Source organism: Caulobacter sp. DWP3-1-3b2, from assembly GCF_049896325.1.
GTDB lineage: Bacteria > Pseudomonadota > Alphaproteobacteria > Caulobacterales > Caulobacteraceae > Caulobacter.
Genome location: NZ_JAFCUB010000018.1, coordinates 1 through 56,672, shown reverse-complemented (window position 1 = coordinate 56,672; position 56,672 = coordinate 1). Strand labels below are relative to the sequence as shown.

Below are 56,672 nucleotides of genomic sequence, written 5' to 3'. Positions count from 1 at the left end.
CTAACCGCTAGAGCATTTCCCGACCTGACTGCGTCAGGCCGGGAGCTCTAATCTTCTGTTTTGACGCATTTTTCTTCACGCGGACCGGAACCACTTCGCTCGAAAAATGCTCTAGCCTGGAGCAGATCGCCATGCTGGAACGTGAACGGGACGAACGCTCGCCAACCGGCGGCGGCCTGACGGTCCGCGCCTTCAGCGACGACCTGGCCGAGCCATTCTATCGGATCAACGCCGAGTGGATCGAGGAGATGTTTGTTCTCGAGGAGAACGACATCACGCTGTTGTCGAACCCGCGCGAACTGATCATCGACAAGGGTGGGGCGGTGCTTTTCGCGGAGACTTCGGACCTGGGCGTGGTGGGATCCTGCGCCCTGATCAAGATGAAGGACGGCTGGTTCGAGCTGACCAAGATGGGCGTCTCGAAGGCGGCGCGGGGCCGAAAGGCCGGCGAGTTCCTGTTGGCGGCGACCCTGGAACACGCCAAGGCCATGGGCGTCGCCGACAAGCTCTATCTGTTGACCAACGCCAAGTGCGCGGCGGCCATCCACCTCTACGAGAAGCTGGGCTTCCAGCACGACGCCGAGATCATGGCGACGTTCGGGGCGCGGTATGAGCGGTGTAATGTGGCGATGTCGTATCGAGGCTAAATCCTTCTCCGCTTGCGGGAGAAGGTGACGCAAAGCGCCGGATGAGGGGTCGCGTTGACCTGTCCGCCGCCCGCGGTTGAGACGATCTTCGACCCTCATCCGACCTCGCTCCGCCAGGCCACCCTCTCCCGCAAGGGGAGAGGGAAGTGGCGCCCGTCATTTCGGACAGACCGCGTCGCCTTCGTTCGAGGCCAGCTTGACCTCGGTGACCGACAGGGCGAACGGCCCCGACGCGCCGATGACGAACGGCGCGGTGACGTGGTCCATCTTGGCTCCGGCCGCCTGGAAGCAGGACAGCTTGATCTTCACACTGCGCCATTCGGGGCCGGCCGCCTTGGCCATCAGGGCGGTGACATCCAGCGTTCCGCCGCAGGACGCATCCTCGCTGCAGCCGATGCTCATCGTCACCGGTCGGGCCGATCCGGCATCGACGCGATAGCGCAGCTGGACGGCCATGTCGCCCGTGGTTTGGCGCGACAGATCGACGGCCGGACCGTGGATGGACAGCATGCCCTGACCCGTCCACACCGCCTGTTGCCCGTTCTCCTGGGCGCCGGCGTCAATGGCCTTGACCGCGCCCGCCCCCACGAAGTCCATCCGCCAGGGGGCCGGAGTGCGGCCGGCGATGAAATAGCGATCGACGCTGCCGGCGGCCGCCACCGCGCCCGGGTCTTCCGGCAACATCCCGACCTTGCCCCCCTTGGCGTAGGACAGGCCGTAGCCATAGGCGAACTGCGGGTCATAGCCGGGCTGGCCCCGGTTCAGCGAACCCTGGTCAGCGCGCTTGGGCCAGGAAAAACCGAGCTTGCCCTGGAAGTCCCGCTTCGGTTTGCCGCCCTTGTCGGCGACCAGCACATCGGCCACCCCGCCCCCCTCGCTGCCGGGCAACCAGGCGGCGACAAAGGCGTCGGAGGCGTTGATCTCGGGATTGGTCCACAGAGGCCGGCCCGACAAGAACACCGAGACCACGGGAATGCCCTGGGCCTTCAGGCGCTTGATCAGGGCCAGATCGGTCTTGTCGGCCAGCTGGTAGCCGAGATTGGCGACGTCGCCCTGGAACTCCGCATACGGATCTTCGCCGAACACCACGATGGCGACGTCGGGTTTGGATTTGAACTGACCGTCCGGCGCGAGCTCGGCCTGGCCGCCGCCGGCCTTGACGGCCTTTTCGATACCGCCCCAGATCGACTGGCCGTGCGGGAAGTCGCTGTTCTTGTTGCCCGTGCCTTGCCAGGTCAGGGTCCAGCCACCGGCCGCCTTGCCGATGTCGTCGGCGGCCCCGGCCACCAGCACCCTGGCCCCCGGCTTGACCGGTAGCACGCCGTCGTTCTTCAGCAGCACCAGCGACTTGGCCACCGCCTCGCGGGCGATGGCCCGGTGATCGGCGGCGCCAAGACGGTCGAACTGGCCCTGCACGCTCGGCGCCACCCGCGCGAACAGGCCGGTCTTGACCTTGACCCGCAGGATGCGCCGCACGGCGTCGTCCAGCCGCGCCATCGGGATCTCGCCGGACTTCACCTGGGCCAAGGTGCTCTCATAGAGGGGCTTCCAGCTGTCGGGCGCCATGTACATGTCAAGCCCAGCGTTCATCGCCTGTGGGCAGCTGACGTTGGTGCAGCCCGCGACCTGTCCATGGGCGTTCCAGTCGCTGACCACGAAGCCCTGGAAGCCCATCCGGCCCTTCAGCACGTCGGTGATCAAGGTCTTGTTGCCGGTCATCTTCTGACCGTTCCAGCTGGAGAACGAGACCATCACCGTCAGGATGCCGGCGTCGATGCTGGGCGGGTATCCCTGGGCGTGGATGGCGACCAGCTCGGCTTCCGAGATTCCTGCGTCACCTTGATCCTTGCCCCCTTCGGTGCCGCCGTCGGCCAGGAAGTGCTTGGCCGAGCCGGCGATATGGCCGGCGGCCAAGGGCGCGCCGCGCTTCAACGCGCCCTGCAGACCCAGGGTCATTGGGCCCGAATAGGACTTCACGACTTCCGGGTCCTCGGCATAGCCCTCGTAGCTGCGGCCCCAACGGTCGTCGCGGGGCACGGCGACCGTGGGCCCGAAGGTCCAGTCGCCCCCGACCGCCGCCACCTCCTCGCCGGTGGCCGCGCCGATGCGGCGGATCAGGTCGGGATCGCGGGCCGCGCCCAGGCCGATATTGTGCGGGAAGATGGTGGCGCCGACGATGTTGTTGTGTCCGTGTACGGCGTCGATGCCGAACAGGATCGGGATCGGCGTATGGCCGGGCCGCGGCTCCAGGGACTTGGCGCGATAGGCGTCGACCAGGTCGGTCCAGGCCTTGGGCGCCGCGCGGTCGTCGCCGCCTGGCGCCGAGTTGCCGCCGGCCAGGATCGAGCCCAGCGGATACTTGATCAGATCAGCCGGGGTCATCGAGGCGATGTCGCCCTGGATGGTCTGGCCGACCTTCTCCTCGAGGGTCATCTTGCTCATCAGCCCGCTGATGAAGGCCTCGGTCTTGGCGTCGGTGATCGCCGCCGGACTAGCGGCCTTGGGCCACAGCGTTGGATGGGCCACAGCGTCGCTGGCCCGCGCCGATGCCGGCATCGCCGAGAGACAGGCCGAGACGGCGAGGGCCAGGGCCGAAACGCGGCAGGCCAGACGGCGAGGGATCATGAAGCACCTTTGAAAAAAGACGGCGCGGCGAGCAGGACGTCGCCGCGCCGAAGTGGGAGCGCCCTCGTATCGCGAGGGGTCCTGTCACGCAGCCCGCCGGGAGATTGAGCGGACGCACGTTGGGAGGTCGCCGGAGAAGCGGCGGCTGAATCGAATAATGTCGGGACACGTTGGTCCGCCGCCCACGAGGGAGCGCGAACAGCATGGTTTCCTTCCCTTGCAACGGAGGCCTTGAGCCCTTCTATTCCGTGAGGTCACCACAAATTGACAGCGCTGTCTAACAGTTTCTGATAGCGCTAGGATCTATCCTCGTTCCGGCCTTAAGCCGCGACGGCGGCGGCGGCCCACATGCCGTGACGCCTGAGATAATCGACATGGCTTGGCATCGCGCCGACCCGGCCGATAATCTGGGCCTTCATGTTCCGGAACCCCTGGGCGATCGCCTGACTGTCGTGGCCAGCGACCAGAGGGGTGTGGGATTGAGGCCGGATGTTCTGTCCCAGCAAGACCGCCAGCCAGGACGTCGGCGTGAACATCTCGTCGGGATGGATCACCAATTGGCCGCTCTCGCGGAACAGGGCGATGCGGTGGGCCAGGGAGTCGGGGATCGGCATGGTGCGGACATAGGACCACAGCCCCGCGTCGTCGCGGGTCGTGGCGTGGTAGTGCAGGATCAGGAAATCGCGGATCGTCTCCATGTCGGCATGGATGCGACGGTTGAAGGTTTCCCGGTTGGCCGGCGAAAACCTGCGGTCCGGGAAGTGCTGCAGCAGCTTGTTGATGCTGGCCTGGATCAGGTGGATGCTGGTCGACTCCAGGGGTTCCAGAAAGCCGCTCGACAGGCCGATGGCGACGACGTTCTTGTCCCAGATCTTGCGCCGGCGACCGGTGACGAACCGCAGCAATCGCGGCTCGGCCAGGGGCTCGCTCTCGAGATTGCCCAGCAAGGTTCCGACCGCCGCGTCGTCGGAAATGAACCGGCTGGAATAGACATAGCCATTGCCGACCCGGTGCTGCAGCGGGATCCGCCACTGCCAGCCGGCCTCGCGCGCCGTCGAGGTGGTGAAGGGCGACAGCGGGCCGTTCAGGGCGCAGGGCACGGCGGCCGCGCGGTCCATCGGCAGATAGGACGACCAGTCCTCGTAGCCGGCCTTGAGGGTCTGTTCGATCAGCAGGCCCTTGAAGCCGGAGCAGTCGATGAACAGGTCGCCCTCGATGCTTTGGCCAGATTTCAGGCGCACGGCGGTGACGAAGCCAGTTTCGGTATCCTGATCGACCCGCACCACCTCGCCCTCCGTACGAACGACGCCCAGACCCTGGGCGAAGCGGCGCAGATACTGGCCGTAGAGGATGGTGTCGAAGTGATAGGCCGAGCCGAAGATCGACATCGGATCGCGCGGATCGTCGCTCTGGCGGTCGAACCGGCCGCCCTTGGCGGCCTGGGCGCACAGCGAATAGTCGTCGAGGGCCAACGCGCCGCCCTCGCGGTCGAGCTTCAGGAAATACTGGAAGAAGTGGCCCATCTCGGCCTTTAGGCCATAGGCGCCGAAGGGGTGGAAATAGCGCGCGCCCAGCCCGCCCCAGTTCTTGAATTCGATGCCCAGCTTGTAGGTCGCCTGGGTCTCGCGCATGAACTCGGCTTCGTCGAGGCCCAGCATGGCGTTGAACAGGCGGATCGGCGGAATGGTCGCCTCGCCCACCCCGACCACGCCGATGTCCTGGGATTCCACGACCTGGATCTGGTAGCGGCGATCCAGCCCGCGCGCCAAGGCCGCCGCCGTCATCCAGCCGGCGCTGCCGCCACCGACGATGACGATCTTCTGGATCCAGTCCGGGTCGGACATCAAACGTCCTCGATAGGTGAGCCGGGATTGATCCTGGGCCCGGCGTTGGGCGCGCTCAAGAGGATGAGCGCGCCCGCCGTTCGGTTGCGTTAGCCGCCGAAGCGGTAGCGCACGCCCAGCGACACGCGGCGGTCGCCCGACACGAAGCGCAGAGGCAGGTTGGGGAACTGCAGGTAGCTCTTGGAGTCTTCCTTGGTCAGGTTGGAGCCTTCGAGCGTGACCTTCAGATCCGAGGTGACCTCGTAGGCGACCTGGCCATCCAGCTGGCCATAGGCTTCGTTATAGATGCCCAGCTTGTGAAGGTCGGCGCCCGAGCCGAAGGTGAAGTTACCGATATAGGCCTTGTCACGCCAGGCATAGGACAGGCGGGTCGAGAACGGGCCATGCTCGAAATAGCCCTGGACGTTGAAGGCGTTCTTGGAAACGCCTGGAATCGGCAGGCTCTTGGAGAAGTCGGTGAAGTCAGGCGAGCTGGAGTCCGAATAGGTATAGTTGGCGGTGAAGCCGAAGCCATTCTCAAAGGCGTACTGCCCCTGTAGCTCGAGCCCCTTGATCGTGCCGCCCTCGCCGTTGCTCACGGAGTTGAACGTGCCGACAGAAGCGCCCGCCACCGACTGGTCCTTCACCGTCACCGGGAAGGTGTTGGGGACGATGAACGAGTCGATGGTCTTGTAGAAGACGCCGGCCGAGATCAGGCCCTGCTTGCCGAAATAGTGCTCATAGGCGAAGTCGATCTGCGAGGCGCGGAACGGGTTGAGGTTGGGATTGCCGCCGCTGCCGTTGGTGTAGAGGAACTTGTTCAGGTTCGGCCCGGGGGTCGAGGAGCGGGTGAAGTTGTACGACGCGCCCTGGCCCAGGTCGAACAGGTTCTGCGAGGCCACGACGCGCGCCGCAGTCGCCCGGACCTTGTCGTTGTCGTTGATGTTGAACACGGCGTTCAGGCTGGGCAGGACATCGGTATATTCGCGCACGGTCCGCGCCGAGTCCGGGTTCTTCAGGACGCCGTTCCAGCTATCGGTGCCCCAAGACAGCGGCGTGACCGGGGTGTTGGACGAGTCGATGGTCAGCTTGGTGTGGACCACGCGGACGCCCGCATTGATGTGGAACCCTTCGTCGCCCAGGTCGGTCATGACGTAGCCCGAGGTCGTCTCATCCTTGATCTTGAAGGATTCGATTGGGTCCCTGTAGAAGGCCAGCTTGGTCGAGGGATACAGCGCCTGCAGCCAGGCGACCGGATCCTTCATCTGCCCATAGTCCTGGAAGATCGCCGTCACGCCGTGGACATTGTCGGTGACGGCGCGGCCCGGGTTGGAGGCGGCGGTCTGGTAGGGCGTGACCACGGCGGGCGAGTTGCCGAAGCGGCTGCAGTTGTAGAAAGCGATGTCGCACTTCTTCAGGCCGATCGCGCCGTCCTGGAAATAGCCGAGCGGCGTCCAATCGACGAAGGTGCCGTGGTCGGTCGTGCCTTGGGCGCTGGCCGGCAGTTCGCCCTTGGCCGAGTAGTCGGCCAGGTAGCGGCCATAGGTCGAATCGACCTTGTGGCTGGAATAACGACCGCCGAAGCTGATCACCATGTCCGAGCCCTCGCCGAACTCAGGCTTGTACTTGAAGTCGCCGGTCAACGCCTTGTCGTCCAGCTTGGACTTGTCGCCAAACGCCCAGTGCGACTTGAAGAACACCGAACTGGGGGTCGTCATGGCGGTGGCCAGGGCGGCGACCGGCGCGAAGGTCGGGTAGGCGCCGTTGGTGAAGCCGTAGGTGGCCGTCAGCGGCGCGGTCGAGTTCGGCGCGAAGCCATTGACGCCGTCGCGCACGCCATATTGCGTGTAGCGCGTATCGACCTGGCCCGACGTCGAGGCGTAGTCGATCTTGGACATCGCCGCGCGAACCCGGCCGCTGAGCCGGCCGCCATTGTCCCAGTCCGCCGAGAACTGGACGTTGTCGGTCTTGGCGTGGGCGTTCTTGGCGAAGCTGTCGCCTTCCGACGAATTGGCGGTGACAAAGCCCGATTGCAGGACGCCGTTATTGTCCTTGGTCAGGCCCTGGGCGTTGTACACCGCGTTTTCGTTGGCATAGGCCCACTTGAGCGAATGTTCGCCAGTGAAGATCTTCAGGTCCGAATGGAACCAGTCGGCGCGCAGCGACAGCGAATCGGAGACGTTCCAGTCGGCGTTGAGCGAGAAGGCGGTGCGCTCGCGCCCTTGGTGACGGTTGTTGCTGTAGCGGTATTCCGGCGACCAGATGTTGCTTGTGCCAGTCTGGACCTGGTTGTTGCCCGTGGCGGTGGGGCGATTGAGAAAGGCCCAGCCACCGCGGTTCTCGCCGCTGAGCACCTCGGTGTCGATCGAGTTCTTGTCATAGGACAGGCTGCCCAGAACGGCGAAATTGTCCGAGAACTTGTGGCCCAGGACCACAGAAACCTGGGGCTTGGTCTTGCCCTTGGTCGAGCCCTTGTTGGCGCGCAGATCGATCGAAAAGGTGCTGTCGCCGCGCACGTCGAGGGCGTTGCGAGTCTTCAGATTGACCGTGCCGCCCAGCCCGCCTTCGATCAGGTCGGCCTGAGGCGACTTGATCACATCGACACCGGCCAGCAGGTCGGAGGGGATGCCCTCAAGCGAATTGGTCTGCTTGATATTGCCTTCGCCAAGGCGGAAGGCCTCAAGGCCGGACAGGAACGTGTCGCTGTTCAGCAGGGTGACGTTCTGGTCCAGACCACGGATCCGCACCTTGGTGCCCTGGCCGTTCTCGCGGTCGATCTGAACGCCCGGCAGGCGCTGCAGCGACTCGGCGATGTTCTGATCCGGGAACTTACCCATGTCCTCGGCGGTGATCGACTCGATGATCTGGTTGGAATGCTTCTTCAGATTCAGCGCGTCGGCGAGCGAGGCGCGGAAGCCGGTCACGACAACCGTTTCAACCTCCGAGGGTGCGTCGGCAGGCGGTGGCGCGGTTTGGGCGGTGGCTTGGCCGGCGGCCATCAGCACAAAGGCCGAGGCGGCGGACAGCAAGGCCGTGCGGGATCGATAAGACATTGTGGTCATTGAGCATTCCCCTGTTTGCGGCAGCAGTTCTCGATCGCGATCAGCAGTGCTGAGCGAGCCAAGACGCAGAGAGTTGAGGGATGCGTGCGCATCCTCCCGTGGATTCCGGCCTTTTAAGCCATGCCGGTAGCATCAACCTATGAGCGCCAGACAGCGCTGTCAATAACTCCATCACATTTCAGAAAGTTGATTTGGTTTATGCGGCTTTTGGGTCACGCCCCGCGAGCGCCGCCATGGCGATGGGCTCCATCAGAGCGTAGCCCTCGCGGGTAGGGTGAACACCGTCATAGGCCAGGCCGGGCCTCATGGCCCCGACGCCGTCTTCCAGCGCCGCAGTGTAGTCGGCCAGCGTCGCGCCGCGTTCGACGGCATAGGCCCGGATCCAGGCGTTGAGGGCCGCGACCTTGGCGGTGGGGCCCAAGCCCGGCCTCCAGGGAAATTCGGCGACCGGCGTCAGGGTGGCCAGCACCACCGCGACGCCGTTGGCCTGGGCCAGAACCGTCATGGCCTGGAGGTTGGCCTTGGTCGCCGCCGGATCATAGGGGCCGGCGTTCTGCGCGATGTCGTTGACCCCGCCCAGGATGTGGACCGCCCGAGGCCGCAAGGCGATCACGTCGGGCCAGAACCGCACCAGCATCTGGGCCGTGGTCTGGCCGCCTATGCCTCGGCCGATGAAGCCGTTGGTCTCGAAGAAGGACGGGTGTGAATCGCGCCAGCCGCTGGTGATCGAATCTCCCATGAACACCGCCCGCCGCCGCTCCGGCGGCAAGTCGCGATCGACCAGGTTCGCGGCGGCGTAGCGCTGGAGATAGGCCCAGTCTGTGCGCAGCCGCTGTTCCTCCTGGCTCGACGCTGCGGCGACCGGCGCCTGGGCGCGCGCCAGACCCGGCGCGGCGAGGCCTGCCGCCATAAGGGCGCGGCGACTGATCCTCATCGCACGACCGCCATGGCCGGCGTCACGTTCCAGCCGCGTAACTCGACCCTGGCGCCGGCCACCGCGCCCGGATAGCGAACCTCGACCGTCCGTTGCTCGCCCGGCAGCAGCGAGACGTAGTTGTCGGCATAATAGGCCGGCAGGATGCGCTGGCCCTTGCCGTCGACCAAGGTCAGCTTGCCGTTCAAGGCTGGGGTCGAGCCGGTATTGGCAAGCGACACGGTGACCACCGTCTCGGCGCCGGCCTTGACCGAGGCGGCGCGGATCGACACCGGTTGGGCGGCCATGGCCGACAGCTGGCGGCTGCCGGCGGCGTCTCGGCCCAGCCAGTAGAGGTTGCTCGACAGCGCCTTGCCGTCGGCGCTGGCCAGGTCCAGTCGCACCACCACCGCGCCCTGGGCGGCCAGCGGCCCGGCCAGGTCCAGCACCTCGCCCTGGGCGACGGTGTTGGCCGCCGCGTCGATCCGGCTGGACGTGTCGGCCAGGAGTTTGCCGTCCAGGCCCAGCACCCGCGCTCGCAGCGTGGCTCCGGCGATCGGAGCGAGGCCGTTATTGACCGCCTCAAGCCGGTGCTCGGGGAAGTTCATTTGCACGTGGATGGGCTCGGACGCCTTCTGGGTCCCGTAGAAGGCCGCGTGGGTGTCGTAGTCGTGGCTGAGGATCTGCCACATGGTGCTGGGCCAGGCCGGCTGGGTCATCCACAACAGGCGGCCCGACGACTTGGTCCACAGCTCGGCGTTCATGCCCTCGAAGATCGCGCGGTGCGTCTCGTAGTTCATGAGCTGGGCCTTGCGCTCGAAGTCCTCAAGGCTGGTCGGCGCGCCGAGCTTGGCGCTCATGGCGTCGAGGAAGCTCTTGGTCGCGCCGTTCCCGGTCGGATGCCAGTCGTGATAGGCCCAGGTGTCGCTGATCGGCCAGCGGTCCGGCGCGGGCACGGCGGCCTCGAACGCTTCCAGGGTCGGGAACGACGGCGTGCCAACCTCGACCGAAAAGCCCTTGGCGTGCTCGCTGTAATAGGTTTCCGGCTCCTTGTAGCTGTAGGGCCCGCTGTTTTGCAGGTTCACCCGGTTGGAGCTGCCGGTGTACCAGCGGGTGCCGTCCAGATCGTGGACCAGCGCCTCCAGACCTTCATTGAGGATCGGCTGCGGCACGCCCTCGTTGCGGCCGAACCACAGGGCGATCGAGGGGTGGTTGCGATAGCGGCTGATGACGTCGGCGGCGTTGTTCAGGAACAGTGGCACGTCCTGCGGTTCCAGCTGGTAGTCCTGGGTCGAGGCCCAGAAGTCGTTCAGCACCAGCAGGCCGTACTCGTCGGCCAGGTCATAGAAGACGTCCTCGGTGTTCTGCCCCACCCAGTTGCGGATGGTGTTGAGGTGGGCGTCGTGGTGCAGGCGGAAATAGGGCTCGAGGCGCTCGCGCGACACCCGCTTGCGCCAATCATCCGTGCCCCAATTGCCGCCCCGCGCCGCGATCTTCACGCCGTTGACCTTGATGACGAGATAGGGCGTCAGGCCGGTGTCGGGGATGTCGCGGACGGCGGGTGAGGTCGCGCCCACCGGGGTCAGGGAGGTCGCCCAGCCGCCCTCCACCTTGCGGATACCCTCGTGGCTGCCGTCGGTGATCGTCTGGCCCAACTGCCGGGCCTTGGAGAAGTCGACCTCCACCCGTCGCAGGTCGCCATCGGGCGCCATCAGCGACAGCTCGTAGGTCATCTGCCGCAGGCCGATGCGGCTATCCTTCCGGTCGGAGACCTTGCCGTCGACGCTGGCTAGCAGGCGCAATCCGTACAGGGTCTGATCGCCATAGCCGTTGGGCCACCAAAGCTTGGGGGTCTTCACCGACAGCTGCGGGAACTCGGTGGGGGCGAGCAAGACCTCGCTCTTGCCCGGCGCCAGGGTGACGACCTTCTCGACGGCGACCGTGTCAAACGCCGCGCGGACCGTGACCTGAACTGGCGTGTCGGTCAGGTTCTCGACCGGCACGGTGATCTCGACGTCGGCGACGCTGTTGTCCGGCTTGCCAGCCACTTGGGGCAGCGTGGTGACCACATGGCTGTCGCCGATCCGCACCGCGCCAGTCGAGCGCAGCACCACGTCCTGCCACAGGCCGGTATTGCGGTCGCGGACGCTGGGGATCCAGTCCCAACCTTCGCTGGCGATGAAAGTCGGGCCGTCCAAGGCCTGCATCCCCCCGTTCTCACCGACCCCGGCGGTCAGGGACTCCTCGTGGGCGATCCCCGGATGCGGCGGCGGCGAGACCTTGACGGCGATGGCGTTGCGGCCCGGCTTCAGCTTGCCGGTGACATCGAACTGCCCCCGGACGAAGGCGCCCTTCAGGTCGCCCAGCCGCTCGCCATTCAGCCAGATCTCCGCAGCGTAGTTCACCCCCTTGAAGATCAGTTGCTGATGGCGGCCGGCCTGACCGGCGGGGGCGTCGAACTCGGCGCGGTACCAGTAGTCCTGCTTGTTGAGGCTTTCCGGAATGGCGGTGTTGTTGAGGCCGTAGTCGGGATCGGGATAGACGCCGCGATCGACCAGGGTGGTCAACACCGTGCCCGGCGTCGTGGCGGCGTACCAGGCCTTGGCGTCATAACCTGGCGTGGACAGCGCTGTCGGATCGGCCGTGACTTTCGGGGCCTCAGCCAGCGACCAGGCCGCCAGGACCCAGGCCTGATCGCCATCCGGGCGCAGGGCCGGGCCAGCATAGGGGGCGATGGCGGCGGGCTTGGAGAACGGCGCCTTGCTCTTGGGCCGTGTCCAGGCGTCCTGCGGTGTCACTTGGCCGTACATCTGGCGGACCTGGACTGGCCACGACGGACTGCCAGGCTCGTAGACGGTCAGCGCGGCATCGGGCTTGGCGGCCGCCAGGGTCTTGATCTCGACAGAGCCCAGCGCCCGCGACTCGGCGGTGAATCCGGCCACCTGGCCGCCGAACGGTGCGCTTCCGGCCAGTCCGCGCGGACCCAGCTGCGCTACGGAGGCCGGCCCGACGGGCGTCGCGGCGCCTTCCGCGACCTTTGTCCCATCGACATAGAGCGAGACCCTCGCGCCGTCCGACACCGCCGCCACATGGCGCCAGGCGCCGGCCTGCGCCGCGCCCTGCCCCCTGATCACCGTCGCGCCGACCCACACGGCCGGAACGCCGTTTTCGAGCACCAGGAAGCGGCCGCCCGCGGCCGGGTCGCCGACCCCGGCCACCACCACGCGTCCCGCCGCGATGTTCGACGCCTTGACCCAGCCTTGCAGCGTCCAGGGCCCATCGGCCGGCAGGCTAGCGGCCAGGGGTTTGGCCAAGCCGTCGCCGCCGCGCGGCAGGTCGGCATTGTAAGGTCCGTAGACAGACGATGTCTGGGCGCTGGCTGTCGCGGCGACCAGGGCGGCGCAGGACGCCAATAGCAAGGCGCGTGAAATCCGACGGGCGAACGGGGTCATGGCGTCTTCCTCCTCCTTCAGGCGGCCTCTGATGGGCGCGCTCGGCGTGGTTTTCAGGGCGTCAGGGTCGCGGCGGCAGGCGAGCGCAAGTCGCGCGCTGCTCGCCAGGGCGGGCAGCAGGCCTACCAGGGCAAGGAAGCGGCTAGAGCGCCGCATCGGCCTGCGCCTCGGCCAGGGTCCACAGTCGAGCAGCGCCCCGCACGCCGGAAGAGTCGCCCCACTGGGCCGGGGCCAGCCGAGCGTTCCAGCCGTCAGAGAAGACGTGCGGTTCGATGAAGCCCGGCAACCGCTCATAAAGCTCGACCACGTTCGACAGCCCGCCGCCGAACACGAAGGCGTCGGGGTCGGCGATGTCGCAGATCACCGCCAAGCCCCGGGCGAGACGATCGAGATAAAGGTCGAAGCTGACCACGGCCTGGGCGTCGCCAGCGCGGGCGGCGGCGATGATCGCTTCACCGCTCAGATCCTGGCCAACGCGCGCTGCGTGGTCGCGTTGGAGCCCCGTGCCCGAGATCCAGGTTTCCAGGCAGCCCTGGCGACCGCACCAGCAGGCCGGGCCAGGGCTTTCCGCGACGCTCGGCCAAGGCAAGGGCATGTGACCCCACTCGCCGGCCACGCCGTTGGCGCCCTCGACCAGCTTGCCATCGACCACCAGTCCGCCGCCGCAGCCGGTGCCGATGATCACCGCGAAGACCACGGCCAGGCCCGCCGCCGCGCCATCGACGGCCTCGGACAGCGCCAGGCAGTTGGCGTCATTGGCCAGCCGCACGGGACGACCAAGGCCGGCCTGCAAGTCCTCGCGAAACCGGCGGCCGTTCAACCAGGTGGAATTGGCGTTGCGCATCACGCCGGTGCGCGGCGACACCGAGCCGGGTGACCCGACGCCGATCGTGCCGCGCGCGCCGGCCTGCTGCTCGGCCTTGGCGATCAGGTCCCGAACGGTGTCGATGGCGGCGTCATAGGACCCGGGATTGGGGGCGCGCACCCGGGCCAGGAAACGACCGTCCGGCGCCAGGGCGGCGGCCTCGATCTTCGTGCCGCCGAAATCAACGCCGACCTGGATCAAGCCGTCTTCCTCCACCTGTCCGGAGCGCACGCTGCGGCGCGCTTCCGAGTTCGCTCTTAGCCTTCGACGAATAAAGAAAGCAATTTAAATAATCTATGGCAAGCGGCCCCTATCGCTCGCGGCGCGAGGCGATGCTAGGGAGGACGGCCCTCGCAGATCAGCGGAAAGCCGTCCTTGGAAGCCTCGCGGAAGTCGGACCGAAAGCGCACCGCCGGGACCAGCCTGTCGGGCGCCAATCTGGAGCGGGTCGGCGACCACAACCAGCGGGTCATCCTGCAGGCCATCCGGGTCAACAGCCCCATCACCCGCGTCACCTTGGCCCAGATCAGCGGCTTGACCCCGCCCGCGGTCGCCAACATCACCAAGCGACTGCTGGACGACGGGCTGATCCTGGAGGCTGGCCGAGTGCAGGGGGCGCGCGGCCAGCCGGCCATGAACCTGATGATCAATCCCGATGGCTGCCTGTCGATCGGGGTCAATATAGACCGTGACCACATCACCGTGGTGCTGCTGGACCTGATGGGTGTCGTCCGGGCGCGGGCCAGCGAGGAGATCGAGTTTCCGCTGCCGGACGATGTGGCCAGGTTCTGCAAGGTCAAGATCCACGAGATGCTGGCGGCTTGGAAGGACGGCCCGCCGCGCCTGTCGGGCATCGGCGTCGCCCTGCCCGACGACCTGGGCCGGGTGGACCTGCCGCACCGTCCAGAAAACTACGACGTCTGGAGCACGGCCGATGTCGGCAAGCTGTTGGCCGGCATTCTGCCGCTGCCGGTGTTTCTCGAGAACGACGCCGCCGCCGCGGCCTTGGGCGAGCTGCAGTTCGGCCACGGCCTGCGCAAGCCCAGCTTCTTCTACGTGCTGATCTCGTCGGGCTTGGGCGGAGGCATGGTGGTGGAGGGCAATTACTTCCGCGGAGCGCAGGGCCGCAGCGGAGAGATCGGCTTCCTGCCCATCCGCTCCTCCAGGACCGAGGCCCGCTCCCTGCAGGAAGTGGTGTCGCTGTCGGCGCTTTACGCCCACCTGGAAGCTGGCGGCGTCACGGTCAACCGCCCCGACCAGTTGGCCAGCCTGTCCGCCGGGGGTCAGGCCTTGGTCGAGGACTGGCTGGTTCTCAGCGCCAAACTGCTGGTCTCGCCCTTCGTGGGGATCAGCTGCGTGTTTAATCCAGAGGCCATCTATATCGGCGGCCGTCTGCCCACCGATCTGCTCGACCGGTTGGTGGACGCCGTCAACGCCCGCCTGGCCAGGGTCGAGAACATGCCTGTCCTGGCTCCGGTCGAACGGGCCGCCACCTCGGCCGACGGGGCGGCGGTGGGGGCGGCCCTGCTGCCGTTCATGGCCCAGCTCCTGCCGTCCCGCGCCGCTTTGAGGAAGACCGGCGAGGGTTGATCGTTTGGGTGCGGATCAGATCATCCGCTGAGTGCTCACGGGCTGGCCCTTGCGGTGCTGGGCGTCGAGCATGACGATGGCGCGGTGGGCCGCGCGGATCGCGCCCTCCAGCCAGGCGCCGACATGGCTGAGATATTCGCCGGCGAAGTGGATCTGCCCGTCGGGCTGGCCCAGCAGGTGATAGTCGGGCTCGTCGTCGCTGGCCCAGCCGACGCCGATGCCCAGGGTGTAGGGCGCCGCCGCCCATTGCACCTGCAGCGGCTTTTCCAGCAATTGGCCGCAGGCTGGGTGCATCGCCTCGATGACCTTGCGGGTGTGCTCGATCTGGTCGGGGCGCGAGAGTTTGGCAAGTTGGTCCGCCACCTTGCCGCCAGCATAGGCCCCGAGGATCACGCCGGTCTTGGTGTGCAGGCCGTAGCTTGGATACCAGACCATGTTGCTGGGGCCCTTCACGAACGAGAGGCCTGCATGGCGGTGAAGGCGGCGCCGTAACCGCGGGGCGCGCCGATGCCGTGAATGAAACTGCGACGACTGACCAGCATGCATCCCCCTGAACGCTCCTGTTCAAGCGCCATGCGAAAGGGATGCTCACGGAGCGTCAATCAAAGACCCCGCCGCCGGATGATTGTCCGCCCGGCGCCGCCAAGGCTGGCAACCCGCGCCGCATTTCGCGGCGCTGGAGCATCGGCCGTGCGCGTTCAGGCAAGACACCGAGCGCCAGGGTCAAAATCTAGGCTCTTTGGCCGTTCAGACTGGGCGGGCTCAGGTATTTTCTCTTAGCCGCGCAGCACCGAAGCTTTCGCCGTGCGTTTCCCCCCAACCCGCGCCAATGATGCGGCAACGGAAGCTGCCGTCGGGTTGGCAAACAGGATCAGAGCGCCACATGCCTCCCATCGAAACGCCCTCCATTTCCCGCCGTTGCCTGGTGGCCGCGGGCGCGGCCTCGGCCGCGGCGACGGCGTCCCCCTTGGCCGCCACGGCGGCTTCGAACGCCGATGCTCCGGTGCTCGCCAAGGTCTCGTTCGAAATCAACGGCAAGCCCCAGACACTCGAGCTCGACACCCGCACCACCCTGCTTGACGCCCTGCGCGAGCACCTGAAGCTGACCGGCACCAAGAAGGGCTGTGACCACGGCCAGTGCGGGGCCTGTACAGTGATCGTGGAGGGGCGGCGGATCAATTCCTGCCTGAGCTTGGCGGTGATGCACGAGGGCGACCGCGTGACCACCATTGAGGGCCTGGGCGCGCCGGACAGGCTGCACCCGATGCAGGCCGCCTTCGTCAAGCACGACGGCTATCAGTGCGGCTACTGCACGCCGGGCCAGATCTGCTCGGCGGTCGCCGTGCTGGACGAGATCAAGGCCGGGATCCCCAGCCACGTCAGCGCCGACCTGACCGCCTCGCCTGAGGTGAGCGGAGAAGAGCTGCGAGAGCGGATGAGCGGCAACATCTGTCGCTGCGGCGCCTATTCCAACATCGTCGAGGCCATCACCGAAGTGGCGGGGAGGACGGCATGAAAGCCTTCACCTACGAGCGGGTCCGCTCCCCCGCCGAGGCCGCTGCGGCGGCTCGCAAGCCCGGCGCCAAGTTCATCGCCGGTGGCACCAATCTGCTCGACTTGATGAAGCTGCAGATCGAAACGCCTCGACATCTGATCGACGTCAACGGATTGGCGCTGGACAAGATCGACAAGACACCCGACGGCGGCCTCCGCATCGGAGCCCTGGTCCGCAATACCGATCTGGCGGCCGACAAGCGCGTGCGCCGCGACTACGCGGTGCTCAGCCGCGCCCTCCTGGCTGGCGCGTCCGGACAGCTGCGCAACAAGGCCACGACGGCGGGCAATCTGCTGCAGCGCACCCGCTGTCCCTATTTCTACGACACCAACATGCCATGCAACAAGCGCATGCCCGGCGCCGGCTGCTCGGCGATCGGCGGCTTCACCCGCTCGCACGCCGTGCTGGGGACCAGCGAGGCCTGCATCGCCACCCACCCCAGCGACATGGCCGTGGCCATGCGCGCCCTGGACGCCGAGGTGGAGACCGTCAAGCCGGACGGCGCCGTCCGCACGATCCCGATCGCCGACTTCCACCGCCTGCCAGGCGCCACGCCGCATCTGGAGACCGCGCTGGCGCCGGGCGAACTGATCACGGCCGTGACCCTGCCCAAGCCGATCGGCGGCGTGCATATCTACCAAAAGGTCCGCGACCGGGCCTCCTACGCCTTCGCCCTGGTGTCGGTGGCCGCCATCGTTCAGCGCGACGGCTCGGGTCGCTTGGCGGTCGGCGGCGTCGCCCACAAGCCGTGGCGCGTCGAGGCGGCCGAAGCGCAGCTGCGGCGCGGCGCCAAGCCGACGGCCGACCTGCTGCTGTCGGGGGCCAAGACCACGCCGGACAACGCCTACAAGCTGACCCTGGTCGAGCGCACGCTCGGCGCGGTGTTGGCGCAAGCAAGGGCCTGACGCCATGAAGTTCGACACGCCCGCCACCACCAATCCGATCGATCAGCTAAAGATCATCGGCAAGTCCACCGACCGCATCGATGGTCCGCACAAGACTAGCGGCCTGGCGACCTACGCCTATGAACACCACGACGTGGCCCCCAGCCCCGTCTATGGATTTGTGATCGGCGCGGCGATCGCCAAGGGCAGGATCACGTCGATGGACACGTCCAAGGCCCTGGCCGCGCCCGGCGTCCTGGCCATCGTCACGGCGGCCAATGCCGGCAAGCTCGGCAAGGGCAGATTCAACACCGCCAAACTCCTGGGCGGCCCCGAGATCGAACACTACCACCAGGCGATCGCCGTGGTCGTCGCCGAGACCTTCGAACAGGCGCGCGCCGCCGCCTCGCTCGTGAAGGTCGACTATGCCCGCGCCCAGGGCCGTTTCGACCTCGCCCAGGCCAAGCCCGGCGCGACCCGGCCCAAGGATAGCGCCGACGCCGTCGTCGGCGATTTCGCGACCGCCTTCGCCGCCGCGCCCGTGCAACTGGACGAGACCTACGTCACGCCCGACCAGAGCCATGCGATGATGGAGCCGCATGCCTCGATCGCCATCTGGAATGGTGACAAGCTGACCTTGTGGACGTCCAACCAGATGATCGCCTGGAGCGTGGGCGACGTGGCCCAGACGCTCGGCATCCCCAAGGCGAACGTCCGACTTGTGTCACCCTTCATCGGCGGCGGGTTTGGCGGCAAGCTCTTCGTGCGCGCCGACGCCATCCTGGCCGCGCTCGGGGCCCGCGCGGCCCGCCGGCCTGTGAAGCTGGCCCTGACTCGCCCCTTGATCTTCAACAACACCACCCATCGGCCCGCCACGATCCAGCGCATCCGCCTTGGCGCGACGAAGGAGGGCAAGCTCACGGCGATCGGCCACGGGACCTGGTCTGGCGATCTGGAGGGCGGCGGTCCCGAGGACGCCGTCCAGCAGACCCGCTTGCTCTATGCGGGGGCCAATCGCTTGATGACCACCCGTCTTGCGGTGCTGGATCTGCCCGAGGGCAACGCCATGCGCGCGCCAGGCGAGGCCCCTGGCCTGATGGCTCTGGAAGTGGCCATGGACGAACTGGCCGAGAAGCTGGGCATCGACCCCGTCGCGCTGCGCATCCTCAACGACACCCAGGTCGATCCGGAAAAGCCCGAGCGCCCCTTCTCCCAACGGCAGTTGATCCAGTGCCTGCGCACCGGGGCCGACCGGTTCGGCTGGGCGAAGCGCCGCGCGCCGGCCCAGACCCGCGACGGGCGTTGGTTGGTCGGCATGGGCGTCGCGGCCGCCTTCCGCAACAACCTGACCATGACCTCCGCCGCGCGTGTACGCCTGGACAAAGACGGCGTGGTGACGGTCGAGACCGATATGACCGACATCGGCACGGGCAGCTATACGATCATCGCCCAGACGGCCGCCGAGATGATGGGCGTGCCGCTCAGTCAGGTCTCGGTGAAGCTCGGCGACTCCTCTTTCCCGGTTTCGTCGGGCTCTGGCGGCCAATGGGGCGGCAACAGTTCGACCGCTGGCGTCTACGCCGCTTGCGTCAAGTTGCGCGAAGCCGTTGCGCAAAAGCTGGGTTTCGATCCGAGCCTGGCGAAATTCGCCGACAGCCAGGTCAGCGCCGGCGGACGCAGCCTCCCCCTGGCCCAGGCCGCAGGCGAGGCGGGGCTGACGGCTGAGGACAAAATGGAATATGGCGACCTGGCCAAGACCCACCAGCAATCGACGTTCGGCGCGCACTTCGTTGAGGTCGGGGTCGATGCGGCCACGGGCGAGATCCGCGTGCGGCGGATGCTGGCCGTCTGCGCGGCGGGGCGGATCCTGAACCCCAAGTCGGCTCGCAGTCAGGTGATTGGCGCCATGACCATGGGCGTTGGCGGCGCTCTGATGGAAGAGTTGGTCGTCGATAAACGGCTGGGCTTCTTCGTCAATCACGACCTGGCCGGCTACGAAGTGCCCGTGCATGCCGACATTCCGCACCAGGAGGTGATCTTCCTTGACGAAACAGACCCGATGTCCTCGCCGATGAAGGCCAAGGGCGTTGGAGAGCTGGGCATATGCGGGGTCGCCGCCGCGGTCGCCAATGCCGTCCACAACGCCACCGGCGTACGGGTGCGGCACTATCCGGTCACGCTCGACAAGCTTCTCGATCGGCTGCCGCAGGTCGCCTAGAGCCTTTCCCGACCTGACTGCGTCAGGCCGTGAGCTCTAATCTCATGTTTTGACGCAATTTTCTTCACGCGAACCGGAGCCAATTCGCTCGAAAAATGCTCTAGAACGCTGGACCAGACAGAAAGCCGGCCACCGCGTTGCCGTCGAACACGGTCTCGGCCCGACCACCCGGCCCCGCGTCCATCGGCCAGCAAGCTGGCAATTTTTTTGAAGTTTTTGGCGCACCCGACACGATTCGAACGTGTGACCTTTGCCTTCGGAGGGCAACGCTCTATCCAGCTGAGCTACGGGTGCTTCCGCCTTGCGGAAGCGCGGTCTTAGCGGAAAGGCCGCGCCGGCGCAAACGGGTCTTTCCTATCCCTTGGCCAGATAGACGAAGCGCAGAATGAACAGGGCCGCCAGCACCAGCAGCAGCCAGTCGGCCTTGGTGATCTTGCCGGTCAACAGGCGCAGCAAGGCGTAGCTGGTGATGCCGAAGGCCAAGCCGTTGGCGATCGAGAAGGTCAGCGGAATGGTGATCAGGGTCAGGAAGGCCGGGATCGCCACGGTCGGGTCGGCCCAGTCGATGTCGACCAGCGACCCGACCATCAGGGCGCCGACCAGGATCAAGGCCGGCGCGGTGGCGGCGGCCGGTATGGCCTGGACCAGCGGCGCGAAGAACATGGTCAGCAAAAAGAGCAGGCCCACGACCACCGCCGTCAGGCCGGTTCGGCCGCCAGCCGTGACGCCGGCGGCGCTCTCGATATAGCTGGTCACCGTGCTGGTGCCGGCCACAGCGCCGACCATGGTGGCCGCCGAGTCGGCCAGCAGGATGCGGTTGAGGCGGGGGATCGAGCCGTCCGGCGCTTGCAGGCCGGCCTTCTTGGTCACCGCCACCAGGGTGCCGACATTGTCGAACAGGTCGACGAACAGGAAGACGAAGACGATCTCAAGCATGGCGAGCGCCAGGCCGCCCTTCAGGTGGAAGGCGCCGAGGATGTCGAGCTTGAAGGCCGTGGCGGTCAGGTCGGCGAGGCTGGAGGTGGCGGGGATGACCTTGGCAAGGCCCAGGACCCAGCCGGCGGCGGTGGCCAGCAGGATGCCGATCAGGATCGCGCCCTTGACCCGCCAGGCCTGCAGCACGGCGATGACCAGCAGGCCGATGATCGCCAGGGCCGCGCTGGGGGTCGTGAGGTCGCCCAGGGCCACGGTGGTGGCGGGGCTGGCGACGATGATCCCCGCCTCCTTCAGGCCGATGAAGGCGATGAACAGGCCGACCCCGGCCGCAACCGCCGAGAACAGCGGCTTGGGGATGGCCGCGACGATCATCTGCCGAACGCCCACCAGGGTCAGGATCAGGAAGGCCACGCCCGACAGGAAGACGCAGCCCAGGGCCACCTCCCACGGCACGCCCATGCCCTTGACCACGGTGTAGGTGAAATAGGCGTTCAGCCCCATGCCGGGGGCCAGGGCCAGAGGATAGTTGGCGATCAGCCCCATCAGGATCGAGCCGAAGCCGGCCGCCAGACAGGTGGCGACGGCGACGGCGGCCACCGGCATGCCGGCCTCGCCGAGGATCGTCGGATTGACCACGACGATATAGGCCATGGTCATGAAGGTGGTGAAACCGGCCAGCACCTCGATGCGAACGTTCGTGCCGTTGGCCTTCAGGCCGAAGAGCTTCTCAAGCATTCAGCGGCTCCCGGTGGGCGCGCCGACCGGGAGGGTCGTGGCGTAGGTGTTCCAGTGATGGGTCAGTTCGCGAACCACCGGACCGGCGACCTTGAAGGTGGCGGCGAAGGCGGCGGCCGCGCCGTCATGGTTGAACACCCGCGGGAAGGTCGGCTGGTCGAGGGGCGGTCGCGTATAGTTGCTCGCCGTGCGCAGCACCAGCACCCGGCGCGCGTCGATCTGGCCGGCGTCGCCATAGAGGTGCAGCACGTCGAGTATGCCCTGGTCCTCGCAGTCGCTCATCGCGAAGACGCCGGCCTTGTCGGTCCAAAGCTGGACCCAGTCTCGGGCCCACTGTGTCCGGCGGTCGCCGTGCCAGAAGCGGGTGGCGCCCAGCACGTCGCCTTCGAGCACGAAGGGCGGCTTCTGGGCCAGGGGCTGGCCCGCATAGCCACTACGCAGCGCCTTGAGCTTCTCCGAATCCGGCAAGGCGACGTCCTTGCTCAGGCCATAGGCCCAGTCGACCAAGCCGGTGTCGAGTTTCCAGACCATGCCGCTGGAGCCGTTGGCGTCGCCCTTGACCTGGGGACGGTCGGTCTGCAGCGCATAGAGGCCATAGGGCCAGTCGGCGGGGATTTCGCGATCATCGACCTCGTAGATCGGGTCGGCGTCGACCACGAAATTGGCCCAGGCGGCGCTGCCGACCGAGGCGACCTGGGGATCGACCCCGGCGATGCCGCTGACGATCCAGTAGGCCTTGGACAGGTCGAACTGCTTGGAGAGGATCAGGGCGGCGACGCTTTCGCGGGCTCGGCCGCGCATGTCGCTGGCGATGGCCAGCACGCCGTCGTCGGAATAGCGCGCCATGTGACGCACGCCGGGTATCTTGATCTCGTGGGTCAGCGGCCAGCCCTCGACCCAGGGCTGGAACTCGCCGGCGAAGTCGCCGGTGTCGGCCCCGACCTCGAAGGTGGTGACGATGACGACCTTGATCGGCATCGGCTTGGCGAGCGCCACGCCGCCGAGGCCGGTCGCCAGCACGAAGGTCATCAAGACCCGAAACAGAAATCGCCGCATACCGTCCTCATGCCCCAAACTGGCGGCGAAAATCATCCGCTCCGCCGCGCGATGCAATCGGAGAAATTGGCTGGCGGCAAGAGCGCGCCCGTTTGCGCGTCGTCTGGGCGACGGCGCCCGATCGGGGGATTCCACGTTCAAGCTGACCGAGCGACACTCGCCAGGCTCGCCTCTCCCGCCGGCAAGGCGGTAAGGTGGACCGACTCACCAACGCCCCGAAAGCCTATCCATGCGCCTTGCCCTGACGCTTCTGTTCCTGACCTGCGCGCCGCTCTCGGCCCCGCTGGCCGCCCAGGCCGCCCACCTGCTGGACGCCACGCCGCGCACGGCGGTGATCAGCGCCTTCCCGCCCGAACTGATGGCCTTGGAAGCCGCGACCACCGACAAGCACGACCATGCCGCGGCCGGCACGCGCTTCGTCACCGGCACACTGGAGGGCAAGCCGGTGGTGCTGTTCCTCAGCGGGGTCAGCATGGTCAACGCCGCGATGATCACACAGCTAGGCTTGGACCATTTCAAGATCGAGCGGATCGTGTTCTCCGGCGTAGCCGGCGGGGCCGATCCCGACCTTGAGGTCGGCGACGTGGTGGCCCCCGACAGCTGGGTGCAGTCGTCGGAAATGGCCTATGCCCGCGAGGTTCCCGGCGGCTTGGCTCCGCCCCAAGGTCTGACCGCCGGGCTGCCGGCCTTCGGCATGATGTATCCGCGCCCGGTCCGCGCTCAGCGCGATCCGGGCGAGGCGCCGGAGGAGCGGCTGAACTTCCCGGCCGATCCGGCCTTGCTGAAGGTCGCCCGGCGGGTCGCCGAGCGCGTCACTCTGCAACGCTGCGCCGCCGACCAGTGCCTGACCAAGGCGCCCAAGGTGGTGGTCGGCGGGGTGGGCGGTTCAGGGCCGGTGTTCGTCGACAATGCCGCCTTCCGTCAATATGCCCACACGACGTTCGGGGCCCGCGTGCTGGACATGGAAAGCGCCGCCGTCGCCCAGGTGGCCTATGTCAACAAGACGCCGTTCATCGCCTTCCGCAGCCTGTCGGACCTGGCCGGTGGCGACCCGGCCGGCAACCAGTTCCCGGTGTTTTTGAAGTTCGCGGCGGCCAACAGCGCCACCGTCGTGAGAGCGTTCGTCAAGGCGCTGCCCTAGTCCTCCTCCTTTGGGGGAGGCGATCGCGAAGCGATCGGTGGGGGGCGTTTTAGGATCGTCGATCGTGTGGAAATGGCCAGCTCCCGATCACTCCCCCCTCCGTCGGCTTCGCCGCCACCTCCCCCCACAGGGGGAGGAACTCAGGCCCGCAGCGGATCCTTGGCGTTCGGATCGCCATAGGTCAGCGACACGAACACGTCCTCCAGATCCGGATCCTCGGTGGCGATGTCCTTGATCTTCAGACCCTCGGCCCGCACCGCGGCCAGCACCTGTTCGACGCTGGACTGACCCGTGCGGTAGGAGACCGAGAACGCCCCGGCCCCGCGCAGCTTGGTCTCGAAGCCCGCCAGCAGCGGCGCTGCGGTCACCGGCTCTTCGGGCGTCACCACCACGTTGCGGATGTCCATTCGGCTCAGCAGCTTGGCCGTCGGCTCGTTGACCACCACCTCGCCGCGATTGACGATGGCGATCTGGTCGCACAGCTCCTGGGCCTCTTCCAGATAGTGGGTGGTCAGCACGATGGTCACGCCCAGCTTGTTCAGCCCGGTGACATAGCTCCACAGCTGGCGACGCAGCTCGACATCGACGCCTGCGGTCGGCTCGTCGAGGATCAGCACCGGCGGCTGGTGGACCATGGCTTTCGCCACCATCAGCCGGCGCTTCATGCCGCCCGACAGCTGGCGGACATAGGCGTCGGCCTTGTCGCCCAGGCCCAGGGCGTTGAGCAGTTCATCGGTGCGACGCTCGCTCTTGGGCACGCCGTACATGCCGGCCTGGACCTCCAGCGATTCGCGCGGGGTGAAGAACACGTCGGCCGCCAGTTCCTGGGGCACCACGCCGATGGCGGCGCGGGCGTCGCGCGGGCGCTCGTCGATGTCGCGGCCCCAGATCCGCACCGTGCCGCTGGTCTTGCGGGTCAGGCCGGCCAGGATGTTGATGAAGGTCGACTTTCCAGCCCCGTTCGGTCCCAGGAGCCCGAAGATCGAGCCACGCGGCACCTTGAGGTCGATGCCGTTCAAAGCCCGTTTTTCGGGTGATGTCTTGCTGGCGGGATAGGTCTTGAACAGGCCTTCGGCTTCGATCGCGTAGGCGGGCAGGTCCATGAAACGTCCAGATGCGGCGCTTTGGGGCGCTTGAAGAAAAACGAACGCGTGCGTGCGAATTGACGGCGGCGCGACAGGTCGCATAGGTATGCCTGCATCGCCGCCACGCCAAGGCCGCGTCTGGATTTCAAGGGTTTTACCAAGATGGCGCGCAAGGCCAAGTCCACCTCCGCTCTCGACGCCCTGCCCGGATCGGCGATGTCGGGGCCCGCCACGGCCCCGACCGGCATGGACACCTTGGCCCATCCTGGCTCCGCCCCCGAAACCATCATGGTCCGCTCGCACCGCATCGCCTGCGACGGCGTCGGCGGCGCCCTGGGCCATCCACGCGTCTGGCTGGAGATGGGCGCGGCCGGCTTCGTCGACTGCTCCTATTGCGACCGCCGCTTCATCGCCGCCACCGCCCCGGGTCATGACGAGGACGAGCAACTGGCCCCTGGCGTCTATGAAGGCTCCGGCGGCCACTGAGGTGACCGACGAGTCCGCGTCCCTGCGCCGCGCCGAGACCCTGGCCCAGGCCTGGGCGGCTGCCGAATGGCCGCACGAGGCGCCGGTGCTGCGGGCCATCGCCATGCCGTCCGACACCAATCCCGAGGGCGACATCTTCGGTGGCTGGCTGCTGTCGCAGATGGACCTGGCGGCGGCCTCGATCGCCTTCCACCGCGCCGCCGGCCGCTGCGCCACCATCGCCATCGACGGCATGACCTTCATCAGCCCGGTGTTCGTCGGCGACGAGGTCAGTCTGTTCGCCAAGGTCGTCCACGTGGGCCGCACCTCACTGAAGGTCGAGGTCGAGGCCTGGCGCCGCCGCCGCGACGGCGAGCAGGCCCACAAGGTGACCCAGGGCGTGTTCACGTTCGTGGCCATTGGCGAGGATCGCAAGCCGAGGCCGCTGCCGCGGTAGCTAGGTCCTCCCCCTGCGGGGGAGGCGGTCGCGCAGCGACCGGTGGGGGGTGTTTTGGGATCGTCGATCGTAGGTTCGACCGTCATCCGATCCCTCCCCCCACCGTCGGCTTCGCCGACACCTCCCCCACGAGGGGAGGACTTATTCAGCGGCTCACCTGCCCCCTACGGATCGCTTCGCGATCGTCCGCCCCCATAAGGGAAAGAGCTCCGCCCCCTATGGGGGCGGACAGACGGCGAAGCCGTCAGGTGGGGGCAAGGGCGTGTGATCTCACCTGAAAAGCGCCCGAAGCGGCCGCCTGGAAGTCCGATTTGGGTCGAAAGCAGAACCCCTACCCCGCCAAATCCTCATACGGCTTTCCATCACTCGACATCAGCACCGCCAAAGGCCGCGTGCCGCTGAACTCGGCCAGGATCGCCATGGTCATCACCGCCAGCGGGGTCGACAGGAAGGCCCCGGTCACGCCCCACAGGAAGCCCCAGAAGGCCAGGGCCAGCAGCACCACGATCGGGTCGAGGTTGAGGCTGCGGCCCTGCATGCGCGGCTGGACCACGTGGCTGACGGCGAAGTGGATGGCTTCCAGGCCGACCAGCAGGATCACCCCGCGCCAGATGTCCTGCACCTCCACCAGGCCGAACACCGCCGGGAACAGTACGCCGACGGCGGCGCCGATGGCCGGAATGTAGTTGGTCAGGAAGATGATCAGGCACCAGAACGGGATGTGCGACAGACCCACCGCCGCCATCAAGGCCGCCGAGGCCGCAGTGATGATCAGCCCGACCACGGTCTGCACCCAGATGTAGTTCTGCAGGCCGTCGCGGATCTGGTTGAACACCCGCTGGGCCTCGACGCGACGCTCCGCGTTCTGGAACATGCCCTGGGCCTTGGCCTTGAAGCCCCGGCGCGAGGCCAGCAGGAAGCCCAGATAGATCAGCACGAAGATTGTCGCCTCGGCGAAATGGCTGAACGAGCCGGCGACCACGCCCACATATTGGGCCGGGTTGAGCGTTTGGATCAGGCTGGAAAGGGTCGGCGTGACGCGCAGCCCCAGATGCTGCGCCACCAGGCCCAGCAGGTCGTTGATCCGCGCCGTGTAGCTGGCGGACTGGGCGGCGAAGTCGCTGGCGTTGTCGGCCGTCACCCAGATCGTCACCACCAGCACCGCGACGATGGCGGCGATGGCGACCGGCAGGGCCAGCCGGCGCAGCGCCTTGGGCAGTCGGACCGTCAGCAGGCGGGCCAGGCCGTCGATGATGATCAGCAGGAACACCGCCAGAACGAACGGCTCCAGGATTCCCCGCAAGGCCCACAGCGCAAGGCCCGTCAGGATCGTGGCGGTGATCACTGCGGCCACCTTCAGGGCGGTGACGTGGCCCAGCAGATTGACAGACGGGGGGTTCGGCGCGGAATCGGTCATGGTCAGGTCGGCCTAGGGAGCGTCTGAAGGTTCCAGCTATGCCCCGGTCTGGCCCCGTCCGCCATTCCCGTCTGGACACCCCGCCCCCTCCAGCGCCATATCCGTCCATGCACGACCACGACGCCGACGTCATCATCGCCGGAGCCGGCATGGCCGGAACCACCCTGGCGCTCGCCCTGGCCTCGGCCGGGGTCAAGGCCCTGCTGGTCGATCCCCAGCCGTTCGACGCCCAGCTGGCGCCGAGCTTCGATGGGCGCTCCTCGGCCGTCGCCTATTCGTCGTTTCGCCAATGGCGGACGATCGGGGCCGGCGAGGCCCTGGCGCCCCACGCTCAGCGGATCGAGCAGATCCTGGTCACCGACGGCAAGACCCCGGGTCCGGCCTCGGGCGGCCCCTCGCCGTTCTTCCTGCGCTTCGACAGCGGCGAGATCGCCGACCGCTCCAACGGCGAGCCCCTGGGCTATCTGATCGAGAACCGCCAGATCCGCGCCGCCCTGGCCCAGACCGTGATCGACAAGGGCATAGAGGTGCTGGCGCCGGCCGGCGCCAAGGCGCTGGACGTCACCCCCGCTGGCGCCACCTTGACCCTCACCGACGGCCGAACCCTCTCGGCGCCGCTGGTGGTGTCCGCCGAGGGCCGCAATGGCGTGCTGCGCAAGGCCGCGGGCATCGGCGACATCGGCTGGCGCTACGGCCAGAGCGGCGTGGTGGCCACTGTGCGTCTGCAGCACCCGCACCAGGGCGTGGCCCACGAATATTTCCTGCCCAGCGGCCCATTCGCCATTCTTCCGCTGACGGACAATCGCGCCAGCCTGGTGTGGACCGAAAGCACTTTGCGCGCCGAGGCCCTGCGCGACGCTTCGCCAGAAGCCTTCCACAGCCACCTGATGCGACGGTTCGGCGAGTTTCTGGGCACGGTCGAGATGGTTGGCCCAACCTTCGTCTATCCGCTGTCGCTGTCGCTGGCCGAACGGCTGGTCGCCCCGCGCCTGGCCCTGATCGGCGACGCCGCCCACGGCGTGCACCCGATCGCCGGCCAGGGCCTCAACCTCGGCCTCAAGGACGCCGCAGCCTTGGCGCAGGTAGTGGTCGAGGCGTTGCGCAATGGCGAGGACATCGGGGCCGAGGCCGTGTTGGAGCGCTACGCCCGCTGGCGACGGTTCGACAATATCACCAACGCCCTGGCCTTCGACGGCTTCGTGCGCCTGTTCTCCAACGACAATCCACTGCTACGCCTAGCGCGCGGCGTGGGCATGGCGGCGGTCAACCGCATCGCGCCAGCGCGGCGGTTCTTCATGCACGAGGCCGGCGGCGGGGTCGGGGATCTGCCGAAACTGCTCAGGGGCATGGCCATCTAGCGGTCGGTGGGGGGGGAGTTTTTGAAATCGGCGGTCCGGAGCATGGCCGGTGGCCGATCACGCCCCCCTCCGCCGGCTTCGCCGACACCTTCCCCACAGGAGGAGGACTTGGCCGTGTCTAGTCTTCCAGGCTGCGGGCTTCCTCGGGCAGCATGATCGGCACGCCGTCGCGGATCGGATAGGCCAGCTTGGCGGCGTTGCTGATCAGCTCGCCCCGGGCGCGGTCATAGAACAGTGGCGCGCGGGTGACGGGACAGACCAGCACCTCCAGCAGGCGCGGGTCGAGATCGGTGGGCGGAGGGGGAGCAGCGGCGGTCATGGGCGGCGTTGTAGGCGGTTTTGGCAGCGGCGCAAACTACTGCAGCATCCCCGGTTCCTCGTCGTCCCCCAGCGCCGCGTCGATCTCCAGCAACGCCACCAGGGTCTCGCGGCGGTCGGTCAGGGTGGGGGCCTCGAGCAGGGCCTGTTTCTCGACCGGCTCGAACGGCAGGGCCATGGCCAGGCTGTTGATCAAGGCGTCGGAGGGCGCGGCCTCGGCGCTGGTCCAGTCGATGTCGAGACCACGATGGTCGAGATAACGGCGCAGGGCCGCCAACAGGGCTTCGGCCTCGCCGCCCGAGGTGGCCCCTTCGGCGGCCTCGCGCAGGTCGGCTTCGAAGGTCGAGAAATCGACGCGCGCCTGGCGGTAGGGCGCGCGGCTGGGCAACTCCGCGCCCAGCCGAAAGCGGCAGACGCCGGTCAGAGTCACCAGATAACGCCCGTCGCTGGCCTCGGCGAAGCTGGTCACCCGGCCCGCGCAGCCGACGGAAGCGAGGCTGGGCCGCTCGTCGTCGCCGCCGGGCCGGGTCTGGACCATGCCGATGATCCGCTCACCCGACATGGCGTCGTCGAACATGTTGAGATAACGCGGCTCGAAGATGTTGAGCGGCAACTGGCCGCCGGGCAGCAGCAGGCAGCCGTCCAGCGGAAACACCGGGATCACCAGCGGCAGGTCGTCGGCCCTTCGATAGACGCCCGGCATCGGGTTCTCCTAGCTGAACAGAATGGCCGACAGCCGCTTGCGGCCGGCCTTGGCCACTTCCGACGTATAGCCGGCCGCCTCGAACACGGTCAGCAGTTGCTTGCGCGCCGCCTCGTCGTTCCAGGTGCGGTCGCGTTCGATGATGGTCAGAAGATGGTCGGAAGAGGCTTGAAGCTGGCCGGCGCCGGCCAGGGCCTTGGCCAGTTCGAAACGGGCTTCGTGGTCGTCGGCGTCGGACGCCAGGCGCTGCTCGAACGGCGCGGTCTCGGACGGCGCGTCCTGGGCCAGGACCAAGGCGGCGCGGACGATCTCGAGGTCGGGGTCCTTGGCGTCGGCCGGGGCGGTGGCGGCGACTTCGGCCGCGCCCTCCAGGTCGCCACCGATCAGATAGCAGCGGGCCAGGCCGCCGATGGCCTTGAGGCTGGCCGGGTCCAATTGCAGCAGCTGTGCGAAGGCCTGGGCGGCGCCGCCGATGTCGCCGAGCTCCATCGATTCCGTGGCCATGGCCAGCAGGGCGTCGGCGTCGCTCTGGGCCGGCGGGCCGGAAATGCGGTCGATGAAGGCCTTGATCTCGCTTTCGGGCTGGGCGCCCTGGAAGCCGTCGACCGGCTGGCCGTCGACAAAGGCGTAGACGGTCGGGATCGACTGCACGCGCAACTGGCCCGAATAGCCGGGGTTCTTGTCGACATCGATCTTGACCAGCTTGACCGCGCCTCCGGCTGCGTTGACCGCCTTTTCCAAGGCCGGGGTCAGCTGGCGGCACGGACCGCACCAGGTCGCCCAGAAGTCGACGATCACCGGTTGGATCTTGGAGGCCTCGATGACGTCGGCCAGGAAGCTGGCGTCCGTGCCGTCCTTGATGTGCTCGCTCTTGCTCGCGCCGCCAGCAAGGATGGGAGCGGGTTTTTCGCCAATCAGGGCCATCGGGTCTCTCTTCACGCAGGGTCTTCAACGCATGGCGCGCCGATTGGATCGGGCGGGCGCCGGTCTAGGGGGCCAAGATGGTCTCTCGCGCCGGGGTTCGCAATCGGGGGATGCCGGTTATCCGACCACCGCCATGGCCGGGAAATCGACGATCATCGGCGTGAAGCCCAGCGCCGCCAGGAACCGTCGCAAGCCGTCCTGAGAGATCGCCGTGGTCGCGTTGTTGGCCAACGGATGGAAATTGACCGGATCGGACTTGGCCAAGCCCGCGTCGAGCACGAAGCGCACGCGGTGGTCGGTGTCGTTTATCAGGCCGAACGCCGTGACCGAGCCCGGCGTCACCCCCAGGGTCTCCAGCATCAGGTCGGGAGAACCGAACGACAGCCGGCCCGAGCCAATCACCGTGTGCAGGCGCTTCAGGTCGATCACCGTCTCGCCCAGAGCCGAGATCAGCCATAGCTGACCTTTCGCGTCCTTCAGGAACAGGTTCTTGGTGTGCCCGCCGGGCAGGGTCGCCTTGATCTCCAGCCCCTCCTCCACCCGGAACACCGGCGGATGATCCAGGGTCGAATGGGCGACGCCGTGGGCGTCGAGGAAGGCGAAGAGGTCGGCGCGGGTTTTCATCCGGACGTTCTAAGGCGGGCGAGGACCTGTTCCAGCACGAAAGCGACGCGGTCCTCGACTGGGGCCTGCGGCAGATCCACCAAGGTGTAGCCGAGCTCGGTATAGACCTGCGCCATCATGGCGTGGGTGCGTACGGCCTCGGCGAAATCCTGGCGGCGCTCGGCGTCGTTGGTGAAGACCTCCGGCCACGGCGGGGCGATGAACACCAGCGGCTCGTAGTGCAGCGTCAAGGCCGCTGCGGCGAGGTCCTCCGGGATCGGCAGGCCGCACAGCCGCAGATAGCCGACAATGTCCGGCACGCCGCGATCGAAGAACACAGGCCCGCTGAGCAGCTCTACGAGGGCATGCGCACGACTGTCCATGACCAGCATCCAGCGGGCATAGGCCTCGCGGTCCGCCCACGGCAGGGCCGTGCCGCCGGCCTCGACCTGGCCCCGGATGATCGCCCGGCCGCTCTCGAAGACGCACGGAAGGCCCCGCGCCTCCAGGGCGTCGATCAGGCTGGTCTTGCCCGCCCCCGGTCCTCCGGTGACGACAAAGCGGCGCGTGAGCATGGGTTTCATCAAGGCCCCTTTCGATCGGTGCGGGTCGGTGCGCTGGACGGGCTCGCCCTTCGGGCGCTAGAGCAGGATAGGGAATGGCGAACGCAGGAAGAAGAGAGCGGCATGGAACTGGAGTGCTACCCCACCGAAAATCGCCCGCCCGAGATCGTGCCGGGCCGGCCGCAGCGGGCCTGGATGGACCATTTCGCCGACCGCCATCCCTATCGCTGCCTGCCGCTGACCATGGCCAACACCACCGGCTGGGAAATCCTCTGCCCGGTCGGCTTTTCCGCCACCTGGGACGGCGGGGCGCATCAGAACTGCATCACTTTCAAGGCCGACCATCCGCATCCGGGGTTTGACGATTTCGTCAAGTCACACTTCTCGCGCGGCACCATCACCTTCCACACCGGCTATCTGTTTCGCACCCCGCCCGGCTGGTCGATCTGGACCATGGGCCCGCCCAATCACATCAAGGATGGCGTCCAACCGCTGGCGGGGCTGGTCGAGACCGACTGGCTGCCCTTCCCCTTCACGATGAACTGGATCTTCACCCGCCCGGGCACGGTGCGCTTCGAAAAGGGCGAGCCATTCTGCTTCTTCATGATGATCCAGGACAAGCCCCTGGAGCAGGTGCAGCCGGTGATCCGCTCGATGAACTCCAACCCCGACCTGCGTGGCCAGTACGACGCCTGGGCCGCCAAGCGCGGCGAGTTCAACACCCGCATCTTCAAGCGCGACCCCGAGGCGATGAAGGAGGCCTGGCAGCGGTTCTACTTCAAAGGGGAATATCCCGAGGAGGTCGAGGCCCCGGCCCCGGCGAGCCACGTCAACAAGCGGCGGTTGAAGGCGCCGAAGGTGGGATGATGGGGTGACCACGGCCGGGGACATGCCCTTGCGGCGTGTCCCCGATTGCACGGCGCGACTTCAGCGCGTGCGCGATCACAGGGGCGCCGATCGGGGTCTCCGTGGGCCGTGACTCGCAGCCCTCCCAGTGTTGGGTCTACCCATCGCAGCGTCATCGCCACAATTTTAGAGAACTCTGATTGACAGAGCACTAAATCATGTCACTCTGTTTGACAGAGCGCTCTGGGCGCTCAGCAATGGAGGCCCCAATGGGCATTTCGAGAACCGAGGCGGCGTCGGCCCTGACCGACATCGAACGCACCGCCGGCCGCAGCCGCGAATTGAAGGGTTACCAGATCGCCGGGCCGATCCTGATGGTCTGGGGCGTGGTCTGGATCCTGGGCTATACCGGCATGGGCCTGCTGCCGCCGGAGCAATGGGGCATGACCTGGCTGCCGCTGGACGCGCTGGGCATCCTGGCGACCATCCTGATGTCGCGGCGCGGCAAGAACGCCGCGCGGGCAGGGTCGGGCTGGAAGATCGCGGCCAGCGCCCTGACGATCATGGCGTTCATGACGGCCACCTATCTGGTCTTCCAGCCGACCTCTTTAGAGCCCGCCATCGTCTATCCGGGGCTGATGACCGGCCTGGTCTATGGCGGTGTCGGCATCGCCTTCGCGCCGCGCTTCCTGTGGATCGGCGCGGGGGTGTTCGTCGCCACCCTGGTCGGGTTTTTCTTCTTCCAGCCATGGCTGGCCTTCTGGATGGCCGCGGTCGGCGGCGGCGGGCTGATCCTGGGCGGCCTATGGCTGCGGAGGGCGTGAGCGTGGCGGAGCTGGACGAGCTGATCCATCAGCCGCTGCGGCTGAAGATCATGGCGGCCCTGCACGCCCAAGGCGCCGAGCCGCTGGAGTTCGCGCGCCTCAAGGCCATCATCCAGGCCACCGACGGCAATCTGGGCAGCCACCTGACCACCCTGGAAAAGGCCGGCTATGTCGAGATCGCCAAGGACTTCGTTGGCAAGAAGCCCCGCACCCGCGTGGCCATGACCCCGGCCGGCCGCAAGGCCTTCCGCCGGCATGTGGAGTATCTGCGGGAGGTGGTGGAGGGGGTTGGCGGGGAGTAGACAACGACCGCTCACCCCGGCGGATGCCGGGACCCAGATCGTATGGCGTCGAGGCTGATTGGGAGAGCTCAGCGCTTGAGGAACCCAGTCTGAGTCTTCCATCTGGGTCCCGGCATTCGCCGGGATGAGCGGATTTAGGAAACCGCCTTCACCGCCGAGACGATCGACTTGACCACCTTCTTGACCAGGGCCGGATCGTCGCCCTCAGCCATGATCCGGATCAGGGGCTCGGTGCCCGAGGGCCGCACCACGATGCGGCCCGAGCCGTTCAGCTGGCTCTCGCCGTCGGCGATGGCCTCAATCACCGTCTTGGCCTCCAGCGGTTTGCCCCCGGCGAAGCGGACGTTCTCCAGCAGTTGCGGCACCGGTTCGAACTGGCGACCCAGGGCGCTCATCGGCCGGTCGCTCTGGATCATCACCGCCAGCACCTGCAGGGCGGCGATCAGGCCATCGCCCGTGGTCGAGAAGTCCGACAGGATCACGTGGCCCGACTGCTCGCCGCCCAGGTTGAAGCCGCCGTCGCGCATGCGGGCCATCACATAGCGGTCGCCGACGCCGGTGCGCTCCAGCTTCAGCCCGTTGTCGGCCATCAGCCGTTCAAGGCCAAGATTGGACATCACCGTGGCCACCACGCCGCCGGCCTTCAGCTTGCCGGCCTTGGCATAGGCCAGGGCGATGATCGCCATGATCTGGTCGCCATCGACCACCACGCCCTTCTCGTCGCAGATCACCAGGCGGTCGGCGTCGCCGTCCAGGGCGATGCCGATGTCGGCGCGATATTCCCGCACCAGCTTGGCCATGGCCTCGGGATGGGTCGAGCCGCACTCGGCGTTGATATTGGTCCCGTTGGGGGCGACCCCGAGCGGGAACACCTCGGCGCCCAGCTCATACAGGGCCTGGGGAGCCACCTTGTAGGCGGCGCCATGGGCGCAATCGATGACGATGCGAAGGCCAGCCAAGCTCATGTTGCGCGGGAAGGTCGCCTTGACGATCTCGATATAGCGGGCCTGGGCGTCATCGACGCGCTGCACCCGGCCCAGGCCGCGCGGCGGCGCCAGGCCCTCCTGCAGGCCCTCGTCCATCAGGGCCTCGATCTTCAGCTCCTGGGCGTCCGAAAGCTTGTAGCCGTCGGGGCCAAACAGCTTGATGCCGTTGTCGGCGAAGTCGTTGTGGCTGGCGGAGATCATCACGCCCAGGTCGGCCCGCATCGAGCGGGTCATCATCGCCACGGCCGGGGTCGGCAGCGGGCCAAACAGCCGCACGTCCATGCCGACGCTGGCGAAACCAGCGACCAGGGCCGGCTCGATCATGTAGCCCGACAACCGGGTGTCCTTACCGATCACCACCAGGTGGCGGCGGTCGTCCTGCGAGCGGAACAGCTTTCCCGCAGCCAAGCCGACGCGCAGCGCGACCTCGGCGGTCATCGGGTGCAGGTTGGCCTGGCCGCGGATGCCGTCGGTGCCGAAATAGGCGCGCTTGCTCATGGTCGTCTTCCGGTCTCGTTAGGCCATCGTCGAACCGCGAAACGATCCGAAATGCAGATTTATGAGGGCAGGTCCTGCACGAATGCTAAAGCCCGGCCGTGAAATATCCGCTGCGACAGCATTAGTCTGGTCGCTGCGTTCTACAAAGGATCATGGCCCATGTGCGGCATCATCGGCATCGTCGGCGTCAAGCCCGTCTCGGACCGGCTGATCGACAGCCTCAAGCGGCTGGAATATCGCGGCTATGACTCGGCCGGCGTCGCCGCCGTCGTCGATGGCAAGGTCGAGCGCCGGCGCGCCCAGGGCAAGATCAAGAACCTGGAGGCCTTGCTCGCCGAGCAGCCGCTGGGTGGGCAGAACGGGATCGGTCACGTCCGCTGGGCCACCCATGGCGCGCCCAATCTCAAGAACGCCCACCCCCACACCGCCGGCCGCGTCACCCTGGTGCACAACGGCATCATCGAGAACTTCGCCGAGCTGAAGGCCGAGCTGGCCGCGGCCGGTCGCACCTTCGAGAGCGACACCGACACCGAGGTCATCGCCCAGTTGATCGACGCCGAACTGGCCACCGGCCTGGCGCCGCTGGAGGCCTTCAAGACCACGCTGGACCGGCTGACCGGCGCCTACGCCCTGGCGGTGCTGATCGAGGGCGCCGACAACCTGATCCTCGGCGCGCGTCGCGGCAGCCCGCTGGTGGTGGGCGAGGGCCAGGGCGAGATGTTCCTGGGCTCCGACGCCCTGGCGGTCGGCCCCTTCACCAACCGCGTGATCTATCTGGAGGAGGGCGACTATGTGGCTCTCGACCATGACAGCGCCCGCATCTTCGACGTCAGCGGCGCGGCCGTGACCCGTCCCGTCAAGATCGTCCCGGCCTCGGCGGTGATGATGGAGAAGGGCAATTACCGGCACTTCATGGAGAAGGAAATCCATGACCAGCCGGAGGGCTGCCAGCGCACCATCGCCGCCTATGTGGACGCCCTGACCGCCCGCACGGCCATGCCCGGCGGCCTGGACCTGGCGGCCCTGGAGCGCATCCAGATCGTCGCCTGTGGCACAAGCTACATCGCCGGCGTCATCGGCAAGTACCTGATCGAGCAGTTGGCCGACCTGCCGGTCGATGTCGAGATCGCCTCGGAGTTCCGTTACCGCACCCCGGCCCTGCGTCCAGGCTCGCTGGTCATCGCCATGTCGCAGTCGGGCGAGACCGCCGACACCCTGGCGGCCCTGCGCTACTGCAAGGCCAAGGGCATGAAGAGCGCCGTGGTGGTCAACGCCCAGGAATCGACCATGGCCCGCGAGGTCGACGTGGTCTGGCCGATCCATTGCGGGCCGGAGATCGGCGTCGCCTCGACCAAGGCCTTCACCGCCCAGGTCAGCGTGATGATCGCCCTGGCCGTCGCCGCCGCCAAGGCGCGCGGGACGATCGACGACGCCGAGGAGCAGCGCCTGGTCAAGGTGATGCTCGAAGCCCCACGCCTGATCGCCGAGGCCATCGGGCTGGAGGACTCGCTGAAGGAGATCGCCGGCGAGATCGCCAAGGCTCGCGACGTGCTTTACCTCGGCCGCGGCCCGATGTCGGCCCTGGCTCTGGAGGGCGCGCTGAAGCTCAAGGAGATCAGCTATATCCACGCCGAGGGCTACGCCGCCGGCGAGCTGAAGCACGGGCCGATCGCCCTGGTCGACGACCAGACCCCGATCATCATCCTGGCGCCCTACGACTCATGGTTCGAGAAGTCGGCCTCGAACATGAGCGAGGTCATGGCGCGCGGCGGCCAAGTGGTGTTCATCACCGACCCCGAAGGCGCGCGCCACGCCCCGGCGGGCGCGCGGGTGGTGGTCACCGCCCCGGCCTGCGACCCCCTGGTCTCGGCCCTGGTGATGTCGGCCCCGATCCAGCTGCTGGCCTATCATGTGGCGGTCATCAAGGGCGCAGACGTCGACCAGCCGCGGAACTTGGCCAAGTCGGTGACGGTGGAGTAGGCGCGACGCCGGCCCTGCGCAAACAAGGAGAAGCCATGTCGATCACCATGACACCCATCGGCGTCGTCCACGGCGGTCGCGACGTGCCCGAGGACGACGACTGGGGCCAGAGCCGGGTGCGCATTGATCTCGACCCCGCGCGGTTCGGCGCCGAGGCGCTGCTGGGGCTGGAGGCCTTCAGCCATGTCGAGGTGATCTATGTCTTCGACAAGGTGACCGACGACCAGATCGTCACCGGGGCCCGTCACCCGCGCGGCAACAAGGCCTGGCCCAAGGTCGGCATCTTCGCCCAGCGCGGCAAGAACCGGCCCAACCGCATCGGGGCGACGGTCTGCGACATCGTCTCGGTCGAGGGCCTGTCGCTGGAGGTGCGGGGCCTGGACGCCATCGACGGCACGCCGGTGCTCGACCTCAAGCCGGTGATGGCCGGCTTCGCCCCGCGCGGCGAACATCGCGAGCCGGATTGGGCCGGCGAGATCATGAAGGACTACTGGTAGGGGGAGGACCTATCCAGGCGTCCGCTCGCCCTCGAACATGTAGTCCCGGGTTATAGGCAGGGCGCCGACCTTCTTGGCGACCTGGATCTGGAAGACCATGTGGCCGCCATAGCGGAAGCCCAGCTCGGCCCCGCACAGGTAGAACTCCCAGAGCCGCAGGAAGCGGGCGTCGAACATCGTCGGGATCTCGAGATCGGCCAGGAAGCGCCTGCGCCATTCGCGCAGGGTGTCGGCATAGTGCAGGCGCAGGATCTCGATATCGGTGATCCACAGGCCGGCCGCCTCGACCGCCTTGACGATCTCCGACAGGCCCGGGATGTAGCCGCCGGGGAAGATGTATTTCTGGGTGAAGGCGTTGGTGGCGCCGGGGCCGCTCATCCGCCCGACGGCGTGGATCACCGCGCTGCCGTCGTCGGCCAGCAGGCGTTTTACGGTGTCGAAATAGGTCCGGAAGTTCGGCGCGCCGACATGCTCCAGCATGCCAACCGAGACGATGCGGTCGAAGGTCTCGTCCAGGTCGCGATAGTCGGTGAGGCGGAACTCGACCTGGTCGGACAGGCCCGCCTTCGCGGCGCGCTCGGTAGCCAGGGCCAGTTGCTCGGTGGACAGGGTGACCCCGGTCATCTTCGCCCCGTGGTCGGCGGCCAGGGTCATGGAAAGGCCGCCCCAGCCCGAGCCGATGTCCAGCACCTTCATGCCCGGCGTAATGTTCAGCTTGGCGCCGATATGGGCCTTCTTGGCGACCTGGGCCTCTTCCAGGGTCATGTCGGGCCGCGCGAAATAGGCGCAGCTGTACTGCATGTCCGCATCGAGGAACCGCTCATAGAGGGCGTTCGACACGTCGTAGTGGTGGGCGACGTTGCGGCGCGAGGCCAGGCGGTCATTGACCGACTGCACCGTACGCTTCAGCGCTTTGCGGGCCCGCTTCAGGGCCGAGCCGCGCTTGGGCGTGCGCCCGCCGCTCTTGCCGACGATCTCCAGCAGGTCCCATAGCGTTCCCTGCTCGATCGTCAGGTCGCTGTCCATATAGGCCTCGCCCAAGCCGAGGCTCGGATTGGTCACCAGCCGCCGCAGGCCCTTGGCCGTGACGCGCATCGTCACCGGCGGACCCGCGCCGTCGCCGGCCTTGACCACCGAACCGTTCGGCATGTGGATCGTCAGGTCGCCGACCTTGATCATCTTTTTGAGCAGAGCTTCGATCATGGCGCCAACCGTAGCGCGAGCGCCGCCGCCAGGAACAGACCGAAATTTTCGTCCGTCTTCCCTTGCGGAACGGCGGTCACGAAACGGCTGTTGCGGGTTGGGCTCAGATTCAATCGCCATCCAAATTTCCGTTTTCCCGGCGAAGGCCGAGGCCCAGGTGAAACCCGCGAGAGGCTCTGGATGAAACTGGGTCCCGACCTTCTCCGGGAAAACGGAACTTGGAGTGCTGTTTCTGTGTAAGCCAAACGCCCGGCTAGTGCTCGCTGTCGAGGTGGGCCATCTGGGCCTCGGCATAGCGCGTGCCGGCCGCCGCGTCCTTGGGAACCGCATGCTCGATGGCCGCCAGGTCGTCTGCCGACAGGATCACGTCCAGCGATCCCAGCGACTCGGCCAGCCGGGCGCGGGTGCGGGCCCCGACCAGCGGCACGATGTCGTCGCCTTGGGCGGCGACCCAGGCGATGGCGATCTGGGCGACGCTGACGCCCTTGGCCGCCGCGATTGTCCGCAGGGCCTCGACCAGGGCCAGGTTCCTGTCGACATTATCGCCCTGGAAGCGCGGCGAGTGACTGCGGAAATCGCCCGGCGCCTGCCCCTGATCCCTGTTCCAATGGCCGCTGATCAGGCCGCGCGACAGCACCCCATAGGCGGTCATGCCGATGCCCAGCTCGCGCAGCACCGGCAGGATCCTGTCCTCGAGGCTCCGCGAGATCAGCGAATATTCGATCTGCAGGTCAACGATCGGATGGACGGCATGGGCCTTGCGGATGGTTGCAGCCCCGACCTCCGACAGGCCGATGTGGCGCACGTATCCGGCCTGGACCATCTCGGCGATGGCTCCGACCGTGTCCTCAATCGGCACGAAGGGGTCCAGGCGGGCCGGGCGGTAGATGTCGATATGGTCGACGCCCAGGCGCTGCAGCGTGTAGGCCAGCGAGGTCTTCACCGCCGCCGGACGGCCGTCAAAGCCGATCCAGCCGCCGGCCGGATCGCGCTGGGCGCCGAACTTGACGCTGAGGATCGCCTGGTCGCGCTTGCTTCCTTTTAGAGGTTGGGCCTTCAGGGCCTCGCCGATCAGCATCTCGTTATGGCCCATGCCGTAGAAGTCGCCGGTGTCGATCAAGGTGATCCCGGCCTCCAAGGCGGCATCGATCGTCGCCAGGCTCTCGGCGCGGTCCGAGGGGCCGTACATGCCCGACATGCCCATGGCGCCCAGGCCCAGGGCCGAGACGGTGGGGCCGGTATTTCCGAGTTTGCGCTGCTGCATGGGATGTCTCCTTGAATGCGACGAGGGGACTATGCCTCGGCGTCTCGCGTGCGATAATCCATTCACCGCTGCACGAGCTGTTTGGAAATCCGCACAATGGCCAAGCCCGACCTTGCCGATCTCGACGCGTTCACCGCCGTGGCCCGGGCGCGAAGCTTCCGCGGCGCGGCGGCCTTGCGCGGGGTGTCGGCCTCGTCGCTGTCCGAGGCGCTGCGCCGACTGGAGGCCGATCTTGGCGTCCGCCTGCTGAACCGCACCACCCGCAGCGTCACCCCCACCGAGGCCGGCGGGCGGTTGCTGGCCCGGCTGACCCCGGCCCTGGCCGACGTGACCCTGGCGCTGGACGAGGTCAACGCCTTCCGCCACAGCCCCACGGGGGTGTTGAAGCTCAACGTGCCCGGCGCGGTGTCGCGGATCGTCTTTCCGGACCTGATCCCGCGCTTCCTGGCCGCCCACCCGGGCGTCCGGGTCGAGGTCACGGTCGAGGACAGCTTCGTCGATGTGCTGGCGGCCGGCTTCGACGCCGGCGTGCGCTACGACGAGCGGCTGGAAAAGGACATGATCGCCGTCCCCCTGGCCGGCCCGCAGCGCTTCGTGGTGGTGGGCGCGCCGGCCTATTTCGCGGCGCACGGCCGGCCGGTTCACCCCCGCGAGGTGCTCAACCATCCCTGCATCCGCCACCGCTTCGCCAGCGGGACCAGCTATGCCTGGGAGTTCGAGAAGGACGGCGAGGTGATCCGCGTCTCGCCCGACGGACCGCTGATCACCACGAGCATCGACCTGGAACAGGCCGCAGCCGTGGCCGGCGTGGGCCTGTTGGCCACCTTCGAGGACTTCGTCGCCGACCTCGTCGCGGCCGGAAAGCTGGAGACGGTGCTGGACGACTGGCTGCCGCCGTTCAGCGGACCCTATCTCTACTATCCGAGCCGCCGGCACATGCCCGCGCCGCTACGGGCCTTCGTGGATTTCGTGAAGGCGGAGAAACGTTAGCCGCCGCGACGCGTCAGATGCAGAACCCGTCCACACCAGATGAAATCTTCCCCCAACGCTCTGCGCTAAGCGTCGCCTTAGAAAGCCTGTTCTTGCTTCCCGGCCCTCCCGGGCGTAACGGGTCCGCTCTCGCCACTGCAGGCGTGGAAACAATCGAATTGGAGGCTGCGATGGGTTACCGGGTCGCCGTGGTCGGCGCCACGGGCAATGTGGGCCGTGAGATGTTCAATATCCTCGAGGAACTGAAGTTCCCCGTCGAGAAAATGCATGCCATAGCCTCGCGCAAATCCATCGGCGTGGAAGTCTCGTTCGGCAACAAAATCCTGCACTGCGAGGACCTGGCTCAGTTCGACTTCAGCACGGTCGATATCGTCCTGATGAGCGCCGGCGGCGCCATTTCCAAGGAATGGGGCGAGAAGATCGGCGCGGCCGGTCCGATCGTCATCGACAACAGCAGCCACTTCCGGATGGATCCGGACGTGCCGCTGGTGGTGCCCGAAGTTAACCCCGACGCCGTGCTGAAGATGCCCAAGAACATCATCGCCAACCCCAACTGCTCCACGGCGCAGCTGGTGGTGGTGCTGGCGCCGCTGCATGCCGAAGCCAAGATCAAGCGGGTGGTCGTCTCGACCTACCAGTCGGTGTCAGGCGCGGGCAAGGAAGGCATGGATGAGCTGTGGGAGCAGACCAAGGGCGTGTTCGTCCTCGGCGCCCCGCCGCCCAAGAAGTTCACCAAACAGATCGCCTTCAACGTCATCCCCCATATCGACAGCTTCATGGAGGACGGCTTCACGAAGGAAGAGTGGAAGATGATGATGGAGACCAAGAAGATCCTGGATCCGTCCATCAAGCTGGTCGCCACCTGCGTGCGGGTGCCGGTGATGGTGGGCCACGCCGAGGCCGTGAACATCGAGTTCGAGACCCCGCTGGACGAGGATGACGTCCGCGAGATCCTGCGCGACGCCGACGGCGTGTCGGTCGTCGATAAGCGCGAGGATGGCGGCTACATGACGCCCAAGGAAAGCGCCGGCGAGTTCCCGGTCTATGTGTCGCGCATCCGCACCGACCCCACGGTCGAGAACGGCATCGTGCTCTGGTGCGTCGCCGACAATCTGCGCAAGGGCGCGGCGCTGAACGCGGTGCAGATCGCCCAGCTCCTCCATGAGCGCGGCCTGATCAAGCAGAAACTCCCGGCCTAAGCCGCCCTCCGCAACAAGCGGGTGGACGATTTCAAGGGCTCCCGGGACTTAAGTCCCGGGAGCCCTTTTTCATGCCAATGACAGGACACGACGCCATGACGGCGGATTTGAGCAAAAGCCCGGACGAGGGTCGGACGGCGCTGATCGCCGGGGTGGGTTGCTACCTGATGTGGGGCTTCCTGCCGCTGTACTTCCACCTGCTGGCGCTGCTCGGCGTCGGGTCGTGGGAGATGATCGCTCACCGTACCCTATGGGCCGCGCCCTGGGCTTTCCTCGCCGTGTTGCTGGCGCGGCAAGGCCGGCAGGTGATGGACGTGCTGCGCCAGCCGCGCACCCTGGCGATCCTGGCGCTGTCGACGACCGCCATCTTCATCAACTGGTCGATCTATGTGTTCGCGATCAACGCCAGCCACGTGATCGAGGCCAGCCTGGGCTATTACATCAACCCGCTGATGAACATGGCGGCCGGCGCCCTGCTGTTTCGCGAGCGGATCAGCCGCGAGGGGGCGATCGCCATCGGCCTGGCGGTGATCGGCGTGGCGATCCAGACGGTGGCCCTGGGCCATCTGCCGATCATCTCGCTGGGCGTGGCCTTCAGCTTTTGCCTCTACGCCATCCTCCGCAAGCAGGTGAAGGCCGACGCCCAGACCGGCCTGTTCATCGAGTGCGCCTATCTGGCCCTCCCCGGCCTGCTGTACGTTCTGCATCTGCAAGCCGCCGGCCTGGGGCATTTTGGGGCGACGGCCAAGGTCACGACGCTGCTGATGCTGGCCGGCCCGGCCACCGTCGTGCCCCTGGCCCTGTTCGCCTGGTCGGCGCGCCGCATGCCGCTCAGCGCCATGGGCTTCCTGCAGTTCATCGCCCCGACCATCCAGTTCGCGATCGGCGTGGCCCTGGGCGAGGCCTTCACCCCGATGCGGGCCTTGTCCTTCGCTTTCATCTGGCTGGGCGTCGCGGTGTTCGCCTATGGAGCGTGGAAGCGGACGCGCGGAGTTTAGGTTTGGGGACAGGCGCATGCGCCTGTCCCCGTCCGCGCCTAGAGCATTTCCCGACCTGACTGCGTCAGGCCTTGAGCTCTAATCTTTTGTTTTGACGCATTTTTCTTCACGCGAACCGGAACCACTTCGCTCGAAAACTGCTCTAGAACCTCTTGGCCACCCCGAACGCCAGCTCCAGGTCCGGGGTATAGTGGTTCAGCCCCACATAGGCCGAGGCGTCCAGCTGCAGGTCGGAAACCGCCTTCGGCGTCCAGGCCGCAGTCAGGTCAAAGCTGGCCTCGGTGACGTGACCGGACGGGTCCTCATCGCGATCGGCCGATAGTTCGACGCCCAGGCCGAACGGGCCGATCGAGCGCCCGACGCCCACGGATGCCGCATAGCCGAGATGGCGGCCGCTACCGTCCCCATCAGCCCGGGCGTCAACCTCGGGTGACAGGGCCAATGACCAGTCGGCGTTCAACGGCAGCGACATCGGAGCGATCAGGCCCCCCTGCCACGCGCCGTCGCCGATCCCATCGGACCCGACGGGCGCGGTGACGAACGGCTGCAAGGCGATCGAGACGCCGTCACCGCCGGGGTTCTTCAGCGACCACCGTAGGCCGAGGTTCAGGTCGCCGGCGCCCGAGACGGTCGAGACCGCGCCGCTGGTCCGATCCTCGTCGCGGATGCGCTCATGCGCCGTCCAGCTGACCTGTCCCTCGACCGTCGGGGTCAGGCCCAGGCGCAGCTCCAAATCTCCAAAGGCGGTGTCTACGGTGGAGGTCCCGCCGCCCCGGCTCCAGGCGCCGTCGGCCACGCCCAGCTCGGCCTGGAAGCGCCCGACATCAAGAACGCAGGGCGGCGAGCCCTTGCCGGGCCGGTCGGCGCAGAAATCGCGGGTGGCGTCTTGAGCGCGAGCGCCGCCGGCCATCGCCAGCAGAGACAGGGTCGTGGCCGTAAAAAGTCTTCGCATCGGGTCGCTCCCCTGAAAGCCGTTCAAAGCGCCGAATAGGCCGCCTGGATCAGCCGAACAGCTCGCGGGTCGCCAATCAGTTCCGTGCCCTGCTTGTTCATCACATAGGCCCCCGACACCCCGCGCGACGGGTCGGCGAAGGCGCAGGAGCCGCCCCAGCCACTGTGGCCGAAGGCTTCCGGCGTCGGGCCATAGAAGAAGTTGGGCGTATTGCGCATGAACCCCGCGCCCCAGCTGATCACGAACGGCAGGACGAGGTCCTGGCCGACGATGCGCTCGGCGCTGGCCATGGCGACCGCCTCGGGCGACAGCACCCGCACGCCGTCCAGTTCGCCTCCCGACGCCAGGGCGCCCATCAGCCGGGCGAGCGCTGGCGCGGTAGCATGGCCGTTGGCCGAGGGGATCTCGGCCCGTCGCCAGTCGGCCGTGCCACGTCCGCCGGGGGCCGCCCACTTGGTCATGAAGGCGGCTTTCACCGCATCGTTCATCGCCCCGAACCGTGGCAGGCCCGTGGGCCGCATCAGCTCGGCGCAGCGGGCGTGCTCGCTGTCGGGCAGGCCGATCCACAGGTCCAGGCCCAAGGGCTCGGCGAGGTCCTCGCGCAGCGCCGTTCCCATGGTCCGACCATCGACCCGGCGGAAGATCTCGCCGGCCGTGAAACCGAAGGTCACGGGGTGATAGCCGCTGGCCGAGCCGATCGGCCACAGCGGCGCCATGGCCGCCAGCTTGGCGCAGGTGGCGTCCCAGTCGTACCAAAGGGCGGGATCCTGCTCGTCCAGAAAACCCGACAGCCCGTCCTGGTGCGACATCGCCTGGCCGACGGTGACGTCCTGCTTGCCGGCCTGGGCGAACTCCGGCCAGACCGAGGCCACGGTCTGATCGTAGGTCAGCCGGCCCTGGTCGACGAGGCGGGCGATCAGCAGGGCCGCCACGGCCTTGGTGGTGGAAAACAGCGGCGTCAGGGTGTCCGGGCCAAAGGCGACCTGGTGCTTGCGGTCGGCGTGGCCGCCCATCAGGTCGACGACCACCTCGCCCTGGATCGCCAGGCTGAAGCGCGCGCCGAGTTCGCCATGGTTCTCGAAATTGGCCGCGAACGCGTCGCGGACGGCGGAAAAGCGGTCGGGGCAGAAGCCGGTGATGTCGACGGTCATGGGGAGGGTTTAGCAGGTCCTCCCCCCGTCGGGGAGGTGACCCGAAGGGCCGGAGGGGGGAGTGAGCTCGGAAGCGATCCATAGCCCTCAGTCGCTTCGCGACTGCTCCCCCAGAGGGAGAGGGGTGGGGACTAGGCCAGCCGTTCAATCCGGACGGTCGGCGAAGTCTGCTTGATGCGCGCCGCCATGGCCACGATCGGCAGCTCCGAGGCGTTCCAGATATTGGCCGCCGTCACCGTCTCGGCCACGCCGCCCACGGCGCGGGCCAAGCCGTAGGAGAGAGTCTGGCCTTCGAGGATCGAGGCGGCGTAGAGAGCGGTGAGCAGGTCGCCGGTGCCGCTGGGCGAGCGTTCGGCCTTGGCGTGGGCGGCCAACCAGGCCTCTTTGCGGTCGGCATAGACCACGCCGATCTCACTTCCTCTGTGTACGGACGACACCAGGGTCGGCTTGTTCAGCAGACGCGCGGCGCGCACGGCGGCCTGGGGCTCGCGGGCGTCGGTTCCGGTCAAGTGCTGCAGCTCCCAGGCGTTGCAGGCCACGACATCGGCGCGCGGGATCAGCTCGGCCGCGACGGCCTCGGCCACCTCGGCGGGCACATACAGCCCCTTGCCGGCGTCGCCCAGGGTGGGATCGACGATGACGGTTGGCTTGCGGACCACGCCGCCCTGAGGCGCGTTGTCGCGCGGCGCGGCACGCACGGCGTCAATGGTTCGGGCCGCAGCGCGGACCTGGGCGGCGCTGGCGAAATAGCCGGTAATGACCATGTCGGTCTGGCCAAACAGCCCATTGGCCTCGATGCCGTCGAGCATGCTCTCGACCAGTTCGATCGGCACGGGCGCCCCGCCCGGAATGCCCCAGCCGGGATGGCGGCCATACAGCACGGTCGGCACGATCATCGAATCGATGCGGAACTGTACGAGAGCGGAGGCCTGGGCCGACGCGCCGACCCGGCTGCCGGCGACATGGCTGGAGATGATCAAGGCTAGCGGCATTCTCAAGCGCTTAGCCGAGCAATGCGACGTTGAATAGGGCGATCGTGCAATGGTGACGCTTAGGTGAGAGAACGTCGGTATCAATTGATCGCGGTTGAACACTCGCCACGAATAAAGGCCCGCAGCGTTTCCGCAGCGGGCCTTTCAGACTTCACCCGGAGGCGAAGTCTAGTAGCGGTAGTGGTCCGGCTTGAACGGGCCGTTTTCCGGGACGTTAATATATTCAGCCTGGTCGGGGCGCAGCTTGGAGAGCTTGGCGCCCAGCTTGGCCAGGTGGAGAAGGGCGACCTTCTCGTCGAGGTGCTTGGGCAGGGTGTAGACGTCGTTCTTGTAGGCCGACCTGTTGGTCCACAGTTCGATCTGGGCCAGGGTCTGGTTGGTGAAGCTGGCCGACATCACGAACGAGGGGTGGCCCGTCGCGTTGCCCAGGTTCACCAGGCGGCCTTCCGACAGCAGGATGATCTTCTTGCCGTCCGGGAACTCGATGTGGTGGACCTGCGGCTTGATCTCATCCCACTTGAAGTTCTTCAGGCCGGAGACCTGAATTTCCGAGTCGAAGTGACCGATATTGCAGACGATGGCGTTGTTACGCATCGCCCGCATGTGGTCGACGGTGATGACATCCTTGTTGCCCGTGGCGGTGACGAAGATGTCGGCGCGGCCGGCCACGTCGTCCAGGGTCTGGACCTCATAGCCTTCCATCGCCGCCTGCAGGGCGCAGATCGGGTCGATCTCGGTGACGATCACGCGGGCGCCGCCTTGGCGCAGCGAGGCGGCCGAACCCTTGCCCACGTCGCCATAGCCGCAGACCACGGCGACCTTGCCCGACAGCATGACGTCGGTGCCGCGACGGATGGCGTCGACCAGCGATTCGCGGCAGCCGTAGAGGTTGTCGAACTTGCTCTTGGTGACGCTGTCATTGACGTTGATGGCCGGGAACGGCAGGTCGCCCTTGGCGGCCATCTGGTACAGGCGGTGGACGCCCGTGGTGGTTTCCTCCGACACGCCGCCGATGGCGTCGCGGATCGCGGTGTAGAAGCCCGGCTTCTCGGCCAGATAGCGCTTCATCACGGTGTAGAGGGCTTCTTCTTCCTCGTTCTGCGGATTGTTGAGAAGGGTCGGGTCCTTCTCAGCCTTGGGGCCCAGCACGCAGAGCAGGGTCGCGTCGCCGCCGTCGTCGAGGATCAGGTTCGGATAGCCGCCGTCCGACCATTCGAAGATCTTGTGGGCGTATTCCCAGTACTCGACCAGGTTCTCGCCCTTGAAGGCGAAGACCGGCACGCCCGAGGCGGCGATGGCCGCGGCGGCGTGGTCCTGGGTCGAGAAGATGTTGCACGAGGCCCAGCGGACGTCGGCGCCGAGCGCGGTGAGCGTCTCGATCAACACGGCGGTCTGGATGGTCATGTGCAGGCTGCCGGCGATACGGGCGCCCTTCAGCACCTGGCCCGGGCCATATTCGGCGCGGGTGGCCATCAGACCGGGCATTTCGGTCTCGGCGATGTCGATTTCCTTGCGGCCGAAATCGGCGAGCGAGATGTCCTTGACGATGTAGTCGGCCACGGTCGGGCTCCTGCAGTCGGGGGAAGGTCTTGCGGGGTCTATACCCCGCCCACGCCCTTCTCGCAATTAAGGCATAAGGATTTCTTTATATGCCCGGAAATAGATGGGTCACCAGAACCTTTTAGCCTCGGCGAAGGTGACATAGGCGCCCTGGGCGTCGGCGAGCAGCTCGGCTTCGCGTTCAGGTCCGCCCGCCGTCAGGCGGCCGGCGGCGAAGGCGGCTTCAGGGTCTTCGCTGGATAGGGCGACCTCGCGGGCCAAGGCCTCGCGCACCGCCAGGTCGTTCAGAAGACCCAGGCTGTCCTGCAACACCTTGGTGGCCTCGACGAACCGAGCCAGCCGCTTTGGATGCTCAGGAAACAGGGCGCCGAGATCCTCCGTCGCATAGCGCAGCTTTTTGCCGCGGATCCTCAGGTGGTGACGGTCTCCCGCACTCAGGGCCGCCAGGTCGGCGCCGTCCTTGCGGATGCGGCGGCGAGCCTTGGCCAGGGTGTCGGCGGCAAAGGCGGCGGCGGGCCGGTCGCGGACCGTCTTCAGGCGCTTGTCGGTGGTCCAGGAGCCTGCCTCGAGCCAGGCGGCGGCTTCCAGAGCCAAGGCGCGGAAGCGAGCCGAATCGACCGCGGCCTCGGCCTGGGCATAGGCCTGGGTCTGGGCGCTCAGCAGCGCCTTGCCGAAGGCGGCCAGGGTGCGGGCCTCGTCCTCGGCGGCGGCGTCGACAGCCGCCTCGGCCGGCGTTTCGGCGGCCTGGCTCTCGGCGGCCGGACGCCAGACGTCGGCGATGAACACATCCAGGCCCCGCGCCGCGCCCAGTTGGTCGGCCAACCATTTGAGCTCGGCCCGAACGTGGCGCGCGGCGGAGTCACCGGCCAGCGGCTTGAAGGTCGACAGCAGGGCGCGGAAGCGCCGCGCCGCCACGCGCAGCTTGTGCACCCGGTCAGGGCCAGGGCGCGTGCGCTGGGACTCGGCGGCGGAGCAGAGACGGCACAGCGCTGCCCGGCCCAGCGCCTGCAACGCCTCGCTGGTGGTCGCCTTGGGGGCCAGCGGCGTCTCGGGACGCGGGCCGTCCGCCTCGTCCAGGGCGAGGGCGTAACCGCGCTCGGCCTTGCTGACCAGCGACAGGCGCAGGGACGCGTGGGCGGCGACGTCGCGGGCCAGGTCGAACAGCGCGCTGGCAGGCCCGGATTTCAGCTCCAGCTCCAGTTCGCTGACTCCGGCGCGGCGGGCGTCGGCCAGCAGCTCGCCCTGGTCTAGCGCCGCTTCGATGGTCGCCCCCTCGCGCTCGATCATGCGGGTCACCCGGCGTACATTGGTGGCGAACACGGGGATCAGAGCGGCACCGTTGACGGTCTGGGCGGCGGGGGTCTTGGCCAGCAGGTCGCGGTCCGGCTCGGGGCCGACCACCGCGCTCTCCCATTCGCCGCGCGCGAACACCCCGCCGGCCGAGGCTGATTTCAGGGTCTGTTTGCGGCCGTTCTCGCCGTCGCGGATCCGCAGGCCGAAGCCCGCCTTGCGCAGGGCGTGGTCGGCGGTGTCGAAATAGGTGGCGTCGAGCTGCTTGACCGCTTCCCGTCCCTCGAGACGGGCCAGGATCGCGGTCGCAGCCTCCGGGGCGATCAGGAACTTCAGCTCGATTTCGTGATCCATGGCCTGACTATAACCGGAGCGGCGGGTTTTGGCTCCAAGCGGGTCGCCACGAGGGGCGAACGCGCTTGGCGCGCTTGCCAATCGCCATCGCCGAGTCCAAACCTGCCCGCCATGACGCAGATCAATTTCGCCGCCGAACCTCGCCACGACTGGACGCTTCCCCAGGTGGAAGCCCTGTTCGACCTGCCCTTCATGGAACTGGTGTTCGACGCCGCCTCGGTGCATCGGGCGGCCGGTTTCGACCCGTCCGAGGTGCAGCTGTCGCAGTTGCTGTCGGTCAAGACCGGCGGCTGCGCAGAGAACTGCGGATATTGCAGCCAGAGCGCCCATTTCAAGACCGGCCTGAAGGCCGAGAAGCTGATGGACGCCGACGTCGTGATCGCCAAGGCCCGCGAGGCCCGCGACGGCGGGGCCCAGCGCTTCTGCATGGGCGCCGCCTGGCGCGAGCTGAAGGACCGCGACCTGCCCCGGCTGGCGGCGATGATCGGCGGGGTGAAGGCCCTGGGCCTGGAGACCTGCGCCACCCTTGGCATGCTGACCCCGGACCAGGCGCGACAGCTGAAGGACGCCGGGCTCGACTATTACAACCACAACCTCGACACGGGCCCTGAGTACTACGGCGACGTGGTCACCACCCGCACCTACCAGGACCGCCTCGACACCCTGGCCCATGTGCGCGACGCCGGCATGAGCACCTGCTGCGGCGGCATCGTCGGCATGGGCGAGACCCGCCGCGACCGCGCCAGCCTGCTGCGCCAATTGGCCAACCTGCCGAGCCACCCCGACAGCCTGCCGATCAATGGCCTGGTGCCGGTTAGCGGCACGCCACTGGGCGACAAGGTGCTCAAGGCAGGCCAGATCGACTCGATCGAGTTCGTCCGAACCGTCGCCGTGGCCCGGATCGTGTGCCCGCAATCGATGGTTCGCCTGTCGGCCGGCCGCGACGACATGAGCCGCGAGCTGCAGGCCTTGTGTTTCCTGGCCGGCGCCAACTCGATCTTCGTCGGCGGCAAGCTGCTGACCACCCCCTTGCCCGGCCAGGACGAGGATAGCGCGCTGTTCCAGGACCTGGACCTGCGCCCGATGGGCGTCGCCAAGGCCGTGGCCCCGGAATCTGTGGCGGCGGTGTAATTTTCCTTCTCCCCTTGCGGGATAAGGTGGCGGCGTAGCCGCCGGATGAGGGGTCTCTCGAACGACAGAAGCCGCGACCGGCCTTTCGGCTTTCGCGGCTTTTTTGGCCTTCGACCCCTCACCCGACCCCGCTCTGCGGGGCCACCCTCCCCCGCAAGGGGAGAGGGAGAGGCTATCGCTCCTCGTCGAACCGATTGGCCACCAGCTCGGTCAGCGCCTCAAGCGCCGCCTCTGCTTCAGGTCCATCGGCTTCGATGTCGATGGTCGAGCCGATGCCGGCGGCCAGCATCATCAGGCCCATGATCGAGCGGGCGTCGACGCTGGTTCCGTCGCGGGCCACGGTCACCTCGGCGTCAAAGCCCGAGGCCAGCTTGACGAACTTAGCCGAGGCGCGGGCGTGAAGCCCCCGCTCGTTGACGATCTCGACCGTGCGCGTCGCCATGCGACTCATTTTTCTCCCGCGAGCACATAGGAGGCCACGGAGATATATTTGCGTCCAGCCTCTTGGGCGTGGGCGACGCAGGTCTGCAGGGTCTCACGCTGGCGCACGCTGGCCAGCTTGATCAGCATCGGCAGGTTCAGTCCGGCGATCACCTCGGCCTTGGTCTGCTCCATCACTGAGATGGCCAGATTGCTGGGCGTGCCGCCGAACATGTCGGTCAGCAGGATGACGCCGCCGCCGCTATCGACCGCCGCGCACGCCTTCAAAATGTCGGACCGGCGACGCTCCATGTCGTCCTCCGGGCCAATGCAGATGGCCTTGACCGCGCTTTGCGGCCCGACCACGTGCTCCATGGCGGAGACAAACTCCTCCGCCAGCCGCCCGTGCGTGACTATCACGAGCCCGATCATGCCTGATCTCTCAAACGGGATCCCCATAACCCGTGACGACCAGGGAGGGCCGCGCGGGTCGCCTTGATACGCTTGTTATTCGGCGACTCCAAGATGCTCAAACATGCGGCGGATTTTCCCGGGCGCGCCGGGTTCCAGAGGCCACAGCTCAAGCACCGGCGTGACAACGCCTTCGAAGGTCTCGAACATCGGATCGGGCAGCCGTTCGACCGCCTGCGGCCGATCCACGCAGCGCACCAGCAGGTTCACCGGACAGAACGGCCGATAAGGCCTGGACAGGATTCCGACCCCCCGCGTCTCGATCAACCCGGCCAGGGCGTCGGGCGCGCGTCCAAAGAGCCGACCGTTCGAGACGAAGACCAGGGTGCGGTCGTCGGCGACCAGGGCGAACCCCTGGTCCAGCGCCCGCAGCGCCAGGTCGCTCTTGCCGACGCCGGACGCCCCTTCGATCAGCGCCCCGCGCCAGGCGCCGGCCACCCGGCAGGCGATCAGGCCGGCATGGCGGATCATTCGCGCTGGCCGCCGTGGTGGCTGGCGCCGGCCTCGGGCAGATCGACGCGGAACCGCGCCCCCACCACCCTGCCGTCCCCGTCCTTGCGGTTCTGGGCGATCATCTGGCCGCCATGGGCCTCGACGATCTGGCGGGCGATCGACAGGCCCAGGCCCGAATTGCCGCCGAACGCCCGACCCTTGGGCCGGGAGGTGTAGAAGCGCTCGAAAATGGTCTCGAGATTGTCGGGCGGGATGCCTGGTCCGTCGTCATCGACCGTGACGATCAATCGGTTGTGGTGGTCACGCAGGCCATGCTCGCGGGCCAGGGCCACCCGCACCTCGCCATCGGCGGCGCTGAACGAGCGGGCGTTGTCGATCAGGTTGCGGAACACCTGGCCGATCGGAGTCTCGCGCGCCATGACCCAGACAAGCTGCGGCGCGGCCTTGTCGTCGAAGGTCACCCGCACGCTGCCCGGCGCGTCGCCAGGCCGAAGCTGAGCCTCGTAGAGGTGGATCACCTCCAGCAGCAGCAGATTCAGCGCGAAGGCCTTGGGCGCCTCGCGCGACAGCTCGGCGTCCAGGCGCGAGGCGTTGGAGATGTCGGTCACAAGCCGATCCAGGCGCGTGACGTCCTGCTGCAAAATGCCCAGCAGCCGGGCCCGGGCGGCGGGGTCGGACACCAGGTCCAGGGTCTCGATCGCCGAGCGGATCGAGGTCAGGGGGTTCTTGATCTCATGGGCCACGTCGGCGGCGAAGCGCTCGATGGCGTCCATCCGCTCCGACATCGAGTCGGTCATCTCTTCCAGGGCCCGCGACAGGTCGCCCAGCTCGTCCTTGCGGCCAGAAATCTCGGGCAGGGTGATCGCTCGCGCGCCGTCCAGGCGCACGCGGTCGGCGGCGCGCGCCATGCGCAGCACCGGCTGGGCGATCAGCCGGTTGAGCAGGAACGACGAGATCAGAGTGGTGAACACCGCGATCAGGGCGAAGGGCAGCAAAGCCTTGCGCTCGCCAGCGATGATCTCGTCGACATCGCCGGCCTCCAGTGTCAGCACCCCCAGGACCGCCCGCACGTGCTGGATGGGGATCGACACCGACACCACCCGCTCGCCATTCTCGGCCCGGCGCATGCCTGCCACCGGGCCGCCCTCGCTGGCCCGGGAAATCTCGGCGATCAGGGCCGCGCGGGCCTCCGCGACGGCCTTGGGCTTGGTGTCGGCATCGTGGGTGGGCAGGCGGAACTCGGGCTGGCCGGGCTTGCGGGCCGGCGGCAGCGCCTGCGACTCCACCCGATCGGCGACGACATAGCTGTCGGCCAGTTGATTGCCCCGGGCGTCGAACAGCCGGGCGCGCTGCGAGCGAGGGATGAACAACCCCTGCAGGATGTCGCTGGCCCGATCGGCCTCAAGCCGTGGCTCGGGATCGCCGACCGTGGCGGCCAGGTCGATGACATTGGCGATCAGCTCGCCCTGGGTGGTCAGGCTGTCGATGCGAGCCTTGATCAGCCCGCTGCGCAGCTCGTTGAGCACCAGCGCCCCGCCCAGCAGGATCGCCAGGGCCAGGACGTTGAGCCCGATGATCAGCCGGCCCAGGCGCGAACCCCTGGGCCAGGCTAAATTGGGCCAGGCTAAATTGGGCCAGGCTAAATTGGGCCAGGCTAATTTGGGCCAAACCAGCTTGGGCCAGCTCAATCGGCGCTTTGGCCGCTGTGCGGACTCCGATCCCACGGCGGGATCAGGATTCGCGATAGCGGTAGCCGACGCCGTAGAGGGTCTCGATGGAGTCGAACTCCGGATCGACCTGGCGGAACTTCTTGCGCATCCGCTTGATGTGGCTGTCGATGGTGCGGTCGTCGACATACACCTGATCGTCGTAGGCGGCGTCCATCAGGTTGTCGCGGCTCTTCACAAAGCCGGGGCGCTGGGCGAGGGACTGCAGCAGCAGGAACTCGGTGACCGTCAGGCGCACCGGCTTGCCGTCCCACAGGCTGTCGTGGCGCGCCGAGTCGAGGGTCAGCTTGCCTCGCTTCATGATCTTGGAATTGGGCGAGCCCGGCGCGACACCCGGCTCGTCTTCCTCTGGGCGGGCCCGGCGCAGCACGGCCTTGACCCGCTCCAGCAGCAGGCGCTGGCTGAACGGCTTGTGGATATAGTCGTCGGCCCCAAGGTTGAAGCCCAGGATTTCGTCGATCTCGTCGTCCTTGGAGGTCAGCATGATCACCGGAATCTCGGTGGTGGCGCGCAGGCGGCGCAGCACCTCCATGCCGTCCATGCGGGGCATCTTGACGTCGAGGATCACCAGATCGGGCGCCTGGCTCTCGACCGCGTCGAGGCCGGAGGCGCCGTCATAATACGCCTTCACCACATGGCCATGGCTTTCCAGGGCCAGCGAAACCGAGGCGACGATGTTCTCGTCGTCGTCGATGAGAGTAATATCGGCCATCGAGCCTTATCGGTCCTTTCGAGTCTTCCCGCCGATACTATCGGGCGACGAGCCCCCGTACAACGCGCCTGCAACGCCCATGGCGCCTTGGGAGGCGGCCAAGCTTTCGCGATCTTTTGCGGCTCCAGCGTGGCGCCAATGCGGCCAAGCGCTTCAGGCGCGGTATCCCGGCAACTTCGCCTTAAGGTCTCGTATCCCATAACGGAGCCCCGGGGAGCCCTTTAGCCCATGAGTGATCAGGTCCATTATGAGCTGTTTGTGCGCCGCAAGCCCGGCGCGCAGTGGACGCTCGACATGGCGACCGAGATCCGCACCCACGCCCTGGCCGTCGCCGAGGAGACCTTGCAGCAGGGCCGGGCGATCGCCGTGAGGGTGACCAAGGAAACCCTCGACAACGACTCCCGTGAGTACAAGTCGATCTCGATCTTCACCAAGGGCCAGGTCGATGGCGGCAAGCCCAAGAAGGTCCAGGAAGACCTGGACCCGCTGTGTGTCCAGCCGTCCGACCTCTACACCACCCACGCGCGCGACCGGATCGGCCGACTGCTGGAGGCCTGGCTGGCGCGGCACAACGCCACCCCGTTCGAGCTGCTGCACCGTCCCGACCTGGTCGAGAAGCTGGAAGCCTCGGGCACCGACCTGCAGCACGCCCTGCAAAAGATCGCCATTCCCGAGGCCGAGGCCCGGGGCATGTCGGTCCACGAACTGATCCGCACCTTCCAGGGCCTGGTCGAGCGCACCGTCGCCAACCTGATGAAGGCCTTCAAGAAGGGTGCCCTGCCCGATCTCGACAAGGAAGGCTTCGCCCGCGCTGCCGAGCGTCTGGTCAGCGATCCCGACCGCGCCTTCCTGCTGGGGGCCGGCGTCGCCGCCTCGATCGCGCCCGGCAAGAACTGGTCTGAGAAGATCGCCCGCCTGCTCGACCTGGCCGACGCCGCGCCCACCGAGCCTCGCGCCAGGGCCGCAGCCCTGGCCGCCCTCGAACAGCCCCTGGCCGAGATCATTGGCTCGAAGGCTGGCATGGCCGACCTGCTGGGCGCCGACAACGCCGACCTCGGCACCACCCTGGCCGGCATGACCCGCCTGGCGGGCGGCGCCCAGGTCGAGGCCCTGATCCGTGTCGAGGCAGGCGTGCGCAACTGCATGCCGACCCTGTCGGGCACCGCCAAGCGCCTGAGCGAGTGGCTGACCGGCGACGACTTCCCCGCCGTCCGCTCGTCTATCGCCCATCGGGTGCTCAAGGAGCTGAACGGCGTGCGCCGCCTCAAGCCCACTGACGCCGAATCCGAGATCGAGCACCTGCGCGCCCTGGCCATGAGCTTGACCGCCGCCGCCGGCCGCATCCTGCCGGCCGAGGACATCACCAGCGCCTTCACCACCCGTTCCAAGACCCTGCTGAATGGCGAGTTCATCGAGGCCCTGCTCGGCCGCGAGCGCTCGTCGCGTGAAGAGATCCAGATGCTGATCCGCCTGGCCGAGAACGTCATGGGCGCGGTCAACAAGCGCATGGCCGCCCGCTGGCTGTTGGCCAATATCCAGGCCCTGCGCTTCGAGCGCGAGCTGCGCCAGGGACCGGACAGCGCCGCCTCCAAGCTGGCCGCCCTGGGCGCCCTGCAACGGTCGCTGGTCCGCTCGGGCCTGGTGATCGAGGACTATGAGCCGCTGTGCGCCAAGATCGGCGAGGTGGGCGGCATGATCGAGGCCGACACCCGCCTGATCGCCATGCTGGCCCGCGCGCCCGCTCCCCTGCCGCAGAAGCTGGCCTTGCTGATCAAGCTGGCCATGGGCGAAGCCGGCCCGACAGGTCCGGTGGCTGACAAGGCCAAGCTCGAGGCCATGAAACTGGCCCGCGCCCCGGAGGCCCGCGAGGCGCTGGCCGCCTCGCCGGAGACGATGGATTTGCTCAAGGGCATGGTGATGCACAAGGCGGCGGCTTAGGGGCTGGTTGTGCCAAGCTCGCTATTGACCTTAGTCAGACATTGGCGATCTCCGTTTGTGCCTAAAGGATGGTGTCATACGCCCCGTGGAACATTGATATGCTTGGCCGCTTTGTATTAGTCGTAACCATCGCCGCATCCTTGGGGGGCTGCTTTTTAGGTGATGAGAACGCTGGCAAGTGGTCCACTTCTGGCCAGATCAAGGCTGCTGCATCCCGTTGCGGAATAAGCAGCTTCGAACCTACGAAGGCTGGCGACGGTTGGGCCGCCTACGTCAGCAAGTCGGTGCCAGATCACAAGGCGAAGGAGGACTGCATTTATGCGCACCTTGCGAGCCAAGGGCGGCTTACGACCCGTTAGGCAGTCAGCCATCGGACGCTCACAACGTCCCTTCCGGCGATAGCCGCATCCGCCCCGGATGAGGCCACGCCTGAAACCATTGCATGATGGGAGCTCTGGCGTGTGGGGGCGGGGAAGGGCCCCCCGGGGGGGCGCGGGGGGGGGGGGGCGCGCGCCCGGCCGGGGGAGGGCCCCCGCCCC

At 67.3% G+C, this 56,672-nt stretch carries 48 protein-coding genes, 1 tRNA gene and 1 pseudogene (1 of these 50 running past the window's edge); 20 read left to right on the top strand and 30 right to left on the bottom strand.

What is annotated here, in order from left to right:
• Positions 1–4: the 3' end of a DNA topoisomerase (ATP-hydrolyzing) subunit B gene (gene gyrB, locus ACP7AG_RS12925; protein ID WP_426011266.1), read on the top strand. Its footprint begins 2,417 nt before the window's first position; the window shows 4 of its 2,421 coding nt (coding positions 2,418–2,421); its start codon lies beyond the left edge, outside the window; it ends in the stop codon at positions 2–4.
• Positions 5–185: 181 nt separating this feature from the next.
• Positions 186–647, top strand: a pseudogene (locus ACP7AG_RS12920) (GNAT family N-acetyltransferase); the annotation flags it as partial.
• Positions 648–803: 156 nt separating this feature from the next.
• On the opposite strand, the gene ACP7AG_RS12915 reads toward ACP7AG_RS12920, so the two are convergent.
• The 6 genes from ACP7AG_RS12915 to ACP7AG_RS12890 form a co-directional block, all read right to left on the bottom strand.
• Positions 804–3,272 (bottom strand): glycoside hydrolase family 3 protein, encoded by a 2,469-nt coding sequence (locus ACP7AG_RS12915; protein ID WP_426031245.1) that lies wholly within the window; start codon positions 3,270–3,272, stop codon positions 804–806.
• A 320-nt stretch (positions 3,273–3,592) separates the two neighbouring features.
• A complete protein-coding gene (locus ACP7AG_RS12910; protein WP_426031243.1) occupies positions 3,593–5,116 on the bottom strand; it encodes a tryptophan halogenase family protein in 1,524 nt (507 codons plus the stop codon).
• Positions 5,117–5,205: 89 nt separating this feature from the next.
• A complete protein-coding gene (locus ACP7AG_RS12905; protein WP_426031241.1) occupies positions 5,206–8,157 on the bottom strand; it encodes a TonB-dependent receptor in 2,952 nt (983 codons plus the stop codon).
• Between the two features lie 196 nt (positions 8,158–8,353).
• Positions 8,354–9,091, bottom strand: a complete 738-nt coding sequence (locus tag ACP7AG_RS12900) for an SGNH/GDSL hydrolase family protein (RefSeq protein WP_426031239.1) — start codon at positions 9,089–9,091, stop codon at positions 8,354–8,356.
• Positions 9,088–12,678: a glycosyl hydrolase 2 galactose-binding domain-containing protein gene (locus ACP7AG_RS12895; protein WP_426031237.1), complete on the bottom strand. Its 3,591-nt coding sequence runs from the start codon at positions 12,676–12,678 to the stop codon at positions 9,088–9,090. The genes ACP7AG_RS12900 and ACP7AG_RS12895 overlap by 4 nt, the downstream gene beginning before the upstream one ends.
• Positions 12,665–13,588, bottom strand: coding sequence for an ROK family protein (locus ACP7AG_RS12890; protein ID WP_426011267.1), 924 nt, complete (start codon positions 13,586–13,588; stop codon positions 12,665–12,667). The genes ACP7AG_RS12895 and ACP7AG_RS12890 overlap by 14 nt, the downstream gene beginning before the upstream one ends.
• Before the next feature lie 174 nt (positions 13,589–13,762).
• Between ACP7AG_RS12890 and ACP7AG_RS12885 the strand changes: the two genes are divergently transcribed.
• On the top strand, positions 13,763–14,977 hold the full coding sequence (locus ACP7AG_RS12885) for an ROK family transcriptional regulator (RefSeq protein WP_426009949.1): 1,215 nt from the start codon (positions 13,763–13,765) through the stop codon (positions 14,975–14,977).
• A gap of 15 nt (positions 14,978–14,992) precedes the next feature.
• Here ACP7AG_RS12885 and ACP7AG_RS12880 read toward each other — a convergent pair whose 3' ends face one another.
• Positions 14,993–15,523: an FAD-dependent oxidoreductase gene (locus tag ACP7AG_RS12880; RefSeq protein WP_426031235.1), complete on the bottom strand. Its 531-nt coding sequence runs from the start codon at positions 15,521–15,523 to the stop codon at positions 14,993–14,995.
• 337 nt (positions 15,524–15,860) lie between these two features.
• Here ACP7AG_RS12880 and paoA point away from each other — a divergent pair, with 337 nt between their 5' ends.
• From paoA to paoC, 3 genes are read left to right on the top strand one after another with little or no spacing between them, the layout of a single operon-like run.
• The gene (paoA, locus tag ACP7AG_RS12875; RefSeq protein WP_426009950.1) at positions 15,861–16,493 is read left to right on the top strand and encodes an aldehyde dehydrogenase iron-sulfur subunit PaoA; all 633 of its coding nucleotides are present in this window, start codon (positions 15,861–15,863) and stop codon (positions 16,491–16,493) included.
• Positions 16,490–17,437 (top strand): FAD binding domain-containing protein, encoded by a 948-nt coding sequence (locus ACP7AG_RS12870; RefSeq protein WP_426031233.1) that lies wholly within the window; start codon positions 16,490–16,492, stop codon positions 17,435–17,437. The genes paoA and ACP7AG_RS12870 overlap by 4 nt, the downstream gene beginning before the upstream one ends.
• 4 nt (positions 17,438–17,441) lie before the next feature.
• Positions 17,442–19,634, top strand: a complete 2,193-nt coding sequence (paoC, locus tag ACP7AG_RS12865) for an aldehyde oxidoreductase molybdenum-binding subunit PaoC (RefSeq protein ID WP_426009954.1) — start codon at positions 17,442–17,444, stop codon at positions 19,632–19,634.
• Positions 19,635–19,851: 217 nt separating this feature from the next.
• Here the strand turns inward: paoC and ACP7AG_RS12860 are convergent.
• The 3 genes from ACP7AG_RS12860 to ACP7AG_RS12850 all read right to left on the bottom strand — a co-directional run bounded on the left by ACP7AG_RS12860 (position 19,852) and on the right by ACP7AG_RS12850 (position 22,361).
• Positions 19,852–19,928 (bottom strand) — tRNA-Arg (locus ACP7AG_RS12860).
• A 60-nt stretch (positions 19,929–19,988) separates the two neighbouring features.
• On the bottom strand, positions 19,989–21,305 hold the full coding sequence (locus ACP7AG_RS12855) for an NCS2 family permease (RefSeq protein ID WP_426031231.1): 1,317 nt from the start codon (positions 21,303–21,305) through the stop codon (positions 19,989–19,991).
• Positions 21,306–22,361: a purine nucleoside permease gene (locus ACP7AG_RS12850; RefSeq protein ID WP_426031229.1), complete on the bottom strand. Its 1,056-nt coding sequence runs from the start codon at positions 22,359–22,361 to the stop codon at positions 21,306–21,308.
• Between the two features lie 229 nt (positions 22,362–22,590).
• Between ACP7AG_RS12850 and ACP7AG_RS12845 the strand changes: the two genes are divergently transcribed.
• The gene (locus ACP7AG_RS12845) at positions 22,591–23,502 is read left to right on the top strand and encodes a 5'-methylthioadenosine/S-adenosylhomocysteine nucleosidase (protein WP_426031227.1); all 912 of its coding nucleotides are present in this window, start codon (positions 22,591–22,593) and stop codon (positions 23,500–23,502) included.
• Between the two features lie 140 nt (positions 23,503–23,642).
• On the opposite strand, the gene ACP7AG_RS12840 is transcribed toward ACP7AG_RS12845, so the two are convergent.
• Entirely contained in the window at positions 23,643–24,605 is a 963-nt protein-coding gene (locus ACP7AG_RS12840) for an ABC transporter ATP-binding protein (protein ID WP_426010050.1), read from the bottom strand.
• A gap of 198 nt (positions 24,606–24,803) precedes the next feature.
• On the opposite strand from ACP7AG_RS12840, the gene ACP7AG_RS12835 reads away from it, so the two are divergent.
• On the top strand, positions 24,804–25,073 hold the full coding sequence (locus ACP7AG_RS12835; protein WP_426011272.1) for a zinc-finger domain-containing protein: 270 nt from the start codon (positions 24,804–24,806) through the stop codon (positions 25,071–25,073).
• Positions 25,051–25,509 carry an acyl-CoA thioesterase gene (locus ACP7AG_RS12830; protein ID WP_426010051.1) on the top strand — a complete coding sequence of 153 codons (459 nt, stop codon included), beginning with the start codon at positions 25,051–25,053 and terminating at the stop codon, positions 25,507–25,509. The genes ACP7AG_RS12835 and ACP7AG_RS12830 overlap by 23 nt, the downstream gene beginning before the upstream one ends.
• Before the next feature lie 331 nt (positions 25,510–25,840).
• Here the strand turns inward: ACP7AG_RS12830 and ACP7AG_RS12825 are convergent, their stop codons facing one another.
• On the bottom strand, positions 25,841–26,926 hold the full coding sequence (locus tag ACP7AG_RS12825; RefSeq protein WP_426031225.1) for an AI-2E family transporter: 1,086 nt from the start codon (positions 26,924–26,926) through the stop codon (positions 25,841–25,843).
• Positions 26,927–27,033: 107 nt separating this feature from the next.
• Between ACP7AG_RS12825 and ACP7AG_RS12820 the strand changes: the two genes are divergently transcribed.
• Positions 27,034–28,284 (top strand): UbiH/UbiF/VisC/COQ6 family ubiquinone biosynthesis hydroxylase, encoded by a 1,251-nt coding sequence (locus tag ACP7AG_RS12820; protein WP_426031223.1) that lies wholly within the window; start codon positions 27,034–27,036, stop codon positions 28,282–28,284.
• A gap of 118 nt (positions 28,285–28,402) precedes the next feature.
• Here ACP7AG_RS12820 and ACP7AG_RS12815 read toward each other — a convergent pair whose 3' ends face one another.
• From ACP7AG_RS12815 to ACP7AG_RS12795, 5 genes are all read right to left on the bottom strand, one after another.
• Positions 28,403–28,603, bottom strand: a complete 201-nt coding sequence (locus ACP7AG_RS12815) for a Trm112 family protein (protein WP_426031221.1) — start codon at positions 28,601–28,603, stop codon at positions 28,403–28,405.
• 36 nt (positions 28,604–28,639) lie between these two features.
• A complete protein-coding gene (locus tag ACP7AG_RS12810) occupies positions 28,640–29,305 on the bottom strand; it encodes an LON peptidase substrate-binding domain-containing protein (protein WP_426010057.1) in 666 nt (221 codons plus the stop codon).
• Between the two features lie 9 nt (positions 29,306–29,314).
• Positions 29,315–30,229 carry a tetratricopeptide repeat protein gene (locus ACP7AG_RS12805; RefSeq protein WP_426010058.1) on the bottom strand — a complete coding sequence of 305 codons (915 nt, stop codon included), beginning with the start codon at positions 30,227–30,229 and terminating at the stop codon, positions 29,315–29,317.
• Between the two features lie 117 nt (positions 30,230–30,346).
• Complete coding sequence (locus ACP7AG_RS12800; protein WP_426010060.1) at positions 30,347–30,853, bottom strand: prolyl-tRNA synthetase associated domain-containing protein; 507 nt, start codon at positions 30,851–30,853, stop codon at positions 30,347–30,349.
• Positions 30,850–31,416 (bottom strand): AAA family ATPase, encoded by a 567-nt coding sequence (locus tag ACP7AG_RS12795; protein WP_426010061.1) that lies wholly within the window; start codon positions 31,414–31,416, stop codon positions 30,850–30,852. The genes ACP7AG_RS12800 and ACP7AG_RS12795 overlap by 4 nt, the downstream gene beginning before the upstream one ends.
• A gap of 102 nt (positions 31,417–31,518) precedes the next feature.
• On the opposite strand from ACP7AG_RS12795, the gene ACP7AG_RS12790 reads away from it, so the two are divergent.
• The 3 genes from ACP7AG_RS12790 to ACP7AG_RS12780 all read left to right on the top strand — a co-directional run bounded on the left by ACP7AG_RS12790 (position 31,519) and on the right by ACP7AG_RS12780 (position 33,367).
• A complete protein-coding gene (locus ACP7AG_RS12790; RefSeq protein WP_426010063.1) occupies positions 31,519–32,262 on the top strand; it encodes a DUF6065 family protein in 744 nt (247 codons plus the stop codon).
• A gap of 248 nt (positions 32,263–32,510) precedes the next feature.
• The gene (locus ACP7AG_RS12785) at positions 32,511–33,065 is read left to right on the top strand and encodes a hypothetical protein (RefSeq protein ID WP_426010064.1); all 555 of its coding nucleotides are present in this window, start codon (positions 32,511–32,513) and stop codon (positions 33,063–33,065) included.
• Entirely contained in the window at positions 33,062–33,367 is a 306-nt protein-coding gene (locus ACP7AG_RS12780; RefSeq protein ID WP_426031216.1) for a winged helix-turn-helix domain-containing protein, read from the top strand. Before ACP7AG_RS12785 ends, ACP7AG_RS12780 begins: the two co-directional genes overlap by 4 nt.
• A gap of 134 nt (positions 33,368–33,501) precedes the next feature.
• On the opposite strand, the gene glmM is transcribed toward ACP7AG_RS12780, so the two are convergent.
• The gene (gene glmM / locus ACP7AG_RS12775) at positions 33,502–34,851 is read right to left on the bottom strand and encodes a phosphoglucosamine mutase (RefSeq protein WP_426031214.1); all 1,350 of its coding nucleotides are present in this window, start codon (positions 34,849–34,851) and stop codon (positions 33,502–33,504) included.
• Between the two features lie 159 nt (positions 34,852–35,010).
• Between glmM and glmS the strand changes: the two genes are divergently transcribed.
• Both glmS and ACP7AG_RS12765 read left to right on the top strand, forming a co-directional pair.
• Positions 35,011–36,831, top strand: coding sequence for a glutamine--fructose-6-phosphate transaminase (isomerizing) (glmS, locus tag ACP7AG_RS12770; RefSeq protein ID WP_426031212.1), 1,821 nt, complete (start codon positions 35,011–35,013; stop codon positions 36,829–36,831).
• 35 nt (positions 36,832–36,866) lie between these two features.
• On the top strand, positions 36,867–37,328 hold the full coding sequence (locus tag ACP7AG_RS12765; RefSeq protein ID WP_426031210.1) for an SAM-dependent methyltransferase: 462 nt from the start codon (positions 36,867–36,869) through the stop codon (positions 37,326–37,328).
• Between the two features lie 9 nt (positions 37,329–37,337).
• On the opposite strand, the gene ACP7AG_RS12760 is transcribed toward ACP7AG_RS12765, so the two are convergent.
• The gene (locus ACP7AG_RS12760) at positions 37,338–38,531 is read right to left on the bottom strand and encodes a class I SAM-dependent methyltransferase (RefSeq protein ID WP_426031208.1); all 1,194 of its coding nucleotides are present in this window, start codon (positions 38,529–38,531) and stop codon (positions 37,338–37,340) included.
• 253 nt (positions 38,532–38,784) lie between these two features.
• A complete protein-coding gene (locus ACP7AG_RS12755) occupies positions 38,785–39,795 on the bottom strand; it encodes an aldo/keto reductase (RefSeq protein WP_426031206.1) in 1,011 nt (336 codons plus the stop codon).
• A 96-nt stretch (positions 39,796–39,891) separates the two neighbouring features.
• Between ACP7AG_RS12755 and ACP7AG_RS12750 the strand changes: the two genes are divergently transcribed.
• The 3 genes from ACP7AG_RS12750 (at position 39,892) to rarD (ending at position 42,982) form a co-directional block, all read left to right on the top strand.
• Positions 39,892–40,785, top strand: a complete 894-nt coding sequence (locus tag ACP7AG_RS12750; RefSeq protein WP_426031204.1) for a LysR family transcriptional regulator — start codon at positions 39,892–39,894, stop codon at positions 40,783–40,785.
• A gap of 170 nt (positions 40,786–40,955) precedes the next feature.
• On the top strand, positions 40,956–41,984 hold the full coding sequence (locus ACP7AG_RS12745) for an aspartate-semialdehyde dehydrogenase (protein WP_426010076.1): 1,029 nt from the start codon (positions 40,956–40,958) through the stop codon (positions 41,982–41,984).
• A 95-nt stretch (positions 41,985–42,079) separates the two neighbouring features.
• Complete coding sequence (gene rarD / locus ACP7AG_RS12740) at positions 42,080–42,982, top strand: EamA family transporter RarD (RefSeq protein ID WP_426010077.1); 903 nt, start codon at positions 42,080–42,082, stop codon at positions 42,980–42,982.
• A 142-nt stretch (positions 42,983–43,124) separates the two neighbouring features.
• Here the strand turns inward: rarD and ACP7AG_RS12735 are convergent, their stop codons facing one another.
• The 5 genes from ACP7AG_RS12735 to ACP7AG_RS12715 form a co-directional block, all read right to left on the bottom strand.
• Positions 43,125–43,934 (bottom strand): transporter, encoded by an 810-nt coding sequence (locus ACP7AG_RS12735; protein ID WP_426031202.1) that lies wholly within the window; start codon positions 43,932–43,934, stop codon positions 43,125–43,127.
• Between the two features lie 23 nt (positions 43,935–43,957).
• Positions 43,958–45,085, bottom strand: coding sequence for a serine hydrolase domain-containing protein (locus ACP7AG_RS12730; protein WP_426010079.1), 1,128 nt, complete (start codon positions 45,083–45,085; stop codon positions 43,958–43,960).
• Positions 45,086–45,216: 131 nt separating this feature from the next.
• Positions 45,217–46,077, bottom strand: coding sequence for a bifunctional hydroxymethylpyrimidine kinase/phosphomethylpyrimidine kinase (locus tag ACP7AG_RS12725; protein WP_426010081.1), 861 nt, complete (start codon positions 46,075–46,077; stop codon positions 45,217–45,219).
• 168 nt (positions 46,078–46,245) lie between these two features.
• Positions 46,246–47,637, bottom strand: coding sequence for an adenosylhomocysteinase (ahcY, locus tag ACP7AG_RS12720; RefSeq protein WP_426010082.1), 1,392 nt, complete (start codon positions 47,635–47,637; stop codon positions 46,246–46,248).
• Positions 47,638–47,745: 108 nt separating this feature from the next.
• Positions 47,746–49,281, bottom strand: coding sequence for a CHAD domain-containing protein (locus ACP7AG_RS12715; RefSeq protein ID WP_426031200.1), 1,536 nt, complete (start codon positions 49,279–49,281; stop codon positions 47,746–47,748).
• Between the two features lie 111 nt (positions 49,282–49,392).
• Here ACP7AG_RS12715 and bioB point away from each other — a divergent pair, with 111 nt between their 5' ends.
• Positions 49,393–50,412, top strand: a complete 1,020-nt coding sequence (gene bioB, locus ACP7AG_RS12710) for a biotin synthase BioB (protein ID WP_426031198.1) — start codon at positions 49,393–49,395, stop codon at positions 50,410–50,412.
• A 172-nt stretch (positions 50,413–50,584) separates the two neighbouring features.
• On the opposite strand, the gene ACP7AG_RS12705 is transcribed toward bioB, so the two are convergent.
• The 5 genes from ACP7AG_RS12705 to ACP7AG_RS12685 form a co-directional block, all read right to left on the bottom strand.
• The gene (locus tag ACP7AG_RS12705; RefSeq protein WP_426010087.1) at positions 50,585–50,863 is read right to left on the bottom strand and encodes an HPr family phosphocarrier protein; all 279 of its coding nucleotides are present in this window, start codon (positions 50,861–50,863) and stop codon (positions 50,585–50,587) included.
• Positions 50,860–51,264: a PTS sugar transporter subunit IIA gene (locus tag ACP7AG_RS12700; protein WP_426010089.1), complete on the bottom strand. Its 405-nt coding sequence runs from the start codon at positions 51,262–51,264 to the stop codon at positions 50,860–50,862. The genes ACP7AG_RS12705 and ACP7AG_RS12700 overlap by 4 nt, the downstream gene beginning before the upstream one ends.
• Positions 51,265–51,339: 75 nt before the next feature.
• Positions 51,340–51,774, bottom strand: coding sequence for an HPr kinase/phosphorylase (locus tag ACP7AG_RS12695; protein ID WP_426010090.1), 435 nt, complete (start codon positions 51,772–51,774; stop codon positions 51,340–51,342).
• Positions 51,771–53,444, bottom strand: coding sequence for an ATP-binding protein (locus ACP7AG_RS12690; protein WP_426031196.1), 1,674 nt, complete (start codon positions 53,442–53,444; stop codon positions 51,771–51,773). Before ACP7AG_RS12690 ends, ACP7AG_RS12695 begins: the two co-directional genes overlap by 4 nt.
• Before the next feature lie 43 nt (positions 53,445–53,487).
• The gene (locus ACP7AG_RS12685; RefSeq protein WP_426010092.1) at positions 53,488–54,195 is read right to left on the bottom strand and encodes a response regulator transcription factor; all 708 of its coding nucleotides are present in this window, start codon (positions 54,193–54,195) and stop codon (positions 53,488–53,490) included.
• Positions 54,196–54,423: 228 nt separating this feature from the next.
• Here ACP7AG_RS12685 and ACP7AG_RS12680 point away from each other — a divergent pair, with 228 nt between their 5' ends.
• Positions 54,424–56,133 carry a hypothetical protein gene (locus ACP7AG_RS12680; protein WP_426031194.1) on the top strand — a complete coding sequence of 570 codons (1,710 nt, stop codon included), beginning with the start codon at positions 54,424–54,426 and terminating at the stop codon, positions 56,131–56,133.
• Positions 56,134–56,672 lie beyond the last annotated feature (539 nt).

Coding starts and splice junctions, on each gene's coding strand:
- bioB (WP_426031198.1), top strand. CDS start 49,393: ATGACGCAGATCAATTTCGCCGCCGAACCTCGCCACGACTGGACGCTT.
- ACP7AG_RS12765 (WP_426031210.1), top strand. CDS start 36,867: ATGTCGATCACCATGACACCCATCGGCGTCGTCCACGGCGGTCGCGAC.
- ACP7AG_RS12745 (WP_426010076.1), top strand. CDS start 40,956: ATGGGTTACCGGGTCGCCGTGGTCGGCGCCACGGGCAATGTGGGCCGT.
- ACP7AG_RS12830 (WP_426010051.1), top strand. CDS start 25,051: ATGAAGGCTCCGGCGGCCACTGAGGTGACCGACGAGTCCGCGTCCCTG.
- ACP7AG_RS12715 (WP_426031200.1), bottom strand. CDS start 49,281: ATGGATCACGAAATCGAGCTGAAGTTCCTGATCGCCCCGGAGGCTGCG.
- ACP7AG_RS12835 (WP_426011272.1), top strand. CDS start 24,804: ATGTCGGGGCCCGCCACGGCCCCGACCGGCATGGACACCTTGGCCCAT.
- ACP7AG_RS12880 (WP_426031235.1), bottom strand. CDS start 15,523: ATGCATGCTGGTCAGTCGTCGCAGTTTCATTCACGGCATCGGCGCGCC.
- ACP7AG_RS12750 (WP_426031204.1), top strand. CDS start 39,892: ATGGCCAAGCCCGACCTTGCCGATCTCGACGCGTTCACCGCCGTGGCC.
- ACP7AG_RS12900 (WP_426031239.1), bottom strand. CDS start 9,091: ATGAGGATCAGTCGCCGCGCCCTTATGGCGGCAGGCCTCGCCGCGCCG.
- ACP7AG_RS12785 (WP_426010064.1), top strand. CDS start 32,511: ATGGGCATTTCGAGAACCGAGGCGGCGTCGGCCCTGACCGACATCGAA.
- paoA (WP_426009950.1), top strand. CDS start 15,861: ATGCCTCCCATCGAAACGCCCTCCATTTCCCGCCGTTGCCTGGTGGCC.
- ACP7AG_RS12910 (WP_426031243.1), bottom strand. CDS start 5,116: ATGTCCGACCCGGACTGGATCCAGAAGATCGTCATCGTCGGTGGCGGC.
- glmS (WP_426031212.1), top strand. CDS start 35,011: ATGTGCGGCATCATCGGCATCGTCGGCGTCAAGCCCGTCTCGGACCGG.
- ACP7AG_RS12855 (WP_426031231.1), bottom strand. CDS start 21,305: ATGCTTGAGAAGCTCTTCGGCCTGAAGGCCAACGGCACGAACGTTCGC.
- paoC (WP_426009954.1), top strand. CDS start 17,442: ATGAAGTTCGACACGCCCGCCACCACCAATCCGATCGATCAGCTAAAG.
- ACP7AG_RS12680 (WP_426031194.1), top strand. CDS start 54,424: ATGAGTGATCAGGTCCATTATGAGCTGTTTGTGCGCCGCAAGCCCGGC.
- ACP7AG_RS12755 (WP_426031206.1), bottom strand. CDS start 39,795: ATGCAGCAGCGCAAACTCGGAAATACCGGCCCCACCGTCTCGGCCCTG.
- ACP7AG_RS12685 (WP_426010092.1), bottom strand. CDS start 54,195: ATGGCCGATATTACTCTCATCGACGACGACGAGAACATCGTCGCCTCG.
- ACP7AG_RS12705 (WP_426010087.1), bottom strand. CDS start 50,863: ATGAGTCGCATGGCGACGCGCACGGTCGAGATCGTCAACGAGCGGGGG.
- rarD (WP_426010077.1), top strand. CDS start 42,080: ATGACGGCGGATTTGAGCAAAAGCCCGGACGAGGGTCGGACGGCGCTG.
- ACP7AG_RS12825 (WP_426031225.1), bottom strand. CDS start 26,926: ATGACCGATTCCGCGCCGAACCCCCCGTCTGTCAATCTGCTGGGCCAC.
- ACP7AG_RS12895 (WP_426031237.1), bottom strand. CDS start 12,678: ATGCGGCGCTCTAGCCGCTTCCTTGCCCTGGTAGGCCTGCTGCCCGCC.
- ACP7AG_RS12790 (WP_426010063.1), top strand. CDS start 31,519: ATGGAACTGGAGTGCTACCCCACCGAAAATCGCCCGCCCGAGATCGTG.
- ACP7AG_RS12815 (WP_426031221.1), bottom strand. CDS start 28,603: ATGACCGCCGCTGCTCCCCCTCCGCCCACCGATCTCGACCCGCGCCTG.
- ACP7AG_RS12730 (WP_426010079.1), bottom strand. CDS start 45,085: ATGACCGTCGACATCACCGGCTTCTGCCCCGACCGCTTTTCCGCCGTC.
- ACP7AG_RS12850 (WP_426031229.1), bottom strand. CDS start 22,361: ATGCGGCGATTTCTGTTTCGGGTCTTGATGACCTTCGTGCTGGCGACC.
- glmM (WP_426031214.1), bottom strand. CDS start 34,851: ATGAGCAAGCGCGCCTATTTCGGCACCGACGGCATCCGCGGCCAGGCC.
- ACP7AG_RS12805 (WP_426010058.1), bottom strand. CDS start 30,229: ATGGCCCTGATTGGCGAAAAACCCGCTCCCATCCTTGCTGGCGGCGCG.
- ACP7AG_RS12840 (WP_426010050.1), bottom strand. CDS start 24,605: ATGGACCTGCCCGCCTACGCGATCGAAGCCGAAGGCCTGTTCAAGACC.
- ACP7AG_RS12695 (WP_426010090.1), bottom strand. CDS start 51,774: ATGATCCGCCATGCCGGCCTGATCGCCTGCCGGGTGGCCGGCGCCTGG.
- ACP7AG_RS12760 (WP_426031208.1), bottom strand. CDS start 38,531: ATGATCGAAGCTCTGCTCAAAAAGATGATCAAGGTCGGCGACCTGACG.
- ACP7AG_RS12810 (WP_426010057.1), bottom strand. CDS start 29,305: ATGCCGGGCGTCTATCGAAGGGCCGACGACCTGCCGCTGGTGATCCCG.
- ACP7AG_RS12795 (WP_426010061.1), bottom strand. CDS start 31,416: ATGAAACCCATGCTCACGCGCCGCTTTGTCGTCACCGGAGGACCGGGG.
- ACP7AG_RS12820 (WP_426031223.1), top strand. CDS start 27,034: ATGCACGACCACGACGCCGACGTCATCATCGCCGGAGCCGGCATGGCC.
- ACP7AG_RS12800 (WP_426010060.1), bottom strand. CDS start 30,853: ATGAAAACCCGCGCCGACCTCTTCGCCTTCCTCGACGCCCACGGCGTC.
- ACP7AG_RS12905 (WP_426031241.1), bottom strand. CDS start 8,157: ATGACCACAATGTCTTATCGATCCCGCACGGCCTTGCTGTCCGCCGCC.
- ACP7AG_RS12915 (WP_426031245.1), bottom strand. CDS start 3,272: ATGATCCCTCGCCGTCTGGCCTGCCGCGTTTCGGCCCTGGCCCTCGCC.
- ACP7AG_RS12735 (WP_426031202.1), bottom strand. CDS start 43,934: ATGCGAAGACTTTTTACGGCCACGACCCTGTCTCTGCTGGCGATGGCC.
- ACP7AG_RS12845 (WP_426031227.1), top strand. CDS start 22,591: ATGCGCCTTGCCCTGACGCTTCTGTTCCTGACCTGCGCGCCGCTCTCG.
- ACP7AG_RS12700 (WP_426010089.1), bottom strand. CDS start 51,264: ATGATCGGGCTCGTGATAGTCACGCACGGGCGGCTGGCGGAGGAGTTT.
- ACP7AG_RS12870 (WP_426031233.1), top strand. CDS start 16,490: ATGAAAGCCTTCACCTACGAGCGGGTCCGCTCCCCCGCCGAGGCCGCT.
- ACP7AG_RS12725 (WP_426010081.1), bottom strand. CDS start 46,077: ATGCCGCTAGCCTTGATCATCTCCAGCCATGTCGCCGGCAGCCGGGTC.